This is a genomic window from Spirosoma harenae, from assembly GCF_054776975.1.
The window spans coordinates 1-57,671 of the sequence record NZ_BAAHBD010000012.1; the positions used below are offsets into that span (position 1 = coordinate 1).

The following is a 57,671-nucleotide window of genomic DNA, read 5'->3' on the forward strand; positions in this document are numbered from 1 at the left end:
GCAGTATTCATTAGAAAACCTCCTGTTTTGTAGTTTGGCGACCACAAAGTTCAGGAGGTTTTCGCTTTTTTAGTCAGACCAAAAATTCGGGATGACTCATGTTTCAGAACTTGTTAATCAGATATGGAAACAAACCTGAATCAACCCGATTTTTTAACCCCCGATACCGACTTTAGAGCCGCTATCGTTCCGGGTAAATTCGTCCGACTCGAATATTTAACGGACCTCAATGAATTCATTAAAGCTGACGTACTAATCAAGCAGCTTTCGTACGAAAATGGCGTTGAATACCTCGAACTAGCCACTGGCGAAATCATCCCGCTTGATCGAGTCGTAAGCGTATCAGGTAAATTATCGCCCCGCTACCCAGGCTACGGCAATTACTCGTGTGATTGTTAGTTGATCACCTCAAACCCGCAATACGGTACCAGCACACTTGGAATTCGAATACTTTCTGGCGTTTGGTTATTTTCCAGAATCGACGCCAGAATACGTGGTAAGGCCAATGCTGAGCCGTTTAATGTATGCATAAGTTGCATTTTCCCCTCTAGCTTCGAGCGTAGCTTCAAACGGTTTGCCTGATAGGTATCAAAATTTGATACTGAGCTAACTTCTAGCCAACGCTGTTGTGCCGCCGACCAAACCTCCATATCGTAGGTTAATGCCGACGTAAAGCCCATATCACCCCCACAAAGCCGTAGAACCCGGTAAGGCAATTCTAGTTTTTGCAATAAGCCTTGTACGTGCTGGCTCATTTCTTCCAACGCAGCGTACGAATTTTCAGGCTTTTCAATTCGTACAATTTCAACCTTATCGAATTGGTGGAGCCGGTTCAATCCGCGAACGTGCGCTCCCCATGAGCCAGCCTCCCGGCGAAAACATGGCGTATAGCCGACGTTTTTAACAGGCAGCTGCGCTTCAGGGAGAATCACATCCCGATAAAGATTGGTAATGGGAACTTCGGCAGTCGGGATCAGATACAATTTATCTTCCGTAACGTAGTACATCTGGCCTTCTTTATCAGGCAATTGCCCCGTACCAAAGCCAGAATCTTCATTAACAACAATGGGCGGCTGTACCTCCAGATAACCCGCTTTTAGGGCCTCATCCAGAAAGAAATTAATCATCGCCCGTTGAATGCGCGCGCCTTTCCCTTTATACACTGGAAATCCAGCGCCCGAAATTTTAACGCCTAATTCAAAGTCAATGATGTCGTATTTTTTGATAAGCTCCCAGTGCGGCTGCGCTGCTTCATGAAGCGTGGGTTTCTCACCATGCTCCAGCACGACTTCGTTATCGTCAGCACCACGTCCTTCTGGAACACTGCTATGCGGAATGTTCGGAATTGTTACCAGAACAGCCTGCACATCCGTTTCTATTTGGCGAAGAGCCTCAGCAAGATCTTTTGAGCGAACTTTTAGTTCAGCAGTTTCAGCTTTAGCCGACTCGGCAGCTTCTTTATCACCCGCCTTCATCAACGCACCAATCTGACCCGCTTTCGCATTGGATTGCGCCAACACATCGTCTAATTCTCGTTGGGTATCACGTCGTTGCTGATCGAGCGAAATAACCTGCTCAATAACTGCTTCTGCATTAGCAAAATGACGCTTTCGAAGACCCGTCAAAACAGTCTCTTTGTTCTCGCGGATGAAAGGTAGTTGGAGCATTAGTTTGTATTAATAGGGCGTTTGAGTATGTCAGCAATTGGGGATATAAGACCTAAAAGGTTTTAAAAACCTTTTAGGTCTCTGAGGTATTAAACTGAAAATAGGCCTTCGTTCAGTGCGTTCAGCGCATCGGCTTTGTATTTGCCGTGAACGAGTAACGACAGATTGCTTTCAGTGCCACCGTAGGAGATCATCCGAATTGGGATATTCTTCAGAGCGTTGAAAACTCGAACCGCTACACCTTGATTATCAGCGCTGAAATTACCGACAATACAAATAATTGTCTGATCGTAGTCCGGTTCTTCTAAGGTACAGAACGTATTAAGTTCATCCGTAATCTCCTGAATACGCTCCGTATTGTCGATGGTGACCGATACCGAAACCTCCGAAGTGGTAATCATATCGACAGGCGTTTTGTACTTCTCGAAAATCTCGAAAATCCGGCGCAAAAAGCCATACGCGTTCAGCATGCGGGTCGAATGGATGTACAACGCCGTAATACCATCTTTCGCAGCAATGGCTTTAAAGACTTCCGCACTCGTCCGATCAGCGATCAACGTACCGGGCGCACTGGGATCCATCGTATTTTTCAAGCGTACAGGTACGCCAAACATCCGGGCTGGTGTAATGGTCGACGGATGGAGGATTTTTGCCCCGAAATAAGCTAGCTCAGCGGCTTCATCAAATGTCAATTCACGAACCGGGAACGTGTTTTTCACAATCCGCGGATCGTTGTTGTGCATGCCGTCGATGTCCGTCCAGATTTGGATTTCTTCAGCATGAATTGCTCCACCGATCAACGAAGCGGTGTAATCTGATCCACCTCGTTTGAGGTTATCGACTTCACCCCGTGGATTTCGGCAGATAAAGCCCTGCGTGACAATAATGTGTTTAGCTGCGTGTGCAGGCAGCATTTCAGCCAGTTTTTGCTCCGTAAACTGAATTTCTGGTTCGTTATCTGCATCAATCCGCATGAATTCCAGAGCTGGCAATAACGTCGACGCAACACCTTCTTCAACCAGATAGGCCTGAAAAATCTGCGTACTTAGCAATTCACCCTCCGCAACCAGTTCTTTTTCCTGCTTAAGCGTAAATGGCTTAATAGTAGTCAGCGATCGGATAAATGCGAACTCATTATCGACAATTATCTGTCCGGCCGCTTTACCGTATTCTGTTTTATATAATTCGCCAATAAAGCTATCATAATGCGCTTTCAGCGTGTCAATCTTAGCGTTCGCGTCAGCATCATTATTGGCTTTCAGTGATTCACCAATAGCTAATAAGGCATTCGTCGAGCCAGACAAGGCCGACAAGACAACAATTTTAGTGGTGCTATCTTCAGTAATGAGATTGCGGATCGACTGCATACGCTCGGGCTTCCCGACCGACGTGCCGCCAAATTTCCAGACGTGCATGATTAATTGTGAATGAGCGAATGAGCGAATGAGCGAATAAAAAGCAGGAGCCATCTATTCTATCATTCACTCATTCAAAATTGAAAATTATAGACCTGCTCCTGTAATCCAATCATTTTGATCGCCGTAATGGCGGCTTCATCGCCTTTGTTGCCGTGTTTTCCTCCTGCGCGATCAAGGGCTTGCTGCTGATCGTTTGGGGTCAATACGCCAAAAATGACGGGCTTTCCGGTTTTCAGACTAACATTCGTCAGGCCTTGCGATACAGCGTGATTGATGTAATCGTTGTGCTTTGTTTCGCCCTGAATAACGCATCCGAGTGCAATAACAGCATCAATATCATCACGCTGGGCAAACCACTGTGCCCCCAAACTTAATTCATAACTTCCCGGTACATTTCCGCGAATAACATTTTCGGCCTGTACGCCATGTTGAAGCAAGGTTTGATAAGCACCTTCGAAAAGGGCTTCAGTGACTTCGGTATTCCACTCCGAAACCAGGATCGCGAATCGGCGCTGGCTTACATTGGGTAATTCGTCTGTTGAAAAAACACTGAGATTTTTTGAAGCACTGGCCATGGAACCGGGATTTAGCTGATTTAGGGATTTTCTGGATTTTGTTTGGTTATCTGAGTCGGGATTTAGCTGATTTAGGGATTTTCTTTGTTTTCGCTTCGACTTTTTTTACAAAATCCTGTAAATCCATTAATCTGTATAATCCCGCCGGGCCGCCGGAGCGGTCAATAAAAAAGGACAAAACCGGGTTCGGCTTTGTCCTTTGCTGTATTGAATTGGTCAATGACGCTTACGACTCACCGATAGTAGCCTCCAGTAAGGATTTATACTTTTTAGCATTACCGGATTCAGCGGATTGACCGTATTTTTCGATAACCTCATTGTAGGCCTCTATAGCTTTGTCATTTTGTTTAGCCTGTTCATAGGCAATGGCCAATTTCATAAGATAGCCAGGCGTAAACTCTTTATTCGGCTTATAATCAACCGCTTTCTTGTAATAATCAATAGCTTCGTCGAAGCTTTTCTTCTCCATATAGGCGTCGCCGATAAGCTTGTAAGCAGCTCCCTGAAACAACAAATCTGACGAACTGAACGCTTTTAGGTGTTCAATCGCTTCGTCATACTTGCCTTGTTTCATTAAGGCTTCCCCAGAACCCAGTTCGGCTAGATTCCCAGTCGGTGTTGACCCATAGTTACTGGCCACACTTAACAAACCGGCTGTTTTACCATCGCCATTCAAGGCTTTTTTGGTAGAATCCGCTTCGAGTTGAAAAAGGGCAGGAAACATCTCGACCTGCGCAGCATCGTCCTGAGTGCTGATATAGTATCGATAGCCAAAGAAACCAGCAACCAACAGCACAATACCTCCCAACACACCTAAAACGATGTTCCGGTTCTGTTCAAAAAAATCTTCGGCCCGTTCAAACTGACCAGCTAATGCGTCTGGATCTTCCAAAAACTCCAGTCCGCTATTCTTCTTGCTCATGCTTTTGCAATTTGGATTGCAAAATTAGGAATATTTACCATACGGAAAAGGGTAATCGTCAAAAGTTTACGAATCACAGCCATCCTATGCGTCGATATCACGGACAGTCATAACCTCCGACGAGCGAACCTCTCGAATCTGATGCGGCAGCAAAGTCTCTACCGCTACAGCTTCGCCGGTTAAGGTCACAAACTCAACTTCATACGCTTTGCCACCATTATACACTGTTAAAATCGTGCCAACATCGCCCGCTTTCAACCGTCCGTCGGCTACTTCTTCCTGTAGCACGACTAAATCATACTCATTCATACTTACACTTACTGGTTCAGGAAAAGAAACAATTGACATAGCATCTTGTTTTGTTTAAATTAAATAACTTTGCTCCGCTAATCTTCTAGGGGTGCCCTAAAACAACGGGCTGAGATTATACCCAATGAACCTGCGCAGGTAATGCTGTGAAGGGAAATTTGTTCATAGAGTGTCTATGAATATTTTCAAAAATCATACCAACCAAAGGTAGGTTTGGCCCCTTGCCTATCGTCACGCTTTTTCGTCATGAAAAAACCGACGACCTACTTTTTTATTCTTATAGCCCTAGTGTGGCTATCAATTCTGCCTGCCTGGGCACAATTATCTATTTCCGGAACAGTCAGCGATGCTGATGGTGGATCATTGCCCGGCTCAGCCGTTGTAATCGACGGGACCTACAAAGGCACGTTTACGGATGCTTCCGGAGCCTTTCATCTTACAAATATCAAACCGGGTCCGCTTGTATTACGCATCTCATTACTGGGTTATGAATCTCAAAACCAATCCGTTGACCTTACACAGAATGCCACGATTGAGGTTAAACTGACTAAAACAGCGATTGCTGTCGATGAAGTAGTTGTGAGCGCTATACGAGCAAATCAAAAATCAGCGATTGCCTACAGTGATGTTACTCGACGGGATTTGGACAAGCTTAATATGGGACAGGATGTTCCGCAGCTATTAAATTTTACGCCTTCCATTGTCACCACCTCCGATGCGGGTGCGGGTGTCGGCTACACCGGAATTCGGATTCGTGGTTCCGATGCCACCCGCGTAAATGTGACGCTGAACGGCATTCCTTATAACGATGCTGAATCGCAGGGGACATTTTTTGTCAATATGCCCGATTTTGCCTCATCGGTCAGTAGCGTTCAAATTCAGCGGGGTGTTGGCACATCTACCAATGGTGCTGGCGCCTTTGGGGCATCAATCAACATTCAGACGAATAAGCTGGAGACGAAACCATACGCTGAAGCGAACGTATCGGGCGGGTCGTTTGGAACGTACAAAGTAAATGTATTGGCAGGAACGGGATTGCTCAACAATCACTTCGTATTAGATGCTCGTCTGTCAAAAATACATTCTGACGGTTTCATTGACCGGGCTTTTTCTAACCTGAAATCCTTCTTTGTTTCAGGGGGTTATTATGCGAAGAAAAGCTTTATCCGACTGAATATATTTTCGGGTCAGGAACAGACGTATCAGGCCTGGAATGGCGTACCAGAAAACCTTCTGGCAACCAACCGCACGTACAATTCATTCACATACGATAACCAAACAGACAATTACCAACAGGATAATTATCAATTAATTAGTTCGCATGAATTAAGTAAAAACTGGCGGGCGAACCTGTCCTTTTTCTACACAAAGGGCAGAGGTTATTACGAGGAGTATAAACCAGATGATGCGTTTAGTAAGTATGGCTTACCTAACGTAACTATTGGTGATTCAACCATCACAAGAACCGATATCATTCGACGAAAATGGTTGGATAATGACTTTTTCGGTACCGTTTTTTCCTTCGATTACAACAGTTTTGGTAAGTTGACAGCTAACATTGGTGGCGGCTGGAATCAATACCAGGGCGCGCATTACGGCGAAATCATCTGGGCGCGTGTGGCTGGGAATACCAATATTCGTGACCGGTATTACAACGACGATGCGATAAAAACTGATTTTAATGTGTACGCAAAAGCATTCTATCAGTTCAGTAATCCACTAAATGGCTTTGTTGACTTGCAGATTCGAACAATTGGCTATTCATTTCTGGGTTTTAACAGTCAATTGCAGAATGTGCAACAAAACGCGAACCTGACATTTTTTAACCCAAAAGCAGGTCTGACGTATACACTTAACGACCGGTCTACAATTTACGCGTCGGTAGGTGTTGGACATCGGGAACCAAATCGTGATGATTACACCCAATCGACCCCGGAGAGCCGTCCTAAAGCAGAACAATTGATTGATTACGAAGCAGGTTATAAGCTTCAAACGGAGCGGATTGCGTTTACTGCGAACCTGTATTACATGGATTACAAAAATCAATTGGTACTATCAGGCCAATTGAACGATGTGGGTGCTTATAATCGGGTGAATATTCCGACCAGCTATCGAGCCGGGATAGAGTTGGAATTAGGCGCCAGGTTGGCCAAACAACTCCGCTGGAATGTTAATACGACGCTTAGTCGCAATAAGGTCAACAAGTTCACGGAATACCTGGATAATTTTGATAATGGTCAGCAGGAGAGTCGTCAATACAGCCAGAGGGATATTTCGTTTTCGCCCAACGTTATTGCCGGATCGCAATTGTTGTTTACACCAGCTAAAGGACTTGAATTAGGTCTTTTGTCGAAATACGTTGGGAAGCAATATCTAGATAATACCTCGAATGAGAGCCGGAAAATTAACTCTTACTTCACAAATGATCTTCGGTTGATTTATACGATAAAACCCAAATTTGCGCAGGAAATAGCCTTTACGTTTCTCCTGAACAACGTGTTGAATGAGCTATACGAATCGAATGGCTATACGTATGCCTATATCTCGGAAGGAAAAGTAGTGGCCGATAATGCGTATTATCCGCAGGCTGGCCGGAATTTCCTGGCGGGCATACGGCTCCGGTTTTAACGCACCAATATTCGTCGGTGTACGGCTGGCTGGTCGGTGGGATGTATCGTAAGTTGGTACAATCCCGCTGGCCAGTCGGCAACCGACAAACCATACTGATTTGTTCCTGTTTGGTATTTGACCGACTGAGCATGCGTACATCGGCCTAATAAATCCGTTACTTCCAATTGAGCCGTCCCTGAGCCGACCGCAGTATATCGAATGGTAATCTGATCCTGAGCGGGTAACGGAAACACGGTCAGGCTGCCTTCTGCTTCGGGCGTTGTTGCCGTAACCAGAGGTTGACTAAACAGATAGGGTTTACTAATAATCGTCTTCTCAAATTGGGAAGAGCTCCAGAATAAACGTGCTGTGGCATATCCCTGCCCTTCCAGAAATTCCATCCGAATATCGTACGATTGACCAGCCGTTAAGGTAGCTTTTCCCAACCATTCGAGCGAAGGCTGGTATTCCCAATGATCAATCAGCAACTTATTATCCACCCAAAGTCGAACGCCATCATCCGTTTCTGTATAAAACGTGTACGTATCAGTCAGTGGAACTTGTATTTTACCCGTCCAGCGTGCTGTAAAGTTATCGTTACTGATTAGCGGACTTGGTGATCCTTCAGCCCAGTCAAAATTTATGGTTTCATCTGTCCGCTTGAACGTGGGCGTTCCCGTAACCTGGTCTGTTTCCGTGAAATATTCCCCTAAAAGACCATTGCCATTAGGTGGTGCCAGAGCTTCGTAATTCATCGTCAGTTTAGGCGTTCCTGCTTGTACCTCATACGTGACCAGATTTGCATTCTGGCCATTTCCCCAGCCCAGAAATTTATAGAAACCGTTTGATGCGGCTAAATAGGGCCTGGTTTCGAGGCTGCGCAACATGCCTATAACCGATTGAAATGATAGGTCAGGCTGCTTAGGTTCGCCGTCCAGATAGATTCGAATACCCGTCAAACTACTACCAATCGTAACCGTAGCGACTTCGGGTTTTACATCCACAAAGGTTTCGTTTGTAAGCCCCGATACATCGGTAACAAGCAAATGCACTCGATACCAAACTTCCGTAGACGTTTCGCCTACTCGCGGAATTTTAAACGTACCTGTCGTAATGCCTGAAACCGGATCAAGGGCGGGGTGAATATGGTCTTCATGGTGGAAATTAACCCACCAGGTCAGCTTAGCGCCCGATAGTGCTTGTTGATTGGCATTCAACGCATCACCAGCAAACGTAACCACATCTCCCGCCTTATAGGTTTTGTTAGTAGTTGGCTGCTGAATACGGGCTACAGGTCGCTGCGCCTGTACAGTTCGCAACGACATCGTCTCAGAGGTAGCAGCTCCCAGTGCATTAGAAACCGTAACGTAATAGGTAGCACCGTTATCAGTCAGTGAAGGGCTTGCGATGGTATATTGACTCTGGTTTGCCCCCGCAATTAATTGTCCATTCCGATACCAACTATAGGTTAGCGGCTTCTGCCCTACTGCATTTACCGAAAACGTAACCGATTCACCAACCGGCACAAAAGCGTTTGCCGATTGCGTACTGATGTAAGGCAAGCCTGAATCAAAAAACGATACTTTATACAGCGAACCATTCCAGCTCGATGTATTATCATCCTGACTACCACCACCCTGCCCAGCCCGTGCTAAGTAATACAAATAGCCATCCGGACTAGTAGCAATGGCAACCGGCCGATCAATGCCGGATACGAACGTACCCGAAACCTGACCATTTGCAGGATCAATTGTGTAAATATTCCCCCCGCAGTAATCGGCAAAAAAGGCTTTCCCCTTGTATTCTGTTGGAAATCGGTTGGTTGGTGGATTATAGATAGCCACTCCGGCTACGGCACAACCAGCATCATGATTGTAGGCATGGATCGGATCGGTATAATTTTCAGGCGCTTCCTGATTTGTACGTTTTCCTTCAACAAGCGGCCATCCATAATTGCGCCCAGCCCGTACGTCGTTTACTTCCTCAAAACTCGCATCGCCTACATCACCCACTAAAATTCGTCCCGATCCCGGATCAATATCCATCGAGAATGGATTTCGCAGACCAAGCGCGTAGATCGCCTGATAGTTCCCAGCTAATTTTCCTACAAACGGGTTATCTGAAGGAATACTGCCATCATCGTTTAACCGAATAATTTTCCCTAGTAAACTATTCAGATTCTGCGCTGCAGAGGCATTTGTCCCGTCTCCAACAGCCGCATATAATTTTCGATCAGGACCGAACCGAAGGGCACCGGCGTTATGAAGTGTACCTGTAATAGCGTCAAAGTTAATAAGAACAGTTTCGCTCGTCGGATCGCCTACGCCATTGTTCATCCGAAAACGACTCAGTCGATTATGATTCTGATCTTTTACAGTATAGTAAACGTAGAAATAAGGCGTCTGTGGGAAATCAGGGTGAAAACATAGCCCAGACAGGCCACGCTCGTTCGTCACATCAATATTGGGCACTGTGAAAAAAGGATCAGGAGCCAATACATCGTTAACTACTTCCCGGATTCTTCCGGATTTTTCTACGACAAATAGCCGACCATTCGGTGAAAATGTTAACGTAGTTGGATTCAGATTGCGCGCGACCTGTTTCTGCACAAACCCAGTCGGCAGTTGAGCGTAGGCAGCATGTAGAAATCCAAAGAAAAGAAACGTGTAGAGTAATCGCATTGAACCAAATCAAAAATAACTATCTAAGTTAACGCTTCTATCCTATCTGTTGATGGAACAAATTTATTAGTTGGTAAATTTAATTTCTCGGCAGTCGGATAAGACATTAGCCAATTGCCCGTTCCAAATCCAGAATTAGATCATCAACATCTTCGATACCTACGCTTAAGCGAATCAGGGTGTCTTTCAGTCCGTTTCGTTGACGCTCTTCTTTGGGGATACTGGCATGTGTCATACTGGCTGGATGCGTACAAAGCGACTCCACTCCTCCCAACGATTCGCCCAACGAAAACACTTCGAAACTTTCCATCACCCGAACCGCTTCGGGCATTGAGTCGCCTTTAAGTTCAAATGATAGCATACCGCCAAAATCCCGCATCTGCTTTTTCGCCAATTCATGACCAACGTGCGCCGATAAACCGGGATAATAGACCTGACTCACCTTTGGATGTTGCTGCAAATAGGTGGCTACTTTCATGGCGTTTTCACAATGCCGCTGCATCCGAACATGCAGCGTTTTAATACCTCGTAATACCAGAAAACAGTCTTGTGGCCCTGGCACGGCCCCACAGGCATTTTGAATAAACGCTAGTTTTTGCGCCGTTTCGTCGTCATTGAGCACGATAGCGCCCATCACCGTATCAGAATGACCACCCAAATATTTCGTAACTGAGTGCATGACGATATCGGCACCCAGATCGAGCGGGTTTTGCAAATAGGGCGACGCAAACGTATTATCGACTACTAATTGTATACCCTTTTGCTTGGTAATCGCAGCAATAGCAACAATATCGACCAATCGTAGCAACGGATTTGTTGGCGTTTCAATCCAAACCATTTTGGTTGCGGACGAAATAGCCGACTCTACATTCGATGGATTCGATAAATCAACGAATTTGAATTTCAGTCCAAATTCCTGAAACACACGCACCATGATTCGGTACGTACCGCCATATAAATCATTACTGGCAATGATTTCGTCGCCAGGTTTGAACAGTTTTAAAATAGCATCGGTCGCACCAAGGCCAGATGAATAACAAATACCATGTTTACCATTTTCGAGCGCAGCCAGGTTATTTTGCAGCACCGTTCGGGTCGGATTCTGCGTACGAGCGTATTCGTACCCTTTATGCTTACCCGGCGATTCCTGAACGTACGTTGAGGTCTGGTAAATAGGCGTCATGATAGCGCCCGTTGTAGGGTCCGGCTCTATACCGGCATGGATGGCTTTGGTTCCGAATTTCATAGTCAAAAATAGCTAAGAATGCTGTCTGATAGCCATCTGAAAACAGAAGTGCTTTCTGACAGTTTGATAGAAAGTGAAAAATCCCGTTTCTAAATCCTTTACTGGCCCTGCTGTTGCCGGTATCATTCTTTCAGTAACCCCAATTGTCTTTACATCCGTACTGACTTATTATTCTGTTGTCTATGAACCAGTTATCGCCCAGTTCAGTGCATGGCAGTGGGCGGTCATTACCATAACCTGTGCAATTACCTCGGCGGGGTTAACTCCTCCAACTATGCTAGCGCTGATTTTCGGCTATTTTCTGGGCTGGCAGGCTGTGCTACCTATGTTTGTGATTAATTTCGGAGGAATTCTCTTCATCAACCTACTTGTTCACTGGCTCAACCACGATCAGGTACTGGCATTTATTCGCCGAAATCCAAAATCGCAATCCGTTTTAGATCGCATTCTGAATAATGAACTGGAAGTTATTTTTTTTGCAAAGCTCTCTCCTATTCTCCCGTTTGGGCTGACCAATTTGCTTTTCGCATTATCGGGAGCAAAGCTTAAAAATATATTGCTGGGTGGTTTCCTGGGTATGACCCCCCGGACGATTCTCGCGATCTGGTCCGGTCATGAAGCCCATGCGATAAAAACGCTGCTCGATAACCCGAATCAAGGTTCATGGACTCAAATTATTGTTATTGGCTTAGTTATCGTCTCCATTGCCGGACTTTGGCATGCGATTCAAAAATCACTGAAGAAAGATTAATCAGAATCTGTTTTCTCAATTAAATGGGCCGCTGTCATGTCGATCAGGCGATTATGTCCGGTTTGTAAAATGGTTAATTCGAAATGCGGGAGTCGTTTGGTTAATGGTAAAATGTAGCTGCCGGGAACAATTCGGTCAAAAGCACCGGTGAAAAAACGAGTCCATACCAAATGAGTTGTCAACTGCTTACTAATGAGCGATAAATCCGGTTGAATAAGTCGAAATAGAGTCCAGCTTTGGTAGACGCGCTCGCGCTGCTCTGGTGTACCCAGCGATAATTCAGCAAAGCGCACTATGGTCCGATTCAGTAACCCAATCCATGCAAGTCCCTGTCCCAGTTTATTTAACATCGACAAATGACGCAGCATATATCGAAACAGTAACCGTCCTGGCCTGGAACCTGTCGCAATCCGATACCAGATATTTCGTGTAATGCCATCGGGAGCAATCAGTATCAATTGATCAACTCGATCGGCAAAACCTTCGACTGTTGAAAGCGCGAAGCGTCCGCCAAGACTAAATCCCATCAGCGAAAATCGATTAACGTTTTTTTCTCGTAAAAAAGCGGCTATAAATCGCTGCCAATCGGCTTTAGTCAACAATTGATTAGACTGATAACTGCTGTCGCCATGAAAAAAGAGGTCGAGTGCGAAAATGGTAAATTGGTCGCCAAGTGACGATTCCAGGGATTCAAAAACTCGATTCGTTTGTCCAAATCCGTGAAAAGCCAGTAATACGTTCGGCCCCGCTCCGATTTTTTGATAAGCAATCAGATTGCCTTCTACCTCGAATTTTTGGACATTGGCGGCACACATGCTGGCAAAATTGCAAAAACATAACTCTCTATGCTAACCTTTTCAAACCTAACCGAACTTGCCGCCCATACCGGGCAATCGCTTGGCGCAACGGCCTATATGACAATTACCCAGGAAATGGTCAATCAGTTTGCCCAGGCGACTGGCGATCATCAATGGATTCATACTGATCCCGAACGAGCGACCCGCGAATCGCCTTACAAAGTGCCGATTGCCCATGGCTTTCTGACGCTTTCGCTGGCTTCTAAGCTAATCGGTGAACTCTATCGGGTGGAGTCAGTCAAAATGGGAATCAACTATGGAGCGAATAAAATTCGGTTTACTAGCGGTGTACCAGTTGGTAGCCGACTACGGTTAAGTGCTCAATTACAGCGTGTTGAGCCACAAACTAATGGCGTACGAGTTACATTGGATTGTCTTTTTGAAATTGAAGGGGAAACGAAACCGGCTTGTGTTGCAGAGCTAATTACCTTATTGTTTGAATAGATAGTATGCACGCATACATTCGAACATTTTCTTACCTTTACCCGATTGGCAACAGATTCATAGGCACAACTAAAATCACCTAATTCGAATGGCATCGGCAGCGCTGGAGTTACAGGGATTGAATTTTAATTTATCAGAAGAACATCTTGCAGTTCAGGAAGCAGCCCGCGATTTCGCTCAAAATGAGTTATTACCGGGCATCGTCGAGCGCGATAATGAAGCTCGTTTCCCAGCTGAGCAAGTCAAACGAATGGGCGAACTTGGCTTTTTGGGGATGATGGTTTCGCCCGAGTATGGCGGGGGTGGTATGGATGCTGTTTCGTATGTATTGGCAATGGAAGAAATCTCCAAAATCGATGCGTCGGCTTCCGTGATTATGTCCGTAAATAACTCGCTGGTTTGTTACGGACTCGAAGCGTATGGTACAGAAGAGCAAAAACAGAAATACCTAACCCGTTTGGCAACTGGCGAAATAATCGGCGCTTTTTGCCTATCCGAACCCGAAGCGGGATCTGATGCAACCTCCCAAAGCACGACCGCCGAAGATAAAGGCGACTATTATTTATTAAACGGTACTAAAAACTGGATTACCAATGGCAACTCATCGGGCGTTTGTTTGGTGGTTGCTCAAACTGACCGCGAAAAAGCGCACCGAGGTATCAATTGCCTGATTGTAGAGAAGAGTTTGCCAGGGTTTGTTGTTGGGAAGAAAGAAGATAAGATGGGTATTCGGGCATCTGACACGCATTCTTTGCTATTTACGGATGTAAAAGTACCTAAAGAAAATCGCATTGGCGCAGACGGATTTGGGTTCAAATTTGCTATGTCTACACTGAACGGTGGACGTATTGGCATTGCCGCACAGGCCTTGGGAATTGCAGCCGGAGCGTATGAATTAGCCCTGAAATATAGTCAGGAACGCAAAGCATTTGGCAAGCAAATATTTGATCATCAGGCAATTCAGTTCAAATTAGCCGAAATGGCAACCAAGATTGAAGCCGCTCGATTATTGGTATACAAGGCCGCTCGATTGAAGGATGAGCATAAAGATTACGTACAAGCGGCAGCCATGGCCAAATTATTTGCTTCCGAAGTAGCCATGTGGGCTACCACTGAAGCGGTTCAAATTCATGGTGGCTATGGCTACGTAAAAGAATTCCATGTGGAGCGATTAATGCGGGATGCGAAAATCACTCAGATCTACGAGGGTACGTCCGAAATCCAAAAATTAGTGATCGCTCGGGAGCTTATTCGATAAGGTATTTCTTACTAAAATAGAATTTTTCTAATTGCATAATGCGTGTTCGAGAAGAATACGCATTATTTTTTTTATTTTTTGGAAACTTTTATACTTGTATTAGTTTTGTACAAATTATTAGTTTTGTGCAACTTTAAGGGCACGAACGATCTGGGCACATTCACTTTCAGCTATGGAAGACTATAATAAGATAATCGAATCACTGGGTGTTAAGTTTATTAAGGCCCGTAACATTCGGATTCTACAACCTATAACGATTAAGAATTTTTACGATGTTGAAAATACGTTGCTGATGCTGTACAACGGCGACGTATCGATTGGCGAGGAGAAGATTAAGGTCGATGTGGGCGACATGCTGTTCATACCGGGCGGCAAACATGTTACCGTTACCTATGGTGACCCTACAAATCCTAGAACCGTCTCGAACGAAGAGTTCATGACGCATCGGGAATCATATTGGGAAGGAAACCACGATCCAAAACTGATTGGCCATTTACCCAACTCGTTCGGCTACGTTTCTTTCGAAGCGAAGGTGTTCGATTCGGTCAACTTCTTCAACTCGCTGGACGTACCTCCGTTTATCATCAAGCGGCAGGAACATTTAGCGACGACGATCGATCAGATTCTGGCTGAAGATATGACTGATCTGGCAGGTAAAGGCCGGATTATCAAGATCAAAACCGAAGAAATCGTTATCGAAGTTGTTCGGTATATTCTGAAGAATCACCTGTTTGTTGAGCAGCTTGTAACGAATAGCACGTATTTTAAAGATCCGCGTCTGATCGACATCTTCGCTTATATCAAAGAAAATCTGGGTGGAGATCTGTCGAACAAAGTATTGGCAAACGTTGCAAACGTTTCGGAAGATTACGTTGGTCAGTATTTCAAGATGCTGACAGGTATCAATCCGCAGGATTATATTGAGTATCAGCGAATGGAAGCGGCCGTTGGTCTATTGCGTACGAGCAAGAAAAGCATTCGGGCTATCGGGTCGGAAGTGGGCTACAAAGATACCGCTTATTTCTGCCGCCGTTTTAAGATGATGTTTGGTATCCCAGCCGGTAAAATGCGCCGTCGGGAATCACTGATGAATGTATAAGAGTCGATAGTCGATAGTCGATAGTCGATAGTCGATAGTCGATAGTCGATAGTCGATAGTCGATAGTCGATAGTCAGTGAGCCGCTAACGTCAGTTACTAGCGACTGTTGACTATCAGCTATCGACTTTTTTATTGCATACTTACTTCAATCGGTAACGTATAGAATACTGGAACGGGTTTTCCTCCAACCTGGCCAGGTGTCCAACGCGGCATTTTTTCGATAGACGCTATAATATTAGCCATATAAGCCTGCATACCTTTTCGCATCTTTTTGTCAAGCGGCTTTGTCTGGATTCGGATATCGTGGATATACCCAAGGTCGTCGATAATGAATTTGGCAGCTACGGGACCTGTGTTGTATTGGTTCCGTGCTAACGAACCAGGAATTTTCACTGTCGCGGCCAAATAACTGCTCAAAGCGGCTGCCCCACCCGGATACTCGGGTTGAACTTCAGCCACTGTATAAACCTTATCAAATTTAGCTTTTGACTGTGCTGTAGCTTTATCAGGGCATAAGCTAAAACAAACTGAAAGAATCAAATAGAATCCAGTAAAGGCAAAACGATTCATGGGCTAAGCGCGAACAACAGATTGATTAAATTCCTGAATAACGGTCGATAACTGGGGCAGCAAGTCAGGATCTTTTTCAATGCCATTGCCAACCACTAGCAAATCAGCGCCGGCCTTTAACGCTTCATAGGCTTTTTCACCCGAATTAATTCCCCCTCCTACAATTAGCGGAACGTCAATGACAGATCGCACAGCCGCAATCATTTCGGGCGATACGGGCCTGCGAGCACCACTTCCAGCATCCAGATACATTAATTGTAAACCAAGCATTTCACCTGCCATGGCAGTACAAGCCGCTACGCCGGGTTTATCGTGCGGCAACGGCATCGTACCACTAACGTATGAAACGGTTGTTTGCGTACCGCTATCCACCAACATATAGCCGGTGGGTAGAATCTCTAACCCGCTTTTTTTGAGAATAGGAGCCGCAATGACGTGCTGCCCGATCAGAAACTCAGCATTTCGGCCCGAAATAAGCGAAAGAAATAAAATCGCATCGGCCGATGGCTCAATATGAAGCGGATTCCCTGGGAATAGAATAATGGGAATATTTGTGTGTTGGCGGATAGCCTCGATTACTTCTTTGTGAACATAATCGGTGACCAAACTACCGCCAACTAAAAAAAAGTCGATTGGATACTCAGTGGTTCGGGCCAGTAAATTAGTGAGCGAGTGGGGCTCAATTTTATCAGGATCGAGCAACACAGCAATCGCTTTCCGGCCAACTAATTTATTGTTACGGAGTGTAGTCAACAGGTGTTTTGGGGGCCTGTTCGTGGTATTGTGTTGGGTCGGCAGTTGGATTGATGGCATTATTTGTACGGATGCGGGCTAAAAATCCAGTTAGCTGCTCGCGAGCGATATTCGTTAAAACAGAGGTTACAATACCACTGATTAATCCACTCACGGCTGCCGTTTTTTGCGTTTTAGGCTCCTGATACCTGACGTTACGTCGAATTGACGGCTCATTGTCCGATTCGTCATCATCATCGTCGTAGTCCTCATCGGGTTCGCCGTATTTTTCAGCGTACCGATATTCATCGGACTTCGGTAATACAGCATTTACAACCAAATATACGGCTAAAGCGGCACCTGCGACAAACATTGTCGTTTTACCTAACTCCGTTGCATCATCTTTTATGGTTTCAACGCCATTTGTAATGGATGATTTGAGCCGCTCCGTAGCGGCCATTAATTGCGCCCGACGGGCCGTTGTATCAGCAAATGGTACTTTTGGATCTTCCATTTTACTCTTTCCAGAATGTGTTTAAAAACAAATTTTAGCGAAACTAACTCGCTGGCTATCAAAAATTTGATTCAAGATACTCCCTATATGTTTGGATTGTTCATTGCCGAGCGCGTCTGAGCCATCAGCTCTTCAACAGCCTGCGACTTCTCTTCAACTTTTTTCTCCTGGCTCTTTTTAATGGCATTATAAGCAACACCTCTAATTTTATTCTTGAAAAAGTCTTTAGCAGCCAACCAGAAGAGTGTAAGCAGCATGAAAAAACCGGCCACAATTAAAAAGCCGAGGTATTGACTATTGGTTACTTCGTTCAGATAAGCGGCCAGCAGAATAAATAAAAACAGGATAGTCATCGTACTTAGCAGTGCCAGCACGATACCGTGAACGCCTATCACTACCCCTTCTTCGAGTTTGGCCCGACTTTCCAGCGTAAACAACTCGATGCGGGCTTCCAGATAACGGAATATATTTTCTCGGATTTCGTCCAGATGTTCCAGCATGGTTCTTTAAAATGATTTTGCCCTGCGGTATTTACAAATAATGGCTCAATTTGTTTAAAAAATGATTAAATAAAAAAGCCTCAATACGTAAGGTATTGAAGCTTTTTGAATGATTTTACGAAGATGAAATGCACAAAAGCTGGTGGTAGGCTTGTTGGTTATGCAGCAAGAAAGACCTTAGCATAACAAGCAAGTCAGGAACGATCAGCTTTTCGAACTCCTTTTGGCCGTTATCGTGACTGGCGCAATTTGGCTTCGATAGTTTGCTGTGTATGCGGAACAGCGCGAAGTCTTTCTTTGGGTATCAATTTGCCAGTGTCTTTGCAGATACCGTACGTCCCATTCTTGATTCGAACCATCGCTGCGTCAAGCTGCTGAATAAATTTCTGCAAGCGAGCGGCTAATTGGCTCAAGTTTTCCCGCTCGCTAGTGTCGGCGCCATCTTCAAGCAGTTTCGAGTTGCCCGAGGTGTTGTCTGTACCACTATCATTGCGTTTGCTCAAGCTCTCTTTAATGTAGTTTAATTCACTACGCGTTTCATTGAGCTTTTGGCCAATTAGTTCTTCAAACTCCTTGAGATCCTCTTCCGAGTATCGCTTTCTTTCTTCCTGAACCATAGTTAATTCAATGTTAAACCTATTTTAGATGGTGTGTCCTGTTTTCTGGTGCAAAATTAATAGTTTGTATCCGGTATTTCAATGATTTGTCAAATAGTTCTTGATTTTTCCGGATTTTCATCAAATTGTCTTTCGCACTATTTCCAAATGAATCTTCGGTTAATTCTTAATTTAGCAATAAACCCTTTGGACAAATTAGAAATATATAGAACAACACAAGGCCATGTTACTATTATATTAATCCTAGAAAAAATATACCTTTCACTATATAGACTATGATTTACTAATTTTGTTATCACTTCATTAGCATATTTGTTCTCAACAGAAGTAAAAGCATGGCCATGGCATATATTGAACCAGCCCCAATAAAAGATAAAGAGAATCCCCTTGAATCGATGATGTCGCGTTTTGATGCCGCTGCTAAACTGGTAGGTATCACCGATGAAATGTATGACATCCTGAAAGTTCCCGCCCGACAAGTGATTGTTGGTCTACCTGTTACGATGGACAATGGGGCCATCAAAGTGTTTGAAGGCTATCGGGTTATTCATTCCAATATTCTTGGTCCGGCAAAAGGCGGCATCCGGCTTGATCCTGCAGTGAATCTGGACGAAGTTCGCGCACTGGCGGCCTGGATGACCTGGAAATGTGCCGTTGTTGACATTCCTTACGGCGGAGCAAAAGGCGGTATTGCCTGCAATCCCCGAGAAATGTCGGCCGGTGAAATTGAGCGACTTATCCGCCAATATACCGTTGCGATGCTGGATGTAATTGGACCAGATCGTGATATTCCAGCTCCAGATATGGGCACTGGCCCACGTGAAATGGCCTGGATCGTCGATGAGTACTCCAAGTCGAAAGGCATGACCGTTAACGGCGTCGTAACAGGAAAACCGCTTGTACTGGGTGGGTCATTGGGACGAACCGAAGCTACAGGACGGGGAGTTACGGTAGCTGCGTTGGCTGCAATGGATAAGTTGCGCATGAACCCTTACCGCACCACAGCCGCTGTTCAGGGATTCGGTAATGTGGGTTCATTTGCCGCCGAATTGCTTCATGAGCGAGGTGTTACCGTAGTTGCTGTCAGTGATATTTCGGGAGGCTACTACAATCAGAGTGGTATCGATATTACAGCCGCTGTTAATTATCGAAACTCGAATAAAGGAACCTTAGAAGGTTTTACGGGCGCAGAAAAAATCTCGAACGAAGAACTTCTGTCGCTAGCTGTCGATGTGCTGGTTCCGGCGGCTAAAGAAGACGTCATTACGGATGATAATGCTGCGTCGATTCAGGCAAAAATGATTGTAGAAGGTGCTAACGGACCAACCTCAGCCAGTGCCGACGAGATCATTAACAGCAAAGGCATCCTGGTGGTACCAGATATTCTGGCGAACGCGGGCGGTGTAACTGTTTCCTATTTCGAATGGGTTCAAAACCGGATCGGCTATAAATGGACGCTCGACCGAGTGAATCGCCGGGCCGACCGCGCTATGAAAGATGCATTCGACCGGGTATTTGAAACCTCGCAAAAATATAAAGTCCCCATGCGATTGGCCGCTTACATTGTTGCCATCGACAAAGTAGCGAGCACGTATAAATTCCGGGGCGGATACTAGCGGATTTTGGCTGGAATGTATGATGTATAAAGTATGATATATATTTTTGTCAAACTTGCCACATCAAATTCAGTTCATACAATATACATCATACATTCGTCACATGCGCTTTCACCGCGAAGGGAATACCATCATGCTTACAACGGGGTTGGTTTTACTTGCCCTGAACCTCCTCGCTTATTTCTACCTGTTTTCCGATAATCCAACGGCCATTACCTTATTAGCTATTGTTAGTTTGGTATTATTTGTTCTGGTCGTTCAGTTTTTCCGCATTCCGAATCGGCAACTTACAACGGGCGATACACAGGTAATCGCTCCGGCTGATGGAAAGGTAGTTGTTATTGAAGAAACTACTGAGAGTGAATACTTTAACGATCGACGTCGTCAGGTTTCTATTTTTATGTCCCCCCTGAACGTACACGTAAATCGCAATCCTGTTTCGGGTATTGTTCGCTACTTTAAATACTTTCCGGGCAAATATTTAGTGGCCTGGCATCCGAAATCCAGTACAGAAAACGAACGGACAACGATTGTGATTGAAACGGCAACGGGCATCAAAGTGCTGTTTCGACAAATTGCGGGTGCCGTGGCCCGTCGAATTATCTGGTACGTTAAAGAAGGGCAGCCCGTTCAGCAGGGAGAAGAGTTTGGATTCATAAAATTCGGCTCACGTGTCGATGTCTTTCTACCCTTGGATGCCGAAATCAAAGTAGCCATCGGTGATGTCACAAAAGGGGGCGTTACGGTAATCGCAGAATTGAAAGGATAATTGCTTTTCTAAAATAATCTTTCTGAAAACGAAACGCCGTCGAAATCCAATTTCGACGGCGTTTTCATTGAAAAATAGTTATTTCTCTTCTAGAAAAATGAGATCCGGAGTACAAACGGGCTACCGTAGATCGTACGTGCTAAGGCATTGTCGTTATAATTCAGGTTATAAAGCGCCGTTAGATTAACCCCAAACCGACGTGAAATCGGCTGTGAATACGTTACCCCAACTAATGGTGCCGTTAGGACATCACTAAATTTCTGCCCCGTCTGATCATACTTAATATCAATGGTCGTACTTTCTACCTCGCCGTGCAGATACAGATTCGGTAAAATTGACGGAATGAATTCGTACATGATAAATCCGCGCCCTCCATATTGGTTATACGTTTGCACGGGCACGGTTGTACCTACATTCGTATATCCTTTATAACGCGTGTACGTGTAGTTTCCACCAATACCAACAATCATTCGCTCAGTAGCCTGATAGGCAACAACGGGCGAAATGCCTAAACTGAATGGATTTCCGAATCGGAAGCCGTTGATGCCGCCCCCAAATCGCAGACGTTGTCCAAACGGTAAAGGACGCCCTTCCGGGGTTTGAGTTCTCAAAGGATCTTTACCCTGATCCTTACGATCTTCTGGGTCTTCGGTAAGCTGTCCGAAGGCAATACTGCTACTCAATAAAGCCGTGATAAACAGTAATTTTCTAATATGGCTCATAGTGTTTTATACGAAAACTAACTCTTTCTATCTAACGAAATCAAAATGTAAATTCTTTTACTTCAGGGTCGTTCAGCAAGCGTTTAATGCACTTTTCATGGTTCTTTTCGGAACCGTCAACGCGCCAATGACCAATAATCTCCGTACCGATACGTTGCTGTTGGCTTCGGGTTGGCGAAAGACCACATTCTTCGAAAAATTTTTCGTACTGATTCAGGGTCTTGTTATGGAACGCTGTCACTATTTTATAATCGCGCGTTTGATTCAGTTTCTTGATTCGCTTGGCAAAACCGACCAGCAAAAGTAGCGAGCCAAGAATAAACACGAACCCTACCAGCGCAATATCATAATGGCCTGCCCCTACACACATACCTAACGCAGATACGGCCCAAACCGTTGCAGCCGTAGTCAGACCTTTTACCTGACTGTCTTCCCGGAAAATAATTCCAGCCCCCAGAAAGCCGATTCCGTTTACAATATTAGCAGCAATACGGTCGCCCGATCCGCCTATTCGCCCCGAAATCATGGTAAACAAGGTCGATCCAACGCAGATCATAATCATTGTCCGAAAACCGGCCGCTTTACCATGATACTCACGTTCAACGCCAATTAAGCCACCAATGACCAGTGCCGCGCTTAACCGAATAATATCTTCCTGTGCAAAATCCATCTGTCTGATTTTCCCATCAATCTTTCCACAAAATACGCACGATTCCCTTGTCAAGAATAGCAAAACAGAGAAACCATATTTCGAAATAAACCGTTAAAATTAGATAGCGTTTACCTCATCAGCTAAGAATGACTCAGACTCCGGAAACCGAACTATTGCATTCCGTTGACCATCTCGACCCCAAGCAGTTTATTATCATTAAAGGGGCGAAAGTACATAATCTAAAAGGAATTGACGTCGCCATACCCCGCAACAAATTAGTTGTACTTACCGGCTTATCAGGTTCGGGCAAATCGTCGCTGGCATTCGACACTTTATTCGCTGAAGGTCAGCGGATGTACGTCGAAAGCCTGAGCAGTTATGCCCGGCAGTTTTTAGGCCGCATGGAGAAACCCGAAGTGGAATACATTAAGGGAGTTTCGCCAGCAATTGCCATCGAACAAAAAGTATCGACCCGAAATCCCCGGTCAACCGTTGGAACCTCGACCGAAATTTACGATTATCTGAAACTTCTTTTTGCGCGAGTGGGCGTGACCTATTCGCCGGTTTCGGGACATGAAGTACGGAAGGATACCGTCACAGATGTTGTCAATTACATCTATGGTTTCGAAGCTGGCCAGCGCGTCATGATCGTGGCTCCGTTGCGCGTACGAGAAGACCGTACGCTTGATTATGAGCTGAATATCCTGCTTCAAAAAGGCTATACCCGGATTGTGTCCGATGGGACGGTTTTGCAAATTGAGGATATGCTGGCGAATGCCGAAAGTCTTTCTGAACAGTACGGTTCACTCGAAATTCTGGTTGACCGAGGTACGGTACTTTACGACGACAAAGGTGAACCCGATGAAGACAATCTATATCGTTTTTCTGATTCGGTACAAACTGCGTTTAATGAAGGCGAAGGCACTTGCCGGGTCGATATTGTCGGTCAAGAATCGCGCGTTTTCTCCGACAAATTTGAATTGGATGGGATTGCTTTCGAAGAGCCGAGCGTCAACCTGTTCACATTCAACAATCCGTACGGCGCCTGCCGCCGATGCGATGGTTTTGGAAAAGTCCTTGGAATCGACCCTGATCTGGTTATTCCAGATAAAACGCTATCAGTTTTCGAAGGAGCTATTGCGCCCTGGCGCAGCGAAAAAATGAGCGAAGAGTTTTTACGCCCGTTGCTCAAAAATGGCATTCGCTTCGATTTTCCAATTCATCGTCCATATAAAGATTTAACTTCTGCCGAACAGGAATTACTCTGGAATGGCAATTCCTATTTCAACGGACTGAATAGCTTTTTTGCTTACGTTGAAAGCCAGACATTTAAAGTACAGTATCGGGTTATGCTTTCCCGGTATCGGGGCAAAACGACTTGTCCAGAATGTCGGGGCTCTCGGCTTCGGAAAGATGCCAGCTATGTAAAAGTAGGTGGCAAATCCATTACGGATCTGGTTTTGATGCCAATTACGCACGCAACGGCTTTCTTCCACAATCTTGAATTACCAACTCAGCAACAGCAAGTCGCCAACCGAATCCTGATCGAAATTCGAAATCGATTAGACTATATGGAGCGAGTCGGCTTGGGCTATCTAACGCTCAACCGCTTGACGAATACGCTATCCGGCGGTGAATATCAACGCATTAAGTTAGCAACTTCACTAGGCTCTGCGCTGGTTGGTTCGATGTACATTCTGGACGAACCCAGTATTGGCTTGCACCCGCGCGACACCAAACGTTTGGTTAGCGTACTGGAATCCCTGCGCGATATGGGCAATACAGTAATCGTCGTCGAACACGAAGAAGAAGTGATGCGTGCTGCCGACCAGTTGATCGACATTGGTCCCGATGCCGGATCGCTGGGTGGACATTTAGTTTTTCAGGGAACGTGGGAAGAAATTGCAGAGGGCAAAGGGTTTAGGGCAGAGGGCGAAAACAATAATAACTCCATGCCCCATACCCTTACCCCTCTGCCCTCCCACACACTCGACTTTCTGACAGGTCAGGAGACGGTTCCGGTACCTAACTTTCGGCGGAAATCGACTAATTTCATTGAGATAAAAGGAGCACGAGAGAATAACCTGAAAGATGTTACGGCGCGGTTCCCGTTAAACACATTGACGGTTGTAACAGGTGTATCCGGTTCGGGGAAAAGTACGCTGATTCGGAAAGTTCTCTACCCTGCTCTCATGCGCGAAAAAGGCGATGCAGCCGAAGAAGCAGGAAAATACGACTCGTTGGAAGGTTCGCTTAACCGGATTTCGGCCATTGAAATGATCGATCAGAATCCGATTGGCAAATCAAGTCGATCCAATCCGGTCACGTATATTAAAGCCTATGATTACCTACGAACGGTGATGGCCGATCAGCCTGTCTCGAAATCGCGGGGGTACAAACCAAGTCATTTTTCGTTCAACGTCGATGGCGGCCGTTGCGAGGTTTGTCAGGGTGAAGGCGAAGTAAAAATCGAAATGCAGTTCATGGCTGACATTTACCTCAAATGCGAAGGCTGTGGTGGCAAACGGTTCAAACAGGAAGTGCTGGAAGTACTATTTCACGATAAAAACGTGTCGGACATTCTGGAAATGACTGTCGATGAAGCCGTCGCTTTCTTCCGACAGTACGATCCGAAAATGGCGGATAAACTGCAACCGTTACAGGATGTGGGTTTAGGGTATATTGGTCTGGGCCAATCGGCAAATACGCTTTCGGGTGGTGAGGCTCAGCGAGTTAAACTGGCATCGTTCCTTGGAAAAGGAAATCCGAACAAAGGTGGTACGCTCTTTATTTTTGATGAACCTACCACAGGACTGCATTTCCACGATATCCGAAAATTGCTCTCAGCTATCAACGCGCTCGTTGATCAGGGCGATTCAGTGATCATTATCGAACACAATATGGAGGTCATCAAGAATGCCGATCACATTATTGACCTTGGCCCGGAAGGTGGCGAAACTGGCGGGTATATCACCTTCGCCGGTACGCCAGAAGAAATGGTAAAATTGACCGACGGCAACTATACGGCAGAGTATTTGCGGGGAAAAGTGTAACGATTATGCGGTTCCTATGCACATAAAGTGTTGTTTTGCAATGGAATAATAATCGATAAATTTCTCTGATTGGCTCATCTCTATCATTGAGGTGGCCATTGCTCAACGTGCGCATGTCCACATTTCTAAAATGGGTGTTTTTGTTCGTAGTCTGTCCGGCTCTAGCTTTTGGGCAACTCGAAATTTCATACCCGATGTCTCGACTGGTTATACAGCGCGGAGCTGACGGAAATGGTCGATTGTACATCGCAGGCAGGCTTTCTACAAATCCCGTAGATCGAGTTGAAGCTCAGTTAATACCCGTTGTCGCTGGTCAAGGGACTGCGACTGGTTGGCAAACTGTTCAGAACAATCCTACCAACAACCTTTTTCTAGGCTATATTACGGGATCTGGAGGATGGTATGTATTGACAGTACGTACGATACTGAGCAACGTAGTGACTGCGCAGGCAACCGTGCAACCAGTGGGTATTGGCGAGATTTTTGTAACGGCAGGTCAGTCGAATTCACGGGGTTTGGGCGTTGGAGATAATGATCTTGGCACTAATACCGATCGGGTCAATTCGATCGATTCTATTAATCACTATTACCCCGGCGGCAATAGCCCACTCGTTTCTTCTGGTGATCCTTCCCCTGTGCCTGTATACAAGGCATTGACAGCCACCCGAAAGGTTTTCCCGATGGCCGAAAGCTCATGGTGCTGGGGCGAGTTGGGCGATTATATTGTCAATCGTTACAATGTACCCGTAACTTTCTATTCAACTGGTTGGGACGGCTCTACCGTTGAAAACTGGATCAATACGGCGAACGGAATTCCTACCTGTAACCGATATAATTGCACCCCAGGCAACTGGCCAAATTTACAACCCTACACGAACCTGAAAAATGTGATGCAGTACTACCTATCCATGTCGGGAGCACGGGCGGTTTTATGGCATCAGGGGGAGGCAGAATACGGTGACGCGAGTTCTGGTTCAATTCCGAATTACAAAACAAGTCTGACGAATCTGATTCAGAAATCACGACAGGATTTCGGCAACCAGAATCTATCCTGGGTAATAGCCAGGGCTTCTTTCGATGGTAGTACAACGCGGCCAGACCTAATTACAGCCCAGCAACAGGTCATTAATACAGCTGGCTTGAATGCTTTTTCAGGCCCCTCGAATGATGCCTATACGAATCGTAACGCCGGATCGATCGACGTACATTTCCGAAACAGTGTTCGTCCATCACCCCACCCACAGTATTACCTGAATGCCACAGCGATTCCAGCCGATATGGGACTATCTTATTTGGCGCGGAGTTGGAATAATAGCCTGGATAATACTTTTTTCCAGAATGCACAGCCTATTACTCCCACTCAATTTGCCGTAACTGGCAATCTGGCGGATGCGGTCGCTCCTGGCGCAACATTAAGCGTGTCTTTTGCAACACTTGGTACATTCAATGGAGGGAATCAATGGCAGGTACAGCTTCTTGATTCCCTTGGACGCTATATCAGCACACTAGGTGGTGGCCAGACCAGTCCTATTCTGGTTTCGCTTCCGGGATCGCTTACCAGCGGACGCTTCCGAATCCGGGTCGTTTCCAGTTCACCGGCTCTCCCCGCCGTTCCATCTAATGTATTCCAGATAACTACCCAGGCCGACGTCAATTTGTCTATGGTTGTCAGTGAACGTAACCCCAGCATCAATACACCTGTCACAGTTAATCTGTTTGTGCATAATAATGGGCCAGCTCAGGCTACGGGTGTAGTTGTCCGAGATCGATTGCCTGATAATCTAGCGTTTGTGTCATCCAGTAATTTCTCCGCGAATGGGACCGTATTGACTAGCTCAGCATTTAATCTGGCTGTAGGATCAACACAGACGCTCAGCTTTGTCGCGCAGCCAGTAGCGGCTGGCACTTACCTGAATGCGGCTGAGATTTCACAAGCTACCTCGCCCGACCCAGATAGCCAGCCTAACTCCGGAACGGGTGATGGTCAGGATGATGCGGCTCAAATTGATTTCCGAACTTCTCAATCAGGATCTTCGCTATTTGTTTCGCCTAATCCCAATCAAGTTCCATTGCCTCCCGTTATCAGCAATCAACCAACTCCAGACCCGGCCAAAGCTGATCTTAGTATTAAACTGGCAGTCAATACGCGCACCCCGAACCTGAATGATATAATTACTTACTCCCTGACCATTAGCAATTTAGGTGGCTTATCTGCTTCAGGAGTGGTTGTTACGGCTTATTTACCTGCGGGGCAAACCTTGGTTAGTGGCGACGACTTTGCCTTATCGGGCGGTAATCCCGTAGGGGGGGTCAACAGTTTGGCTGCGGGTAGTAGCGTTACCCTACTATTTCGAGCCAGAATTCTAGCATCAGGCTATGGCGTTTGTAGCGCTCAAATAACAGCTTCTGGCGTTCCTGATCCAGATTCGACACCCAATAACGGCACGACTAATGGCGAAGATGATACCGCTCAAGTCGATTTACGAGCGCAATAGTGGATTAATCTACGTTTTCTGTTAACTTTTCCTGAACGGTTTAGCCGGCAGCTTCGTTAAAATTACATCAATCAACGCTTTTCTTAGTACAAATCAGCTGGTATTTGCTTTTAGTAGCAAGTACTGTCCGTCTGTATCGGTTATATGAAAACGCAATGGCTAGTTGTTAGTACCATCGGATTTGTTCTCGCCCTGGTCTTGTCATCGTTTCTAGGCATTTTCGAGAAGCGCGTTGACTATAACACGCAGGTAAAACCTCTGCTCAATAAAAACTGTATTGCCTGTCACGGAGGAGTAAAAAAAGCCTCTGGTTTTTCGCTCCTGTTCAAACACGAAGCGTTAGCTCCTGCTAAATCAGGTAAACCAGCCATTATCCCCGGTGATGCCGATGGTAGCGAAATGATCCGAAGGCTCACGTTAACTGACCCCGACGAACGGATGCCACTCGACCATCCGGCCCTAAAACCGGAAGAAATAGATTTACTGCGCAAATGGATCGATCAAGGAGCGGAATGGGGTGATCATTGGGCTTATCAGACTGTTGAAAACCCCGGTGTTCCAACAATTGGTACATTTCTGAGCCGGTTAGGTATTACCAGCAATGACGAAACTGATTGGGCGAAAAATGAAATCGATCATTTTATTCTCGACAAACTAAATCAGGAGTCCCTTAAACCGTCGCCAGAAGCTGACCGCGCTACCCTGATCCGGCGCGTATCGCTCGACCTTACAGGCTTACCGCCTTCCGAAAAAGAAGCTGCCGATTTCATAGCGGATAAATCACCAGACGCTTATGAAAAAGTGGTTGATCGTCTGTTAAAATCTCCTACTTATGGCGAACGCTGGACGGGAATGTGGTTGGATTTAGCTCGATACGCCGATACGAAAGGCTATGAACGCGATCCGGGCCGCAAAATCTGGCGCTATCGGGATTGGCTAATTAAGGCTTTCAACGAAGACAAACCCTTCGATCAATTTACGGTCGAACAATTAGCGGGAGATCTATTGCCTAATCCTACTGATGCTCAGTTAGTAGCAACGGGTTTTCATCGGAATACGATGACCAATGACGAAGGAGGTACGCAGGATGAGGAATTCCGGACAGCCGCCATTATTGATCGAGTGAATACTACCTGGGATGTATTTCAGGGCACTACGTTTGGCTGTGTACAATGCCATAGCCATCCGTATGATCCTTTTACCAACGATGAATATTATAAATACCTCGCTTTCTTCAACAATACCCGCGACGAAGATGTAACGAGCGATACCCCAACCCTTCGGTTCTATAAACCAGCCGATTCGACCAAAATCGTTTCGTTACAGCAGTACATTTCCAGCACAGAAAAAAATCCGAAACAAGCCCAGGCTGACATCCAGCGGGTGACGCATCTGTTGCGCACGGTTGAACCTAAAATTAATTCGCACGACTTCGATCAATATGTCAATGCATCGCTCCTCGATGCGAAATATTTCGGTTTTCAGGATAAAGGATCTTGCCGCATAAAGGCCGTAACCTTAACAGGCCGCCCACGGCTGTTGATCCGCTGGGGGACTAAGGCTGAAGAGGCAACAGTTACTATCCATCAAGATAAATTGGATGGTCCCGTTTTAGCAACTATTCCGACGCCCAAACCAGGGAAAGATACCGTACAGATGATTCCGCTACCTACACGTCAGGGCCGCCATGATTTGTATTTATCGCTTAACAGTACGAAAAAACCGAAAGAGTGGGTGCAAATCAAATGGGTGGCGTTTATGCCAGTACTGCCCGGACAACCACAAAATACTGTTGGCGAGAAAGACAAAGTATTGCTTGAATTGCTCAATACGGATGTCGAACAGACACCCATCATGCTCGATGGTTCTGGCGATTTATCGCGAAAAACGTTCATTTTTGAGCGTGGTAATTGGATGGTAAAGGGGAAACAGGTGACGCCTGAAGTCCCTAAATCATTTCCAACAATGGATGCACAGGTACCTAAAAATCGCCTTGGCTTGGCTCGTTGGATGGTTAGCCGGGAGCACCCTTTAACTGCCCGCGTTGCGGTGAACCGTCTCTGGGAACAGCTATTTGGCACGGGTATCGTTGAAACGGTGGAAGACATGGGTACTCAAGGAATTCCACCTACCCACCGCGAACTCCTCGACTATCTGGCAGTTGAGTTCATGGAAACCGATCATTGGAGCGTTAAAAAGCTATTAAAAAAGATGGTTATGTCGGCAACCTACCGACAACAGTCCAAAGCTTCCCCTGAATTATTAGCAAAAGATCCATTTAACAAATTACTGGCTCGTGGTCCGCGCGTCCGTCTATCGGCCGAAGCTGTGCATGATCAGGCTCTGGCAGTCAGTGGATTGATTAGCCGAAAAATGTACGGTCCGAGTGTAATGCCTGTACAACCCGATGGCATCTGGCAATCGCCCTACGACGGCGAAAAATGGAAGCAAAGTACAGGCGAAGACCTCCATCGACGTGCTTTATATACCTACTGGAAACGTACCGCTCCTTATCCATCTATGGTGACGTTTGACAGTCCAAGTCGGGAGTTCTGCCAATTACGACGCTTACGTACGAATACACCTCTTCAAGCACTGGTCACTCTCAACGATCCAGTCTATGTTGAAGCGGCTCAGCACCTAGCGGAGTACATGCAGAAACAAGGACAATCGCCCAATAAGCAGATTCAGGCAGGTTTCCGCCAAATTATGCTACGCGATCTATCGCCGAAAAAACTCACCATTCTTGTCAAGCTGTATCGAAATACAGAGCAATTTTATCAACAGCAACCCGGCCAGGCTGCTAATTTATTGGATCGTCCAGGTGTCGATTGTGCTACGATTTCACCTCAGTTAGCCGCCTTAACCGTGACGGCCAATACAATGTTGAATCTGGATGAGGTAATTACAAAAGAGTAATTTTCTGTTATGAATAAGCTCCTGCAAGAACTCCAACAAGCAGCTGCCGAGCGCGAAACTCGTCGGCATTTTCTACATACCTGTTCAACGGGCCTGGGAGCTATGGCTCTAAGTTCAGTATTAGGCAGTTGCGGATTTTTCGATAAAGAAAAGCCACGAACAAACTCAGTTGGAGCAGCTCTACAGACCGACGAGCCAACAGCACCACATCCATCGCAGTATTTGCCGAAAGCACAGCGGGTTATTTATGTCCACATGGCAGGGTCGCCAAGCCAGCTGGAGTTATTCGACTATAAACCCGAGTTGGCGAAGTACAACGGTAAAGATTGTCCACAGGCTTTACTCGAAGGCAAAAAGTTTGCGTTCATTCGGGGCGTTCCGAAAATGCTTGGTCCACAGGGGAAGTTCGCTCAGCACGGCCAATCAGGAGCCTGGATTTCAGACTACTTACCACACCTTCAGGGCGTTGCGGATGATGTTACGTTCCTGAAAGCCATGTATACCGACCAGTTCAACCACGCACCAGCCCAATTGCTCATGCATACGGGCAGTGCTCGATTGGGTCGCCCAAGCATAGGCTCCTGGGTAACTTACGGGCTTGGTACAGAAAACGATAATTTACCTGGGTACATCGTATTGGCGTCGGGCGGTAAACAACCCGACGCGGGAAAGTCGGTGTGGGGAAGTGGTTTTTTACCCACTGTTTATCAGGGCGTTCAATGTCGAACCGATGGTGATCCGGTTCTCTACGCATCCGATCCATTTGGGATGACTCGCGATGTTCGTAAGCAAACGATTGACGCGATTAGCGAGATCAATCAACAGCAATACGAAGACGTCAAAGATCCTGAAATTCTGACTCGTATTGCTCAGTACGAACTAGCCTTCCGAATGCAGATGTCGGTGCCCGATGCGATGGATATTAAGAGCGAACCGCAGTATATTCTGGATAGTTACGGCGTCGATCCCAACCAAGGATCTTTTGCCCGAAATTGCCTATTGGCCAGGCGCTTAGCTGAGCGTGGTGTGCGTTTCATTCAGCTCTTCGATTGGGGTTGGGATACGCACGGAACCAGTGCCGATGGGGCAATAGAAATCGGTTTAAAAAACAAATGTAAAGAATCGGATCAGGCCGTAACAGCTCTACTGAAAGATCTTAAACAACGCGGTTTATTAGATGATACACTGGTTGTCTGGGGAGGAGAGTTTGGTCGGACACCGATGCAGGAAAATCGGGATGGACAAACGTTACCATTCATGGGTCGCGACCATCATCTGGAAGCCTTTACCGTCTGGATGGCGGGCGGTGGAGTAAAACGAGGCTTCTCCTACGGCGAAACCGACGATATCGGGTATTATGGCGTAAAAGACAAAACCCACATCCATGATCTGCAAGCCACTATTTTACACCTGCTTGGTTTTGATCACACCAAACTTACGTATCAATTTCAGGGTCGCCCGTTCCGATTAACGGATGTAGCGGGTAAAGTGATTAAACCCGTCCTTGCCTGAACCGGGATTTAGCAGATTTCAGGATTACATAGATTTTGTTTTTCGCTTCGAAGAAGTGCTCATCTACAAAATCATAGTCGGTCAGTTTAATCCCATAAATCCTGGCTCAGAGCACTTTCGGCACTTCGAAAAACTGCTCGTCGTGCTGAGGAGCGTTTGACAGAGCTTGTTCGCGGGAGAGGTGATTACCAACGACATCATCGCGCAGAACGTTGGTTTCCAACGAAATATGCGTTAGTGGCTCAATGCCTGTTGTATCAATTTCATTTAGTTGCTCCATCCAGGTCAATACGCCGTTCAGGCTGTTGAGCAGTTCGGCTTCTTCTTCTGGACGAACTTCCAGACGGGCCAGATGAGCAATTTTATGTAATGTTTCCTGATCTACCTTCATGGCGAAAGAGTGAAAGAGTGAAAGAGTGAAAGACCATCATGATCTTAAACAGCGACTTTCTTGCCTTTCATTAATTCAGTGTCAATAACTTTATACGTTTCTTCTTTTAACCGATCCACATCGTCTTGATTCATACCAGCTGTTTCAATGGGTGGGTGAATGACAGCCCGCAAGGGATGCCAATGAAACCGAACTGGGCTTTTATCAGGCAGTATTTGATAGTTGTTCAACAAACTAACCGGAACAATTGGTACCTGTTGCTGAATGGCCATCGTAAACGCGCCGTCCCGAAACTGGATCATCTGCGGAGGTTCAGGAGCTTTAATACCACCTTCCGGAAAAATCATAATACTACGTCCCGACGCTAATGTTCGAATGGATTTCGCTAACGAATAAGCCCGGCTATTTGGCTGACTGCGATCTACCTGAACGTGCAATTTGGCAAACATATAGCCTAATAAGGGAATGTGTTTTACTTCGCTTTTTCCGACAAACGCATAAAAGTTTTTCACAATTATGCCCATAGCGGCAATGTCGAGGTACGAAAAATGGTTCGCACAAAACACATAGACTTGCTTAGGATCGGGTTCGAAACGACGCTCTACCCGAACGGGTATACCAATAACTATGAAGAATAATTTTCCCCAGATGTAATTGACCTTGTGCGCCAAAGGCTTCCATTCGTCCCGTTGTAAAAACACAAACTGGAACGGAAACAGCACGAGGTACAACGCCACGAACCAAATAGCACACCAGATTGTGTAGAGTAGTCGCATAAGCTATCATTTGTCATGCTGACGCAGGAATCGGACCGCCGAAGCGATATCCTTAAATATCCTTACTTGAAGATCGAGAAACCTTAGGATGCTTCCTTTGTCAGCATGACAAAAAATTTTAGTGTTTAAAATGTCTTACGCCAGTCGTGACCATTGCCAGACCGTGTTGATTACAATAATCGATTGAATCCTGATCGCGGATAGAACCGCCGGGTTGTACAACCGCTGTAACTCCCGCTTTATCAGCAATTTCGACGCAGTCTGGGAATGGGAAGAATGCATCCGATGCCATTACTGAGCCATTCAGGTCAAAACCGAACGAGTGCGCTTTTTCAATAGCCTGTTTCAATGCGTCCACCCGCGATGTCTGTCCTACGCCACTAGCTAGTAGTTGGCCTTCTTTCGCTAGTACAATCGTGTTTGATTTTGTATGCTTACAGACCTTCAGCGCAAACTCCAAGGCCCTTAGTTCGCTATCTGTTGGTGCTTTTTCTGTAACAGTCTTAAACTGATGGGCGGTTTCCGCAACGTTATCCTTATCCTGCTCCAGAACGCCGTTCAAAATCGTTTTGAACATGACCGATGGCAATTCGACCGAATTACGTTTCAGCAGGATCCGGTTCTTTTTTGACTTCAGCAAGGTCAGCGCTTCCGGCTCATAGTCCGGTGCGATCAGGATTTCCATGAACAGCTTATTCAACTCTTCCGCCGTTGCCAAATCGACAGGACCATTTGTGATCACAACACCACCAAAGGCTGAAACTGGGTCGCAGGCCAGTGCATTCAGATAAGCTTCCTTCGCCGTTGGAGCCGTGGCAATACCGCAAGCGTTGGTGTGTTTGATAATGGCATATGCAGCCGAACCTTCTGTTGCCGGAAATTCATCAATCAAACCAACACAGGCATCAACGTCAACCAGGTTATTGTACGATAATTCTTTGCCGTGCAATTTATCGAACATAGCGTCCAGATCGCCGTAGAAACTTGCCTGCTGGTGGGGGTTTTCGCCGTAGCGAAGATGGTTGGCGGGCAGCGCTTTAAAGTCGTAAATCGGCCCTTGGTAATTTGTTCCCTGATTCGTTTCACCAGCAAAATAGGCTTGAATAGCCGTATCGTAATGTGATGTTACAGCAAACGCTTCTCCCGCATACCGACGGCGATCGCTTAGGTCGGTTGCACCGCTCTTTTCTGTCAATAACGTAACTACATCGGCGTATTGACTTCGAGAAGAAACGATAAGTACATCGTTATAATTCTTGGCAGCTGCCCGAATCAGTGAAATACCACCGATGTCAATTTTTTCAATAATATCTTCGTCAGAGGCTCCAGAAGCAACGGTTTCTTCAAACGGATACAGATCGACGACAACTAAATCGATCGGAGGAATTCGATGTCGTTCAGCCTGTGCAAGGTCTTCGGGCATTTCGCGACGGTATAGAATACCACCCATCACAGCTGGGTGCAAGGTTTTTACCCGGCCACCAAAAATAGACGGATAGCCCGTCAGGTCTTCAACCGCTGTGACCGGAATACCCAATTGCTCAATGAAAGCCTGGGTACCACCCGTTGAATACAACTTAACATTTTGCTGGTGCAGCAACTGCACTAATGGCTCCAAACCGTCTTTATAGAAAACGGAGATTAGAGCAGAAGAAATTTTCAGAGACATGGAAATTACCGAAACAGGCTCCGGCTGTTTCAGGAATAGATAGCAAGTTACGCGAAACAGCCTGGAGCCTGTTTCGGTCTGAAGTGCAAAGATAACCAAAGGTCTTAACTTTGTAATCTACCAAGTTCACTAGTGGTAGTTTAGCCAATAGCTAATACGGCTCTGGCGTTCTTTTATCAGATGAGCACATTTAAAAAATTAGCGAGCGATACGGCACTGTATGGGGTCAGCACTATTCTGGGGCGGCTGCTCAATTACGCCCTCGTTCCGATTCAAACCTATGCCTTTGCTAAACCAGCCGCAATGGCTTCGAACGTTGAGTTTTATAGCTGGATCGGTGTCTTGCTCGTTGTATATACGCTAGGGTTGGAAACGGCGTTTTTCCGCTTTATTGCCCGGTCGAAAAATGAGCCGGTTGAAGAGAAGAATCGCATTTTCAATCAGTCGCTTAGTATTGTTATCTGTATCAGCGTTTTATCGACAATTCTGCTGTTTAGTCTGACATCGCACATAACTAGTTGGCTAAACTACTCGGGTCAGGAGCGATTTGTACAATGGTCAGCTTTGCTGGTGGCGATTGATGCGATTGTGGCGATTCCGTTTGCCCGATTGCGGGCTGAAAATCGAGCCAAGGAATTTGTGGCGGCTAAAATCATCAATATCGTTATTGTTGTCGCGCTGAACGTGTTTTTCCTTGTTTTGGCAAAAGATATTTACGAAGGCAAGTATTTGTCCTCTTTACAATCCCTCGCCAGCCTAGTGTATTCTCCACAAATTGGGCCTGGCTATGCCTTTCTGTCTAATCTGATCGGGAATGCGCTGTATTTTATCATTATTCGAAAAGCATTTGCCGGGTTCCGTTTCCAATTAAAGGGCGAACAAAGCCGTGCACTAATCGTTTACGCCTTTCCAATCATGTTAACCAATCTGGCGGGCGTTCTTAACTTGCTTACCGATCGGTTATTTTTACGACACTTCCTTCCAGCCGGTTTTTACCCTGGCTTATCTTCCGAAACGGTACTGGGTATTTATGGAAACTGCCTGAAGCTGTCTGTTTTTATGGCGCTAGCTATTCAATCATTCAAATTCGCTGCCGACCCGTTTTTCTTCTCGCAGGCCGAAGACAAAAATGCACCCTCACTTCTCGCCAACGTAACGAAATGGTTCATTATCGTTTGTGTGCTTATTTGGGTAGGCGTCAGCCTAAACCTTGATCTTATTGGGCAGATTTTTTTACGCTCTAAAGCGTATCGAATTGGTTTAGATGTGGTTCCGTTACTACTACTGGGCAATTTGCTCCTCGGTGTTTATTACAACATTTCATTCTGGTTTAAGCTGAAAGACAAAACTCAGTATGGCACGCTAATTACCGTAATTGGTACCGTAATCACCATTGCCCTTAACATTGTACTTATTCCGGTTATGGGCTATATGGGATGTGCTGTAGCGTTTCTGGCTTCGAGTTTTGTTATGATGGCTTTGTGTTATGGATTAGGGGAGAAATACTATCCTGTTCCTTACAAAGTTGGTTCGGCGGCAGGCTATATACTGGGTGCAGGCTTATTAATTTATCTATCCTGGCAATTCCCGATTAACGATTTATGGATTTCTGTCCCCGTACATTTGGGATTAGTTGGGTTGTTTATGGGCGCGATTTTTCTGATTGAACGCGATACGTTTCAGCCGGTTTTGGTGCGTTTGCGAAAAGGAAAGTCCAAAATCAATCGCGAGCCCGAACGCGTATTACCCGACGATAAACAGCCTTAAATCCAACGTAATTTCCCAAACGATACACTGGGCTCAATTAAATTTTGCCCAGAAACACACGTATTATGCACGAATCGGTGTTTTAATAGGTAAATTTGGGGATATACTGCTCATTCTGCCACTGTAGAATCCGCATTTTGATTCATGAAACGACATTTCAACAGCATCGCCTGGCTCCTCCCAATTGCAACTCTGTTTTTATTAACGGCCTGTTCTGAAAAGAAACTGTTTGATCGGCTCAGTTCTTCTGATACAGGAATCACCTTTGCGAATACCGTTACCAACAGTGATACGCTGAACATTCTGAGCTATCAATATTTTTATAACGGTGGGGGTGTTGGCGTTGGCGATTTCAACGGCGATCAGAAACCAGATGTGTTTTTTGCCGGTAATCAGGTATCGAATCGACTCTATATTAATGAAACGGAGACAGGCGAAGGCAGTTTTCACTTTAAAGACGTAACCGAATCTGCGGGCGTAAATGGCGCTGGCCGCTGGTGTTCGGGCGTATCGGTTGTAGACATTAATGCAGATGGGAAGTTAGACGTTTACGTATCGACTACGCTTCACAAAAATGCCACCCGTCGAGCCAATTTGCTGTATGTAAACCAAGGCAATGACGCCAACGGAGCACCAAAATTCCGCGAAATGGCGGCCGATTACGGCATTGCAGATACGACCTACTCAACGCATTCGGCCTTTTTTGATTATGATAACGATGGTGATCTGGATCTTTTTGTGCTGGTCGATCAGGTGGCGGATGAGAAAAGTCCCAGTAATCTGCACGTATTAGTGAATGATGGGTCTTCGCCCAATACGGACCGTCTTTATCGAAATGATTTCGATCAAAAACGCGGTCATGCTTATTTCACGGACGTTACCAAACAAGCGGGTTTATTGTCGGAAGGATTCGGGCTGGGTGTTAATATCTGCGATATAAACCGTGATGGCTGGAAAGATATTTACGTAGCTAACGATTTCACAACCAACGATGTACTGTACGTAAATAATCAAAACGGAACCTTTACCAACCGCTCCCGTGGCTCGCTAAAACATACCAGCTATACCGCTATGGGAATCGACGTGGCTGATGTCAACAGCGATGGCTTGTCTGATATTGTCGTTATGGATATGCTTCCTGAAGAAAATCTGCGAAAGAAGAGTCTGATGGGCAGTACGAGCTATTTTCTCTATCAGGAGTGGGATCGGCTAAAATACGAGCATCAATACACCCGTAATACGTTACAACTCAATCAGGGCGTACCCCCTACCGACACGACCAACGTACGCATGCCCGTTTTTAGCGAGATCAGTATGCTGTCTGGTATAGCCGAAACCGAATGGAGTTGGTCGCCATTACTGGCCGATCTCGATAATGATGGAAATCGGGATTTATTGGTTACCAATGGCTATCCACGAGATATTACCGATCGCGATTTTATGGCGTATTATAGCTCTGTCAATAAGCTGTTGACCAACGATTTACGCAAAGAGTTAATCGAAAAAATCCCTGAGGTAAAAGTCAGCAATTACGTATTTCGAAACAAGGGAAATGCGACGTTCGAAGATGTTACGAAAAGCTGGGGCATGTCGGAACCCAATTTCTCGAACGGAGCCGCTTATGCTGATTTCGACGGTGATGGCGATCTCGACTACATTATCAACAACATTAATGACGAAGCTTTTGTCTATCGAAACAACCTGAACGACGAAAAATCGGGTTCAACACATTACCTGCGCATCAAATTTCAGGGGTCCAATGCCAATCCGATGGGATTAGGCGCAACTATTGAGTATGAGTTTGCGGATGGTCGGAAGGATTTTTACGAACATACACCTTATAGGGGGTATCTATCTAGCATTGAGCCGGTTGCGCACTTTGGTCTGGGCAAGGCAACAGAAATTAAAAACGTAAAAATCACTTGGTCTGATGGTCATGTACAGGTCATTCCCAGCCTCAAGGCCGATCAGACAATTACAGTGAAAGCAAGCGATGCCCAACCCGTTGCCCCAACTACCCAACCAACCTCTAAACCTTTTCTTCAGGATATAACAACTCAGCTTGGTGTAACGTACCAGCACGAAGAAACGGATGTTATCGATTTCAACGTACAGAAGACATTACTGCATAAATTATCTGAGTATGGTCCTGCACTGGCGGCTGGTGATGTTAATGGTGATGGCCTTATTGATATGGTGGTTGGGGGAAGTTCTAAGTATGCAACTGAACTGCTGCTACAACAACCGAATGGGCATTTTACGCTGAAAGCCCTACCGACCAAGTTGGCTGAAGATACGGGTCTATTGTTATTCGACGCCGATAGTGATGGCGATTTAGATCTGTACGCGGCTAGCGGAAGCCCTGAATTTAATCCTGACCAGTCGGCAGAGGCTTACCGACACCGGCTTTACGTAAATGATGGTAAAGGTAATTTCGCCCTGACACCAACTGCCTTACCAGCCTTTCAGTTGAATGGTTCCTGCGTAAAAGCCGCTGATTTTGATGGTGATGGCGACCTCGATTTATTTGTTGGAGGGCGCGTTGAGCCGTACAAGTATCCGATGGCCGTACCCAGCTATTTACTTCGAAACGATAGTAAAAAGGGGCAGCCACGTTTTACTGATGTGACCGCTCAGATAGCTCCAGTTCTGGTTAAAGGTGGACTAACCTGTGATGCACTCTGGACAGACTACGACAACGATGGCGATCCTGACTTACTGCTAGCCAGTGAATGGGCTCCGTTGACAATGCTTCGTAATGATAAAGGGCGTTTTCAGCCGCTTACGGATAGTGGTTTAGCAGAAAAGACGGGTTTTTGGAATTCGCTAACCCCTGGCGATTTTGATAACGATGGCGATATAGATTATCTGGCAGGCAATGTAGGGCAGAATAACCTGATCCGGGCTACGCCTGAACACCCAGCGCGGATTTACGCCGGTGATTTTGATAATAATGGATTTTACGATGCATTCCCGACCGTTTACTACAAGAACGCGAAAGGTTACGACGAGTATCCTTATTTTGGTTGGGATGACATGGTAAAGCAGATGATTGGGATCAAACGCCGATACATTAAATATGCTCCATTTGGCGAGGCAACCATCAGTCAGATTTTAACCGAAGACGAGCGCAATCAGGCCTTAAAGCTCTCAGCCAACTATCTGTCAAGTAGCTATATTGAGAATAAAGGAGCGGGTAAATTCGAGATTCGGCCACTACCCTTGTTGGCTCAAACGGCTCCCCTATTTGGCATGCTGGCGCAGGACGTAGACAACGATGGAAATTTAGACGCTGTTTTGGTCGGTAATGATTATGGCACAGATTTGATTGCGGGTCGCATGGATGCGTTCAACGGGTTGGTTTTGAAAGGCGATGGAAAAGGAGGATTTACGCCCGTATCCATGTCTGAAAGCGGATTTTTTGTTCCGGGGAACGCCAGAGCGCTGGTTAGCTGGCCCGATGCTCAGGGACGTTGTCGGTTGGCGGCCTCGCAAAACCGGGGACCATTACGCATTTTTGCCGTTCAGCAGCCCCAAACGTTCACGTCTGTAGATATCAAGACAACGGCTGTTAGCATCCGCTTGAAAAACGGCAAAGATCGTCGGCAGGAAATTCCATTCGGAACGTCGTTTTATGCCCAGTCAGCACGTGGAGTCTGGTTATTACCGGGTGAGCAGATCAGTAAATAATCGGTTCAATCTTCCCTTACCCGAATAGCCGCGTCTGTAACTTTAACAGTGCGGCTTCGCACGGCCGACGTGATAAAAAATCCAACTCCGTTCCGGCCCGTCGATTTAGTATTGATAATGTTCGTTGGAATATTAGCGGGTGGGGTAGCAAATAATCCACCATTGGTGATCTGGGTTCGGAATTGTTGCCAGAAATCAAAAGCCTCAGCTGAGAGCGAGTGGAGTTCAACCTTCACCTCGTCGTTCATGTTGTACAAACTATCCGGATTGGCAGAACGACGAATGGGCGCGATAAACATCAATCCATCCGTAACGTTATTACTGCCGCTCCGAAATCCTCCATCCTGCGAGGTAATAATGTTGTTTGGTTTATTCTGCAATTCGCCATTTCGGAAGAATCGTACCCGATAATAATCAACGGATTTGGGTAGATCGACAGCATAAAATTCCGCCCTATACCCCTCTCTTGTCGAAAATGGATTGGTTTTGCGTTTGACGAAAATAGTCGAATCGATAGGGGGAACCGGATTTATTTTCGAGCTGGCTTGGTAGGTTTCTCCCTGAAAAGCAATCGTCAACTGGTATGTGCGGCCAACATGCCCAAGTGTATCTTTTCCGGTTGGTTGCCAGATATAATAACCGTCATTATCCGGATCTAAAAAAGCGTATTTCTTACCTGTATTGTCGGTTACCATCACGGTTGCGCTGGTTGCGGCTGGTGGTGTACTATTATCGAAATAAGCCGCCGATTGGGTAAGTCGAATCGTTTGCGGACCGGGCTGATCGGTTAAGAGCGCATCGACTGATAACTGCGTAGGCCCAGTATCGAGTTTTGCGTCAATAACTGTTGTACAACTATTTAGCAGTAAGACAGCACTGAACAGATATAGGAAAAGAACTGTTTTTTTCATGGTAATGAAGCCATACTTCAGACTACTGTTGTCTAAAATTTAAAGTTGTAGGTCACCGATGGAATGATCGTAGCAAAAACCGAATATCTGATCGCTTCGGTCACACGGGCATTGTCGGGATTTTGCTGGAAATAAACCGAGAACGCATTTTTCCGGGCATATGCATTATAGACTGAGAAAACCCAGTTATCTTCTTTTTTCTTGCCGGGTCGTTTCCGTCCCTGCAAGGTTGCAGCCAGATCAAGCCGGTGATAAGCTGGAATTCGATAATTATTACGCCCATCGATAATCGGAGCAACAAATCCACCGTACTCAAATCGTCCTGTAGGAAAGGTACCGGGTGTACCACTGGCAAGTGTAAATGTGGCTGAGAAATTCCATCGCTTGGCACTGGGTGGATCGAAAAGCAGAACTGACGTCAATGTATGCCGTTTGTCGAAGCGGGTTGGATACCAATCTCCACCATTAATACCGGCCACCTGACGTTCCGTTTTTGCCAGTGTATAGCTGATCCAGCCATTGACGACACCCGTATTTCGTTTCAAATAAAACTCAGCTCCATACGCTCGGCCTTTGCCGTTGAGTAGATCACCTTCCAGGTATTTGTTTAAAATCAGGCTGGCTCCATCAATGTAATCGATCTGATTCTGAAGCCATTTATAATAAACCTCCACCGACGCTTCGAATTCTTTTCCCGAACGACCAAAATTCCTGAAATATCCACCCGCAATCTGATCACCAATCTGTGGTTTGATATTATTGGTCGACGGTGTCCAGATATCCAACGGTGTTGAGGCTGTCGTATTGGAAATCAGGTGGATATATTGCGCTAACCGGTTGTAGCTGAGTTTGATCGAGCTATTATCCGTCAGTTCATATTTAGCTGCGAAGCGTGGTTCCCAATTCCCATATGTCTGAATCGTGCTGGCACCTTTATAGGCAACTGTGGTAAGCACTTCGCGTCTTGTCCCTAAGGCAACGTCGGTCTGAAACGTATAGGCTTCGCCTGGACCCGTATAGTTAAATAATGAATAGCGTAGGCCGTACTGGAGTTGCAGTTGTGGGGTTACCTGCTGTTCGTTACCTATATACAGAGCGGCTTCGAGCGCATGTTTATTCTCGATACCGAAGGAGCGAACAGCTCCTGCGCTGGCAGCAGTCGCCGTACCAGGCTGAAAATCATGCACAATTGCCTGCCCACCAAACGTAATTGTGTTTTTACCCAACGCAAGCGAAAAATCGGGCTTTATACTGTAATCAACTATACGTGAGTCGGTTCTGAAGAAATCGTTGGGCCTTTTCTGCTTCAAATCCGTGTTTAGCGAGTAATCGTAGTTGCTGTAATAAGCCGTCGTATTTAAAAACAGTCGATCATTGAATACGTGATTCCAGCGTGCCGATAACGTTGTATTTCCCCAGTTAAAGCCAAAGTCAGATCCGAAGACATCGCGTCCTAAATAGCCGGAAAGGAACACGGTATTTTTATCGTTGATACGATAATTACCTTTTGCCGTCAGGTCGTAAAAGTAGAATTTAGCGCCTTTTAGATCATTGTTCAGAAATGGTTGCGCCAGAATGTCCGCATACGACCGTCGGGCCGCTACAATAAATGACCCTTTCCCTTTAAATAAGGGCCGCTCGTAGGATAATCGGCTAAAAATCAACCCAATTCCACCATTCAATTCAGGTTTCTTAGCATTTCCTTCTTTCAATCGAACATCTAGAATTGAGGCAATTCGTCCGCCATAATTAGAGGGGATACCGCCCTTAATCAGCTTTACATCTTTTACAGCGTCTGGATTAAAGACCGAAAAGAAACCAAAAAGGTGAGAAGAATTATAGACTGGCGCTTCATCCAGCAAGACCAGATTCTGATCGATACTTCCGCCCCGCACATTAAATCCGGTGGCCCCCTCTCCTACCGTCGAAACGCCGGGTAGCAACTGAATACTCCGAATCACATCGACCTCGCCCAATAGTGCCGGAATTCGCTGCAATGTTTTTACGTCAATCCGGTTAACGCTCATCTCGATACTCTTAACGTTATCGTCTTCCCGATTGGCCGAAACGACCACTTCCTGCAAATCTTTTCCTTCCTGACTCAATTCCAGATCAAGGCGCAGATTGCGATCCGTCAGATCAACGATTTTGGTTTGTTTGGCATAACCGACATAGCTGATTATCAGATTATAATTACCAGGAGGTAACGTAACGGCGTAAAATCCGTAGCTATTGGTAACGGCGCCCGTTCCGGTTTCTTTTACATAGATCGATACGCCGATCAACCCTTCGCCATTAGTCGCGTCCTTGATGTAGCCGCTAACGGTCAGCGCAGCAGCTCGGCCCGCCTTTTCCTGAAGGTTTATTGCATTCGTGTTCGATTGGGCCTGACTTTGTTGCAGCGTTAGTGTAACGCTAAATAAGCCGTACAGCCAAAACAGTAAGGTATTTTTCATTCCATTATCAATAGATTGCGTACCTCTGGGAAGGCACGATCAGGTTGCTCCAATGATAACGTAAAGGTACACCTCCAGGTAGGTGGTTTTGTATAAAATTAGATAAACCTGCTAAATCAGAGGCTGAACGGCCCCGATTGCAGGACAAAACCAATATAATTTACTCGAATCAATTACTGAGCCCGAATAACCGGAATCAGTTTCTGTAGTTCCTCGAATCGTTTTTTATCGGGTTTGACGTCGGCATTAGGCAACTTTTTTAGCTCTTCGATGATAATACGGCCAACAATCAGGCGCATATTCTTCTTATCATCGGCCGGAATAATGTACCAGGGTGCTTTATCCGTAGCCGTTTCGTTGACACACATCTCGTAAGCGTCTTGATAGTCATCCCAGAAATCGCGTTCTTTTACATCGCCTTCTTCAAACTTCCAGTTTTTTTCCGCGTCCTCAATACGAGCAATGAGCCGTTCGGCCTGTTCATCTTTAGAGACATGTAGAAAAAATTTTACTGTCGGGAAGCCGTTCCTATGCAGAAAGATTTCCATATTTCGAATTGCTTCGTAACGATGTTTAAAAAGCTTCTCCAAATCCTCGGTTGACTTTTCGGGCAAACGCTGGCTCTGGGTCAAAATCTCCGGATGTACTTTTACGACCAGTACTTCTTCATAATACGATCGATTGAAAATACCGATCATACCCCGCTCAGGTAATTCACGCCAACTGCGCCAGAGGAAATCGTGATCGAGCTCCTGATCCGTTGGTCGTTTAAACGAATAGACACGTATACCCGCCGGATTCGTACCCGTAAATACATGCTGAATTGTCCCATCTTTTCCGGCAGCATCCAACGCCTGAAAGACGGTCAATAATCCATATCGGTTGTCGGCATATAGTTTCTCCTGCAACTTGTCGATTTCCGCAGCCTGTTGCCGTAACAAGGCTTCGTAATGTTCATCATCTTCGTACAGATCATCAACTTTCGTTGGCGCTTTTTTAATTTTTAGAGGTTTATCACCGTCGTAACGGAAGCGGTCGGTATCGAAATCTTTCACAGGAATGGAGGTAAACTTTACGTAGCTCACTTACGTTAAGTGATCAGGCAAATTAACCGAATTAAATCTATAAGGTTTCGAAACGTTACAGGTTTATAGCATCCATAGATATGACAAATACGCAATCTGATAATCTGGCAAAAGCAACCTTTGGAACAGGATGTTTCTGGTGTACAGAAGCCGTTTACGAATCACTCAACGGCATTATTTCGGTCGTTTCTGGGTATGAAGGCGGCCACAAGCCACATCCAACGTATAAAGAAGTTTGCACAGGTACAACAGGCCATGCCGAATGTGTTGAAGTGACTTACGATCCAACGATAATTTCGTATCAGGAATTACTGCAAGCGTTTTTTCGTAGCCACGACCCAACCACGCTCAACCGCCAGGGAAATGATATTGGTACACAGTACCGATCTGTAATCTTTTACCATAACGATGAGCAGAAACAACTGGCAGAAACCATAAAAGCCGAATTAGATAAGTCAGGTGCTTACAATGATCCGATTGTAACGGAAATTACGCCCGCTGAGACATTCTATAAAGCAGAGGAGTATCACCAACATTACTTTGCAAATAATCCGAATCAAGGATATTGTGCCTTTGTTGTGGCTCCCAAAGTGGACAAATTCCGCAAAGTCTTTAAGGATAAATTGAAACCCGAGATAAACTCTCTGGCCAATCACTAATACCCAAGTTAAGCCCCTGAAAATGGGGCTTTTTTATTGATATCTATCTGGACAGTACTCGCTTATTATTAGCTTGTTTAAGTATAGATGTATTGGTTTGAAAGCTGACGTATCAAGCTTATTTATTTAGACATATCTATGACATTCCTGCACGGCTGGACGACGGCCTAATCTGGGCGCGCCAATACATTATCCTGCCGACTACTTTGTGGATTTCAGCCTGCTATTCCGAGCTGATCACCGAATGCCTACGATTACGCATAGTCATATTGCACTATATCTGTCTTCAACTGTTCAAGAATATAGTATCGCTTCTCGTTTTTAATAACTCTCCATTTCTCTTCGACCATTTTTGTCTGACACCTTTGGCTCTATCAAATGCCTAAAATTGCTTCTTAGGCTAATCAATAGCTCTTTTACAGCTCCTTATCTTAAAAAATCGAGAAAGATTACAGAGCAAATGATTAATCTAACAGCGCCGAAATAGTTGAGAAAACAGGCTAAGTCACTGGCGTTAATTAATTTTAATTAATTTTTAATGGTCATTTTCTCCGAAAAAGACTCAGTGTGGCCAACGTCATAATTCACGACTTCAACGTAGTCAATCACCACCGCTTAGTAAACAAATAGTGACAATTTCAGCTAAAAAGAGCTAGTATTTTATATTTTATTTGATTATCAGTTCATTCTATATCAAGCAGTTAACTTATATAATCAATAAACAACCAGGATTTTATCTAGCTATTAAAGCAGATAACAGGCTATTAGCTAAATAGTACTATTGTACTATATCTTTTTGTGTAAACTATTCGTGTTGATACATATTATCTACAAAAAGTACAAAACATAAGATTATGCATTGGCTTCAATTAACTAGAAATGGATTTTTGTTCATGTGACCTATTCAAATAAGCATAGTCTTATTAGTAAGTGAATGCAATCAATTGATGCTTTCGCCCTACTGTAAACTTGAACTTAAACATGAAACGTACAATTACCCTCTTCAGCTTCTGGCTGTTGACTACTCTTGTAGTCGCCAACGGATTACCTAAATTTCGTCGCATCTCCGGTTACGTTTTTGAACAAGGCAGCCAAACTCCTCTCGTCGGCGTCAACGTTCACACCAGCGATAATAAAGCAGGAATCATTACAGACAGCAAAGGATACTTCTCATTATCGATCCCCGCTTCGGCAAACGTTCAATTAACTTTTTCATTTGTTGGTTTCACATCTGTAAACCAAACCGTTAAACCAACACAGACAAATGAACTGACCGTATATCTGTCAGCAGGTCAGATGCTTCAGGAGCAAGTAGTTAAGGTAACCAATCGGCCCAACATCAGTGCGAATCCACAGATGAGCACCATTAGCCTGTCAATGGAGAAATTGGATAAAATGCCCATGCTCTTCGGCGAGAAAGATGTGATGAAAATGCTCCAACTGATGCCTGGCGTTCAGAAAGGATCAGAAGGTAATGCAGGCTTGTACGTTCGCGGTGGGGCTCCCGATCAGAATCTGGTTCTATTAGATAATGCACCGATCTATAATCCCAATCACTTATTAGGTATTTTCTCTGCCTTCAACGGCGATGCGTTAAAGCGCGTTGATTTGACCAAAGGTGGCTTCCCTGCTCGTTTCGGAGGTCGGCTATCGTCGGTTATTGAGTTAACCACTAAAGATGGTTCAACCGATGGCTTCCACGGCGAAGTTTCGGGTGGTCTGATCGCTTCTCGTGTAAGCCTGAGTGCCCCACTGGGCAAACGGGTGTCGTTTATGGTAGCTGGACGTCGTACGTATATTGATATGATTACCGGCCTTTTAGAGAAGAAAGCCGCCGATCAGCCCACTCTAAAAACCTATTTCTACGATGCCAACGCCAAATTGACCATCCAGGCTAGCGATAACGACAAAATCTACATCAGCGGCTACGCCAGCCGGGATAAATTCAGCAATAACCGTAGCAATAGTATCCCTTTACAATCTGACCTTCAATGGGCTAACCAGGCTGGTAGTGTGCGCTGGAGCCATGTTGGTTCAAAAGGCTCTAGCTCGAACCTGTCGCTTCTCTATAGCTCCTACAAGCTAGGTGTAAAAGATCAGCAGGCTGTTAACAACAACAATCAGGTTAGCGCATACACACTGAATTATCAGTCGAGCATCCAGGATTTAGGTCTGAAATATGATTTCAATAAATACATCAATACCCATCATCAACTAGCGTTTGGTGTTCAGACTACTGGCCACCAGTTCAACCCACAGGCTTACGTAACATCGAGCCACGAAGAAGGAACTACGACTGATCAAACGGTGAACGCTCTTGAGTCAGGTGCCTATTTCGAGCATACCTGGAGCCCAAGCGATCGGTTCACGCTTAATACGGGCATTCGGGTGAGCGGCTATTCGGTCCTGAAATCGGATAGTCTATCTAAATCAAGTGATTCAGCGTCAACGATGTATGTTCGTCCAGAGCCTCGTCTGTCGATGGTTTATCACGCCACCCCTACGCTTTCTTTCAAAGCCTCTTACGCCCTGATGAATCAGTACATGCACCTGTTGTCGAGTTCAGGTGTTGGTTTATCGGCTGATTTATGGGTACCTACGGTTGGCAATATCAAGCCACAACAATCGCAGCAAGTAGCGTTCGGTATCGCCAAAGACTTTACCAAAGCTGGTATGTCGCTAACGGTGGAAGGCTATTACAAGAAGATGAATCAGTTGCTGAGCTACAAAGAAGGTGCTAGTTTCCTTTCGACAGACGCGGCTGGCAACGTAAATTCGACGGGCTGGACGAATAATGTAACGAATGGTCAAGGTCATTCATATGGTGCGGAAGTATTGCTGCAAAAACAAGCTGGCCGATTGTCAGGATGGATTGGCTACACGTTGTCTTGGACCGAATGGCAATTCAACGACTTAAATGGTGGCAAGCCATTCTTCCCTCGTTACGACCGTCGTCATGATGCTTCGATTGTAGCCATGTATGATCTGACGCCATCCATCTCTTTCTCAGCCTCCTGGGTATATGGCACAGGAAATGCGCTGACGCTGCCTATCGCCCGTTATTCAGGTTATTCTGATCAAGGTCCGGTTTCCTCTACTGCACCGAATATCAAAGAGTATGGTGATCGGAACAGTTTCCGTGCCGAAGCATATCACCGCCTGAACATGAGCGTACGCTTTACCAAAAAGCGGTCTAGCTTCGAGCGAATTTGGGAGGTTGGTGTCTATAACGCTTACAATCGCCACAATGCCTTCCTGTACTCGCTGGAAGGAAAAGATCAGGGCCAGGGCCTTCCTTCAAAAACAGTCTTGTATAAATACTCGCTGTTCCCAGTGTTGCCGTCGGTAAGCTACACAGTTCGTTTTTAATCATCATCAACAGTCTACTAAGAGACTCGTCTCACCCGATTTCATGATTTCCTTCACTAAAAAAATGCTGTTGCTTTTTTTAGCAACCTCCTTAGTTGCCTGTAGTTTCAACCAGCAAGAAATCACCCCCGATCAACTAAGCACCGAAACCGCTAAATTGACCGTCGCTTGCTTCATCTCCCCACAGGATACCCTGCTCACCGCCAAAGTCAGCCGATCAAGGCCCGTACTGGACAACAATGCTGCCCAAGCCGTCGATATTGCCAATGCTACTGTTACCCTCTCCAATGGCAGCACGACAGTCAATCTGATTTACAACGCTTCGCAATCGCAATACACCATCAAAGCCAAAAGAATGCCTATCCAAGCGGGCAGTACGTATATACTCACCGTTAGCACACCTGATGGCAAGCAGGTTACCGCTACCACCACTGTGCCAACTCAAATTCCGCTCAAAAATATCCGGATTGACTCCACCTCACAGTCGACCGCTACTCAGAAGGTGTTCCGGGCCATCGGCTGCTGGGACAATCAATCGGGTGCTTATTTCCGCCTGAAAGGGATGGTACAGGGCATCAGCCAAACGGCTCCTCTTACTGCATCCTACGGCACACCAAGTCCCATTTCATTTATGAGCGCCACGAACTCGATGGGTTTGTTGACCTGTGGCCGCCAGGATAAAAGTCTGGCGATGGCAGCCACGTTGGGGGATGGCAGCTTTAAAAAGAACAATCGATCGACGCTGATCAGTGTGTCTTTGTTGCATGTGGATGAAGCGTATTATCACTATCATCTGGCGCTGAATCAGCAGCTACAGGCGTCGGAAAACCCGTTTGCGGAGTCGGTGACGATTCCCAGCAACATTCAGGGTGGTCTGGGCTGCTTCGGCAGCTACAATCTCTCACCCTTAGCTTTGGTGATCAGGTAAGGTGTGGGCGCTGCACCACTTCAGCGCCAAATGTCAAGTTTACATAATCAAACATACCCTTGCCAATGGTGAGGGTTTTGTTTTATACATACCAACTAAGGCTATCAATGAATTACCAAGAAAATCTTTACAGAGGTATCAAAGCGCTATAATGGTTGAAATAATGGCGTTGCGACTTATTTGGTAAAATTTTATTCTTATTGGTACCCTTAATTAATTCATATCTTTGTACTGTTTTGAGAATCAAAGTAGTATTACCGCCACTTCGATTCTTAAGGATAAATTGAAACCGTAAATCAACTCGATAGCAAATCACGAATAGTCTTCCACATTAAACATAGCTATGTTATGCACTTCTTTCGTCCGCATTAGGTAATCACCTAATGCACAATGGCAAGAACACACAAGTACACTGACAAGTATCCGACCCAAGCGGTAAAAAAGTCGATAGAGCGACATCCTCGGTATTGGTTATGGCCTGTCCCACGTTGGTATTGTAAACTCAAACAACGTAAAGATCGGGCACACAACAAACAGGAATTATACCGGGTAGTCCGAGGTAAAACCGATGACTGTTTTCGCTATCAGCATCGGCACTCGGCCCGTTGGGAGTACTGGTAAACAAAAGCCCTGATACCTACCACGTATCAGGGCTTTTGTCGTAATTGATAGTAAGGCTAGAGTTTGATAAAAGGAAAAGTGGCTGTGTTTTGAGTGAAATAAGGCCGCTGATTTTTTTTCGAAAACTGTACGGCGTCGAGGTCTGGCAGCTCGTTCTGCATACCATTCCAGGCAGGTTCGGTCGCATAACCCTCGTACTGATTTTTTCCTGTTGAAAGCAGTACAAGCGTCGTTAATCCACGACCGTTGCCATCAAAAGGCCCATTCCGCAGCGTAAATAGAAAATCGGATCGATGATCACCATTCAGATCGCGGTTATCCGATAACATGACATCAATAATATCATATTGATCAAAACCAATCTGTTTGACTAGTGGGCCAGCTAGTTGCCGTGCAGTACGGACAGGCACATTCCGACCCATTAGCGTATCGCGTACGATGGGAATATAATCTAATGGCTGACGAGGTTGACTCAGAGATTGCTGTCGTCTCTCCCAGGCTATCATATCAGAATCGTTATTGGCGGTTGAATCCACACTGACATCAGGTTGCTCCTTAGAAAGATGCTCGTTGGTTTCGCGTTCAATTGTAGTGGAAGCCTGCTCGCTGCCTGATGATTGGCAGCCCAAAAATAGTAAACCTAAGAAAAGCGTAGCCCAAGTAAGGCTTAGGCAGGTAATTTTCATGGTGAGGATAAGGTTTTCAACTATACAAACACACAAAACTATCATTTATTCGAGGGAGATTGACTACTATATCCATAGTATCGCAGCTTGTTTGTTTTAAGAATAGATTGAAACTTAAAGTCGCTCATTAACAATGAGATCCATCATATTTTTTCTTTTTTAGTTCCTCAATAGTGAGGAGCTTTTTTAGTGTAGTTGTACGTCTGAATTAAAAAGCATTAAAAATAACTTATTGAAAGTGAGATATTTAATCAAAATATATTTAGAATACACTATAGGTTATATATTTCTGTTTGTTATGTTTGTCGCACAATCTATCAGATGACCGATTAATAAGAGGTGCGCGCTGGTGTTTGTTAGGCCCACATATTCGCTTTTAATTTGTCCTAAATTTTAACATAAATCAGTTTCGTCAAATGAAAAAAATCCACTTTTCTATTTTATTGGTTCTTGGCCTGTTAGCCGGTACTCAATCGTTTGCACAGTATAAAGTTGACAAAGGAACCAAGTTAATTAATCTCGGTATTGGTGTTGGTGGTTGGGCAAGTGCGGGTGGTATTGCCTTCGGTGCTTCTGCCGATTTCGGTGTTGCTCCAAACATCACGGTCGGTGGCCAGGTAGCTTATCGTAGCTTCAATTATGGCTATCTTGGTTACAATGATAAAATCAACTATTTATACTTTGCAGCTCGAGGCTCTTATCACTTCAACGAAATATTAAACCTAAGCACTGATAAGGCTGATCTGTATGCAGGTATTGGTTTAGGCTACGAGAGTGTTAGTTACAGCTCTAGCTTCGGTACAGGTTTTAACACGTTTGGCAGCGGTGTGTTTGTACCCGTACACCTTGGTGGCCGCTACTTCTTCAGTGAGAAAGTAGGTGGTTTTGCTGAATTAGGAACAGGTATTGCTCCGCTTATGCTGGGTATTACGTTCGGTTTGTAAGCAAGCATTTTCCATACGAAAAAGGGCTAGCCTGAATCAGGCTAGCCCTTTTTCGTATGGAATACTAGTTAACTTTTTCCCTAAACTTTCTTCGGATCGGGATGCACATACGGTGAACGGTAATCCCGTGCGAGCATTTTAGTGGCTTCCTTATCGCCAACCACTTCGCGTTTGACGGGATCATATACCATTGGTCGGCCCGTTTTCATCGCCATGTTGGCCAAAATGCAGCTCGCTGTTGAGATGTGCCCTTCTTCGATGTCAGCAATAGGGCGAGAATTTTTCTCGATGGCATCCAGGAAGTTGAGCATGTGCAGGCGCGTAGCTGGTGCTGCGTTCAATTCAATTTTCGGATTGGTATCTTCGGTTACATCTTCTGGATATTTTTCCTTTTCATAAACAACATCCAGGTGAACTTTCTCTCCACCTTTGCCCTCTGGGATAAAGTCACATTGCATTGTACTTCCCCATAGGGTTCCTTTTTCGCCATACAGCGTAAACGACCAGGGATAGTCAGGGTTATTTGCTGTGCCCCAGGTTTTGTGATGCCATACGCAGTTCAACTCATCATATTCAAATAGAGCCGATTGCGTATCAGAGATATTTGATTTCCCTTCTTTCTGCACGTAAATACCACCATGCGAGCTGATGCGCTTGGGCCACTTAAGGTTCAACATCCAGCGAACGGTATCGAGCATGTGAACGCACATATCGCCGGTAATGCCGTTACCGTATTCCATAAACGTCCGCCACCAACGTACGTGTGGCAAGCCATCGTAAGGACGCAGCGGAGCTGGGCCTGTCCACATGTTGTAATCCAGGAAGTCAGGAACAGCCTGTACGGGTGGATTACCATTGTTCCGCATGTGTAAATCGCAGGACATTTCTACGTGCGATATTTTACCCAGCATGCCCGAATCGACGAACCGTTTTTTGGCTTCGATCAGGTGTGGTGTACTTTTCCGTTGCGTACCGACCTGAACCACTTTATTGTATTTGCGAGCTGCGGCTACCATGGCTTCACCTTCCATAACATCCACACTAATTGGCTTTTGTACGTACACATTCGCTCCCGCTTTTACGCAATCGATCATCTGCAAAGCATGCCAATGGTCAGGCGTACCAATCAGGACAATGTCTAATTGATTTTCAGCCAGCATCTTCTGATAATCGCCGTACAGTTTAGGCGTTTTACCCGATTTTTGCCGTTGACTCACCAATTTGGCCGCTCCTGCCAGCATATTTTTATCAACATCGCAAAGGGCAACAACATCAACGGGTGCCACTTGGATTAGGCGCAACAAATCACTCTTACCATACCAGCCCGTACCAATCAATGCTACGCGATAGGCTTTCGGTGGGTTAATTAAATCCAGCCCCCTAGCTCCAAACGATGACAGAGCAAGAGAAGCCGTAGTACCTTGTATAAAACGACGACGGTTGATATTGAAATTATGCATGCAAGTTGAGAGTTTAGGCAGCAGTGCCGGGGTTAAATGAACTGGTTATTTTAAAAGTGCCATCACCGCATCATCCCCTACTACAGCTCGGGCTGGGCGCGGGTGTTCAGCAGTAAATACCTGTAAAGCAGTGGGTTCTAATATTGTATTGGGAGATTCATCAATTTGCCCATCTTTCTGCACTTTGGCTAAATCTAATTTCAGGTGTTTAGCCAGAAAGCCATAAGCTGCGATTCGTTTATTAGGACCATAATCGTGCCCTTCGGTCGGCAAATGCACATTTTCGACCCGATCTTTCGCATTGTAATACCCATAGATGTTCTGGATATACGGGTATTCTACATTGGGCGTATTCTTGGTCCAATCCTTTCCGTCCGATACAAGCAACATCGGTCGCGGAGCGGCCAGAGCGGCAATTTCTACGTTGCTGGTCTGATGCGTCGGTCGTTTATGAATGGGCATGCCGCTTTCGCAGACACAGCCGCCAAAAAAATGAGCGGATACCATCACGACAGGTACCGATACTTTTATCCGCGGATCAAGTGCCGTGAGCACAAACGTTTGCGTTCCTCCGCCCGATTCTCCCGACATGGCAATTCGGTCAGGATCGACATCAGGTAGGCTAGTCAAAAAATCTAATGACCGCATTCCATTCAATGTCTGTAGTTTTAGCGCTTCCGGAAGTTTATGCTCGGTTTGCTTTGAATCACCGTAGCCAATCATATCATACGCAAATACAACGGCTCCCATTCGGGCTAGTGTAGCACCCCGTTGTTGCGTATATTCCATTAGACGATTATTCTGATTAGCTCCGTGTCCATGCGGGCAAAGTATACCCGGTGATTTCCCCGTCGCGTTCAAGGGGCGATATAAATTACCTGTTACGAATACCCCCGGCAAGCTTTCAAAAGCGACATTTTCGACTGTATAGCCATTCATTTTTCGTAGACTATGCCGAATCGGTTGAAGCGGAGCAAATTTAGGCTTTTCAGGCAATTTCATTCCCTCGCGTATACCTTTCCGAATCATGTCAGCACGCTTCTCCCAACTTGCCTTATCATGATATGTACTGGCAAACGTTTTCAACGCATTTGCGCCCTGTTCTTCGGTGAAATAAGCGCCCTGGCATAAATCGGGTCGGGCAGGATTTGGCTGTGCTATTAGACTCGCCAATCCGCTCAGATAACCAACAACAAAATATCGAATACGCATGACGCACTGTTAGAATAGAGTAGCAAAATCCAAAGATGACTTTCGCAAACTCTTACTCCTTCAACTATCGGAAGGCAGCAAAAAACCTGTTTTAGCGGGGAATATCTCCCCGCTTGAGCGCTTTTACCGCATAATCGGCAGCTCGGGCAGAGAGCGCCATGTAGGTCAATGAAGGATTCTGGCAAGGCGACGAAGTCATACTAGCCCCATCGGTGCAGAACACATTTTTGACAAGGTGATGCTGGTTAAACTTGTTGAATACCGAGTTTTTCGGCGATGTCCCCATGCGAGCGGTTCCCATTTCATGAATGCTTAGTCCCGGATGCGCCTGGCTATCAAACCCACCAATATTGGAGAAACCCGCTTTTTCGAGCATGAGCACAGCTTGATCATGTGCGTCTTTGCGCATGAGTGTTTCGTTTTCACGATAATGTACATCCATTTTCAGAACGGGTTGCCCCCATTTGTCCTTGACTTCATCCGTCAAATACACACGATTGTCTTCATAGGGCATACATTCACCAAAGGCATCCAGCGTAATTTTCCACGTACCAAACTGCGTGGCTTTTTCTTTAAAATCAGCCCCAAACCCCTCTTCATGATAGGCATGCTCCCAGTTTTCCCGGTTCGTATAGACTTCAAATCCATATCCTCGCTTGAATGGCTGGTTTGGCTGATTAGGCAGGTTCCGAAATCGCGGAATGTACAATCCTGCCGGATGGCGACCATAATAGTATTTATCCAGATCGTGGTCGTAATCAGCCGTAGCGCCAACGTGAAAATGATGATCCATCAGATTTCGGCCTAGTTGACCGCTATCGTCCATCCCATTCGGAAATCGGCGCGATTTGGAATTCATCAGAATATAGGTCGAGCCTAATGCCGATGCATTCAGGAAAATAATGCTGGCCTTAAACTCATGCCATTGGTGCGTTTGCTCGTCAATAACCCGAACGCCCGTTGCCCTTCCGGTTTTCTCATCATAAATAATCGAGTTGACAATAGAATGTGGCCGAACTGTGAGCCGCTTGGTTCGTCGGGCAGCGGGCAACGTAGCTGATTGCGTACTGAAATAAGCGCCGTACGGACAACCGCGCATACACAGGTTCCTGTACTGGCATTTAGCGCGGCCCAACGCCATTTGTTCCTGAGTTGGAGCTGTCAGGTGAGCGGCTCTTGCTGAAATAACTTTGCGATCAGGGAATTGACCGTTCACCGATTTTCGAAAATGCTGCTCGACGCAATTGTCGGGCATAGCCGGTTGAAATAGGCCATCGGGCAAGTGCGGTAATCCATCGCGATTTCCAGCAATTCCGGCAAATTTCTCCACGTAATCGTACCAGGGGGCAATGTCTTTATAGCGAATAGGCCAATCCGTCGCAATTCCTTCTTTGGCATTCGCTTCAAAATCCATATCCGAGAAGCGAAAGGAATAGCGTCCCCACATTAGTGAGCGCCCGCCCACGTGATAGCCCCGAATCCAGTCAAACGGTTTTTCTTCGACGTACGGATTTTCCAGATCGTTAACAAAATGCTGATGCGTTGCTTCGGTAATCGAAAAACCCGTTCGGTTCTGGACTGGATACCGCTTCAATAGATCCTGTGGCATGGCCTGGTTATGATGTGGAAACTCCCAGGGCGCTTTTGTTGCGGTATGGTAATCCGTAACGTGCTCGATCATGCGCCCACGTTCCAGAAGTAAAACATTTAAGCCCTTCTCGCTAAGCTCTTTCGCCGACCAACCTCCGCTAATTCCAGAACCGACAACAATAGCATCAAAATTTTTCCCGGCTGGGATAGGAGGTTCCTGGGCTAGCTTTTGGGTATTCATACAAGTATTAACAAGTAGGGTTTATCGATTTGCCTCGATTAAGGACTCAATTAGAGTAACGAAAAATGAATAGGAAGTCATCAGTTTAAATTTTTATCGATTGAGATAAAGTATTTTCTCTGTCGATTCGTCAACTCTAATAACAGTAAACTACAAGTACTTATGAACAATAACATAACTAAACAACAATGTCTAAAACACTTTTTTTAAGCATTCCCTCGCATGGGCATATGAACCCGATGTTGGGTTTGGCCGCCGAATTAGCCAATCAAGGAGAGGAAATCATTTTCTTAAGCTCCGAAGAATTCAAAAACACTATTAACGATATCGGTGCTCATTTCGTGGCCTATAAGGAGGACATGAATATCTTTCAGAAGAAACCGGGCGATGCGAAACCGAAAGGCGGGTTGGTGAGTGCCTTACTACAACCCCAAAAGTTTGTTGATAATGTCTTGCTCCAAATTCAGGATTACAAAGTTGATTACATCGTTTTTTCAGCGGCCTACCCCTATGCGACGGTCATTGCTCAATACCTAAATATCCCCGCCGTTTCTTCCTTCGCCGTTTTCGTACCTCTCAAAGAACTGTTTGCTAAACCTAATCAGGGTCTTTCTGTCGCCAGCAAGGGCCCTTTCGGCGTAGACTCGATGGTACTGGATGAATTGAAGCTAATTCGTCAGCAGCTTATCGAGAAATACAACGTAACC

Annotated in this window: 45 protein-coding genes (1 of these 45 running past the window's edge); 20 read left to right on the forward strand and 25 right to left on the reverse strand. The window is 45.6% G+C overall.

Annotation, left to right across the window (positions count from 1 at the left end; genetic code table 11):
• Positions 1–123 precede the first annotated feature (123 nt).
• Positions 124–399 carry a hypothetical protein gene (locus ACYVE4_RS17805; RefSeq protein ID WP_461041540.1) on the forward strand — a complete coding sequence of 92 codons (276 nt, stop codon included), beginning with the start codon at positions 124–126 and terminating at the stop codon, positions 397–399.
• Here ACYVE4_RS17805 and serS read toward each other — a convergent pair.
• From serS to ACYVE4_RS17830, 5 genes are all read right to left on the reverse strand, one after another.
• A complete protein-coding gene (serS, locus tag ACYVE4_RS17810) occupies positions 396–1,667 on the reverse strand; it encodes a serine--tRNA ligase (RefSeq protein ID WP_461041541.1) in 1,272 nt (423 codons plus the stop codon). The genes ACYVE4_RS17805 and serS overlap by 4 nt on opposite strands.
• A gap of 89 nt (positions 1,668–1,756) precedes the next feature.
• On the reverse strand, positions 1,757–3,082 hold the full coding sequence (locus tag ACYVE4_RS17815; RefSeq protein WP_461041687.1) for an aspartate kinase: 1,326 nt from the start codon (positions 3,080–3,082) through the stop codon (positions 1,757–1,759).
• A 74-nt stretch (positions 3,083–3,156) separates the two neighbouring features.
• Positions 3,157–3,660 carry a 6,7-dimethyl-8-ribityllumazine synthase gene (gene ribH, locus ACYVE4_RS17820; RefSeq protein ID WP_461041542.1) on the reverse strand — a complete coding sequence of 168 codons (504 nt, stop codon included), beginning with the start codon at positions 3,658–3,660 and terminating at the stop codon, positions 3,157–3,159.
• A gap of 226 nt (positions 3,661–3,886) precedes the next feature.
• Positions 3,887–4,582: a tetratricopeptide repeat protein gene (locus ACYVE4_RS17825; protein ID WP_461041543.1), complete on the reverse strand. Its 696-nt coding sequence runs from the start codon at positions 4,580–4,582 to the stop codon at positions 3,887–3,889.
• Between the two features lie 84 nt (positions 4,583–4,666).
• Positions 4,667–4,930, reverse strand: a complete 264-nt coding sequence (locus ACYVE4_RS17830; protein ID WP_461041544.1) for a DUF4926 domain-containing protein — start codon at positions 4,928–4,930, stop codon at positions 4,667–4,669.
• Positions 4,931–5,137: 207 nt separating this feature from the next.
• Between ACYVE4_RS17830 and ACYVE4_RS17835 the strand changes: the two genes are divergently transcribed.
• The gene (locus ACYVE4_RS17835; RefSeq protein WP_461041545.1) at positions 5,138–7,519 is read left to right on the forward strand and encodes a TonB-dependent receptor; all 2,382 of its coding nucleotides are present in this window, start codon (positions 5,138–5,140) and stop codon (positions 7,517–7,519) included.
• Here ACYVE4_RS17835 and ACYVE4_RS17840 read toward each other — a convergent pair.
• Together ACYVE4_RS17840 and ACYVE4_RS17845 are read right to left on the reverse strand one after the other, a co-directional pair.
• Entirely contained in the window at positions 7,516–10,182 is a 2,667-nt protein-coding gene (locus ACYVE4_RS17840; protein ID WP_461041546.1) for a PQQ-dependent sugar dehydrogenase, read from the reverse strand. The genes ACYVE4_RS17835 and ACYVE4_RS17840 overlap by 4 nt on opposite strands.
• Before the next feature lie 106 nt (positions 10,183–10,288).
• Positions 10,289–11,428 carry a cystathionine gamma-synthase gene (locus ACYVE4_RS17845; RefSeq protein ID WP_461041547.1) on the reverse strand — a complete coding sequence of 380 codons (1,140 nt, stop codon included), beginning with the start codon at positions 11,426–11,428 and terminating at the stop codon, positions 10,289–10,291.
• A 73-nt stretch (positions 11,429–11,501) separates the two neighbouring features.
• On the opposite strand from ACYVE4_RS17845, the gene ACYVE4_RS17850 reads away from it, so the two are divergent.
• A complete protein-coding gene (locus ACYVE4_RS17850; RefSeq protein ID WP_461041548.1) occupies positions 11,502–12,179 on the forward strand; it encodes a TVP38/TMEM64 family protein in 678 nt (225 codons plus the stop codon).
• Here ACYVE4_RS17850 and ACYVE4_RS17855 read toward each other — a convergent pair.
• On the reverse strand, positions 12,176–12,994 hold the full coding sequence (locus ACYVE4_RS17855) for an alpha/beta fold hydrolase (RefSeq protein ID WP_461041549.1): 819 nt from the start codon (positions 12,992–12,994) through the stop codon (positions 12,176–12,178). The two genes, ACYVE4_RS17850 and ACYVE4_RS17855, sit on opposite strands and share 4 nt — an antisense overlap.
• Before the next feature lie 30 nt (positions 12,995–13,024).
• On the opposite strand from ACYVE4_RS17855, the gene ACYVE4_RS17860 reads away from it, so the two are divergent.
• The 3 genes from ACYVE4_RS17860 (at position 13,025) to ACYVE4_RS17870 (ending at position 15,837) form a co-directional block, all read left to right on the forward strand.
• On the forward strand, positions 13,025–13,480 hold the full coding sequence (locus ACYVE4_RS17860) for a MaoC family dehydratase (protein WP_461041550.1): 456 nt from the start codon (positions 13,025–13,027) through the stop codon (positions 13,478–13,480).
• An 88-nt stretch (positions 13,481–13,568) separates the two neighbouring features.
• Positions 13,569–14,738 (forward strand): acyl-CoA dehydrogenase, encoded by a 1,170-nt coding sequence (locus tag ACYVE4_RS17865; protein ID WP_461041551.1) that lies wholly within the window; start codon positions 13,569–13,571, stop codon positions 14,736–14,738.
• Positions 14,739–14,910: 172 nt separating this feature from the next.
• The gene (locus ACYVE4_RS17870; RefSeq protein ID WP_461041552.1) at positions 14,911–15,837 is read left to right on the forward strand and encodes an AraC family transcriptional regulator; all 927 of its coding nucleotides are present in this window, start codon (positions 14,911–14,913) and stop codon (positions 15,835–15,837) included.
• A 130-nt stretch (positions 15,838–15,967) separates the two neighbouring features.
• On the opposite strand, the gene ACYVE4_RS17875 is transcribed toward ACYVE4_RS17870, so the two are convergent.
• The 5 genes from ACYVE4_RS17875 to ACYVE4_RS17895 all read right to left on the reverse strand — a co-directional run bounded on the left by ACYVE4_RS17875 (position 15,968) and on the right by ACYVE4_RS17895 (position 18,771).
• Positions 15,968–16,408, reverse strand: coding sequence for an energy transducer TonB (locus ACYVE4_RS17875; protein WP_461041553.1), 441 nt, complete (start codon positions 16,406–16,408; stop codon positions 15,968–15,970).
• Positions 16,409–16,411: 3 nt separating this feature from the next.
• Positions 16,412–17,161 carry a phosphoglycerol geranylgeranyltransferase gene (locus ACYVE4_RS17880; protein ID WP_461041555.1) on the reverse strand — a complete coding sequence of 250 codons (750 nt, stop codon included), beginning with the start codon at positions 17,159–17,161 and terminating at the stop codon, positions 16,412–16,414.
• Positions 17,145–17,654, reverse strand: a complete 510-nt coding sequence (locus ACYVE4_RS17885) for a hypothetical protein (protein WP_461041556.1) — start codon at positions 17,652–17,654, stop codon at positions 17,145–17,147. Before ACYVE4_RS17885 ends, ACYVE4_RS17880 begins: the two co-directional genes overlap by 17 nt.
• A gap of 83 nt (positions 17,655–17,737) precedes the next feature.
• Positions 17,738–18,154 (reverse strand): phage holin family protein, encoded by a 417-nt coding sequence (locus ACYVE4_RS17890; RefSeq protein ID WP_461041557.1) that lies wholly within the window; start codon positions 18,152–18,154, stop codon positions 17,738–17,740.
• Positions 18,155–18,384: 230 nt separating this feature from the next.
• The gene (locus tag ACYVE4_RS17895; protein ID WP_461041558.1) at positions 18,385–18,771 is read right to left on the reverse strand and encodes a TraR/DksA family transcriptional regulator; all 387 of its coding nucleotides are present in this window, start codon (positions 18,769–18,771) and stop codon (positions 18,385–18,387) included.
• Between the two features lie 341 nt (positions 18,772–19,112).
• Between ACYVE4_RS17895 and ACYVE4_RS17900 the strand changes: the two genes are divergently transcribed.
• A complete protein-coding gene (locus ACYVE4_RS17900) occupies positions 19,113–20,387 on the forward strand; it encodes a Glu/Leu/Phe/Val family dehydrogenase (protein WP_461041559.1) in 1,275 nt (424 codons plus the stop codon).
• 103 nt (positions 20,388–20,490) lie between these two features.
• Positions 20,491–21,156 (forward strand): phosphatidylserine decarboxylase family protein, encoded by a 666-nt coding sequence (locus ACYVE4_RS17905; RefSeq protein ID WP_461041560.1) that lies wholly within the window; start codon positions 20,491–20,493, stop codon positions 21,154–21,156.
• An 89-nt stretch (positions 21,157–21,245) separates the two neighbouring features.
• On the opposite strand, the gene ACYVE4_RS17910 is transcribed toward ACYVE4_RS17905, so the two are convergent.
• Both ACYVE4_RS17910 and ACYVE4_RS17915 read right to left on the reverse strand, forming a co-directional pair.
• Entirely contained in the window at positions 21,246–21,878 is a 633-nt protein-coding gene (locus ACYVE4_RS17910) for a hypothetical protein (protein WP_461041561.1), read from the reverse strand.
• Between the two features lie 40 nt (positions 21,879–21,918).
• Complete coding sequence (locus ACYVE4_RS17915; protein ID WP_461041562.1) at positions 21,919–22,548, reverse strand: MgtC/SapB family protein; 630 nt, start codon at positions 22,546–22,548, stop codon at positions 21,919–21,921.
• Positions 22,549–22,676: 128 nt separating this feature from the next.
• Here ACYVE4_RS17915 and uvrA point away from each other — a divergent pair, with 128 nt between their 5' ends.
• The 4 genes from uvrA (at position 22,677) to ACYVE4_RS17935 (ending at position 32,509) form a co-directional block, all read left to right on the forward strand.
• The gene (uvrA, locus tag ACYVE4_RS17920; protein ID WP_461041564.1) at positions 22,677–25,583 is read left to right on the forward strand and encodes an excinuclease ABC subunit UvrA; all 2,907 of its coding nucleotides are present in this window, start codon (positions 22,677–22,679) and stop codon (positions 25,581–25,583) included.
• Positions 25,584–25,696: 113 nt separating this feature from the next.
• Positions 25,697–28,078 (forward strand): sialate O-acetylesterase, encoded by a 2,382-nt coding sequence (locus ACYVE4_RS17925; protein ID WP_461041565.1) that lies wholly within the window; start codon positions 25,697–25,699, stop codon positions 28,076–28,078.
• Positions 28,079–28,222: 144 nt separating this feature from the next.
• A complete protein-coding gene (locus ACYVE4_RS17930) occupies positions 28,223–30,997 on the forward strand; it encodes a DUF1553 domain-containing protein (RefSeq protein WP_461041567.1) in 2,775 nt (924 codons plus the stop codon).
• A gap of 9 nt (positions 30,998–31,006) precedes the next feature.
• The gene (locus ACYVE4_RS17935) at positions 31,007–32,509 is read left to right on the forward strand and encodes a DUF1501 domain-containing protein (protein ID WP_461041568.1); all 1,503 of its coding nucleotides are present in this window, start codon (positions 31,007–31,009) and stop codon (positions 32,507–32,509) included.
• Positions 32,510–32,615: 106 nt separating this feature from the next.
• On the opposite strand, the gene gatC is transcribed toward ACYVE4_RS17935, so the two are convergent.
• The 3 genes from gatC to purH form a co-directional block, all read right to left on the reverse strand.
• Positions 32,616–32,900: an Asp-tRNA(Asn)/Glu-tRNA(Gln) amidotransferase subunit GatC gene (gatC, locus tag ACYVE4_RS17940; RefSeq protein WP_461041569.1), complete on the reverse strand. Its 285-nt coding sequence runs from the start codon at positions 32,898–32,900 to the stop codon at positions 32,616–32,618.
• A gap of 44 nt (positions 32,901–32,944) precedes the next feature.
• Positions 32,945–33,676 carry a lysophospholipid acyltransferase family protein gene (locus ACYVE4_RS17945; protein WP_461041570.1) on the reverse strand — a complete coding sequence of 244 codons (732 nt, stop codon included), beginning with the start codon at positions 33,674–33,676 and terminating at the stop codon, positions 32,945–32,947.
• Between the two features lie 118 nt (positions 33,677–33,794).
• Complete coding sequence (gene purH, locus ACYVE4_RS17950) at positions 33,795–35,345, reverse strand: bifunctional phosphoribosylaminoimidazolecarboxamide formyltransferase/IMP cyclohydrolase (RefSeq protein WP_461041571.1); 1,551 nt, start codon at positions 35,343–35,345, stop codon at positions 33,795–33,797.
• 180 nt (positions 35,346–35,525) lie between these two features.
• Here purH and ACYVE4_RS17955 point away from each other — a divergent pair, with 180 nt between their 5' ends.
• Positions 35,526–37,112, forward strand: a complete 1,587-nt coding sequence (locus ACYVE4_RS17955; RefSeq protein WP_461041572.1) for an oligosaccharide flippase family protein — start codon at positions 35,526–35,528, stop codon at positions 37,110–37,112.
• A gap of 144 nt (positions 37,113–37,256) precedes the next feature.
• Complete coding sequence (locus ACYVE4_RS17960; RefSeq protein ID WP_461041573.1) at positions 37,257–40,802, forward strand: VCBS repeat-containing protein; 3,546 nt, start codon at positions 37,257–37,259, stop codon at positions 40,800–40,802.
• Positions 40,803–40,807: 5 nt separating this feature from the next.
• Here the strand turns inward: ACYVE4_RS17960 and ACYVE4_RS17965 are convergent, their stop codons facing one another.
• The 3 genes from ACYVE4_RS17965 to ACYVE4_RS17975 form a co-directional block, all read right to left on the reverse strand.
• Positions 40,808–41,713, reverse strand: a complete 906-nt coding sequence (locus ACYVE4_RS17965) for a DUF4249 domain-containing protein (protein ID WP_461041574.1) — start codon at positions 41,711–41,713, stop codon at positions 40,808–40,810.
• A 32-nt stretch (positions 41,714–41,745) separates the two neighbouring features.
• Positions 41,746–44,169, reverse strand: coding sequence for a TonB-dependent receptor (locus ACYVE4_RS17970; RefSeq protein WP_461041575.1), 2,424 nt, complete (start codon positions 44,167–44,169; stop codon positions 41,746–41,748).
• A gap of 173 nt (positions 44,170–44,342) precedes the next feature.
• Positions 44,343–45,224, reverse strand: coding sequence for a PPK2 family polyphosphate kinase (locus ACYVE4_RS17975; protein ID WP_461041576.1), 882 nt, complete (start codon positions 45,222–45,224; stop codon positions 44,343–44,345).
• A gap of 110 nt (positions 45,225–45,334) precedes the next feature.
• Here ACYVE4_RS17975 and msrA point away from each other — a divergent pair, with 110 nt between their 5' ends.
• The 4 genes from msrA (at position 45,335) to ACYVE4_RS17995 (ending at position 50,831) form a co-directional block, all read left to right on the forward strand.
• A complete protein-coding gene (gene msrA, locus ACYVE4_RS17980; RefSeq protein WP_461041577.1) occupies positions 45,335–45,913 on the forward strand; it encodes a peptide-methionine (S)-S-oxide reductase MsrA in 579 nt (192 codons plus the stop codon).
• Between the two features lie 981 nt (positions 45,914–46,894).
• On the forward strand, positions 46,895–49,282 hold the full coding sequence (locus ACYVE4_RS17985) for a TonB-dependent receptor (protein ID WP_461041578.1): 2,388 nt from the start codon (positions 46,895–46,897) through the stop codon (positions 49,280–49,282).
• A 43-nt stretch (positions 49,283–49,325) separates the two neighbouring features.
• Positions 49,326–50,210, forward strand: a complete 885-nt coding sequence (locus ACYVE4_RS17990) for a DUF4249 domain-containing protein (protein ID WP_461041579.1) — start codon at positions 49,326–49,328, stop codon at positions 50,208–50,210.
• 390 nt (positions 50,211–50,600) lie between these two features.
• A complete protein-coding gene (locus ACYVE4_RS17995) occupies positions 50,601–50,831 on the forward strand; it encodes a hypothetical protein (RefSeq protein WP_461041580.1) in 231 nt (76 codons plus the stop codon).
• A gap of 56 nt (positions 50,832–50,887) precedes the next feature.
• On the opposite strand, the gene ACYVE4_RS18000 is transcribed toward ACYVE4_RS17995, so the two are convergent.
• Complete coding sequence (locus ACYVE4_RS18000) at positions 50,888–51,517, reverse strand: hypothetical protein (protein WP_461041581.1); 630 nt, start codon at positions 51,515–51,517, stop codon at positions 50,888–50,890.
• A gap of 416 nt (positions 51,518–51,933) precedes the next feature.
• Here ACYVE4_RS18000 and ACYVE4_RS18005 point away from each other — a divergent pair, with 416 nt between their 5' ends.
• Positions 51,934–52,461: a hypothetical protein gene (locus tag ACYVE4_RS18005; RefSeq protein ID WP_461041582.1), complete on the forward strand. Its 528-nt coding sequence runs from the start codon at positions 51,934–51,936 to the stop codon at positions 52,459–52,461.
• An 80-nt stretch (positions 52,462–52,541) separates the two neighbouring features.
• Here ACYVE4_RS18005 and ACYVE4_RS18010 read toward each other — a convergent pair whose 3' ends face one another.
• The 3 genes from ACYVE4_RS18010 to ACYVE4_RS18020 all read right to left on the reverse strand — a co-directional run bounded on the left by ACYVE4_RS18010 (position 52,542) and on the right by ACYVE4_RS18020 (position 56,964).
• A complete protein-coding gene (locus tag ACYVE4_RS18010) occupies positions 52,542–53,921 on the reverse strand; it encodes a Gfo/Idh/MocA family protein (protein ID WP_461041583.1) in 1,380 nt (459 codons plus the stop codon).
• A gap of 45 nt (positions 53,922–53,966) precedes the next feature.
• On the reverse strand, positions 53,967–55,133 hold the full coding sequence (locus ACYVE4_RS18015) for an alpha/beta hydrolase family protein (RefSeq protein ID WP_461041584.1): 1,167 nt from the start codon (positions 55,131–55,133) through the stop codon (positions 53,967–53,969).
• A 91-nt stretch (positions 55,134–55,224) separates the two neighbouring features.
• A complete protein-coding gene (locus tag ACYVE4_RS18020; RefSeq protein WP_461041585.1) occupies positions 55,225–56,964 on the reverse strand; it encodes a GMC oxidoreductase in 1,740 nt (579 codons plus the stop codon).
• 188 nt (positions 56,965–57,152) lie between these two features.
• Between ACYVE4_RS18020 and ACYVE4_RS18025 the strand changes: the two genes are divergently transcribed.
• Positions 57,153–57,671, forward strand: partial view of a macrolide family glycosyltransferase gene (locus tag ACYVE4_RS18025; RefSeq protein ID WP_461041586.1) — the start only. 693 nt of this gene lie beyond the right edge of the window; only the first 519 of its 1,212 coding nucleotides appear in the window; its start codon is at positions 57,153–57,155; its stop codon lies off the right edge, out of view.

Bases quoted from the DNA above. Each gene is read 5' to 3' on its own strand.
- ACYVE4_RS17905 (WP_461041560.1), top strand. From the start codon at position 20,491: ATGCGCTTTCACCGCGAAGGGAATACCATCATGCTTACAACGGGGTTG.
- purH (WP_461041571.1), bottom strand. From the start codon at position 35,345: ATGTCTCTGAAAATTTCTTCTGCTCTAATCTCCGTTTTCTATAAAGAC.
- ACYVE4_RS17875 (WP_461041553.1), bottom strand. From the start codon at position 16,408: ATGAATCGTTTTGCCTTTACTGGATTCTATTTGATTCTTTCAGTTTGT.
- ACYVE4_RS17965 (WP_461041574.1), bottom strand. From the start codon at position 41,713: ATGAAAAAAACAGTTCTTTTCCTATATCTGTTCAGTGCTGTCTTACTG.
- ACYVE4_RS17805 (WP_461041540.1), top strand. From the start codon at position 124: ATGGAAACAAACCTGAATCAACCCGATTTTTTAACCCCCGATACCGAC.
- ACYVE4_RS17845 (WP_461041547.1), bottom strand. From the start codon at position 11,428: ATGAAATTCGGAACCAAAGCCATCCATGCCGGTATAGAGCCGGACCCT.
- ACYVE4_RS17935 (WP_461041568.1), top strand. From the start codon at position 31,007: ATGAATAAGCTCCTGCAAGAACTCCAACAAGCAGCTGCCGAGCGCGAA.
- ACYVE4_RS17825 (WP_461041543.1), bottom strand. From the start codon at position 4,582: ATGAGCAAGAAGAATAGCGGACTGGAGTTTTTGGAAGATCCAGACGCA.
- ACYVE4_RS17970 (WP_461041575.1), bottom strand. From the start codon at position 44,169: ATGAAAAATACCTTACTGTTTTGGCTGTACGGCTTATTTAGCGTTACA.
- ACYVE4_RS17865 (WP_461041551.1), top strand. From the start codon at position 13,569: ATGGCATCGGCAGCGCTGGAGTTACAGGGATTGAATTTTAATTTATCA.
- ACYVE4_RS17860 (WP_461041550.1), top strand. From the start codon at position 13,025: ATGCTAACCTTTTCAAACCTAACCGAACTTGCCGCCCATACCGGGCAA.
- ACYVE4_RS17890 (WP_461041557.1), bottom strand. From the start codon at position 18,154: ATGCTGGAACATCTGGACGAAATCCGAGAAAATATATTCCGTTATCTG.
- ACYVE4_RS18000 (WP_461041581.1), bottom strand. From the start codon at position 51,517: ATGAAAATTACCTGCCTAAGCCTTACTTGGGCTACGCTTTTCTTAGGT.
- ACYVE4_RS17995 (WP_461041580.1), top strand. From the start codon at position 50,601: ATGGCAAGAACACACAAGTACACTGACAAGTATCCGACCCAAGCGGTA.
- ACYVE4_RS17835 (WP_461041545.1), top strand. From the start codon at position 5,138: ATGAAAAAACCGACGACCTACTTTTTTATTCTTATAGCCCTAGTGTGG.
- serS (WP_461041541.1), bottom strand. From the start codon at position 1,667: ATGCTCCAACTACCTTTCATCCGCGAGAACAAAGAGACTGTTTTGACG.
- ACYVE4_RS17910 (WP_461041561.1), bottom strand. From the start codon at position 21,878: ATGAGCCATATTAGAAAATTACTGTTTATCACGGCTTTATTGAGTAGC.
- ACYVE4_RS17830 (WP_461041544.1), bottom strand. From the start codon at position 4,930: ATGTCAATTGTTTCTTTTCCTGAACCAGTAAGTGTAAGTATGAATGAG.
- ACYVE4_RS17945 (WP_461041570.1), bottom strand. From the start codon at position 33,676: ATGCGACTACTCTACACAATCTGGTGTGCTATTTGGTTCGTGGCGTTG.
- ACYVE4_RS18010 (WP_461041583.1), bottom strand. From the start codon at position 53,921: ATGCATAATTTCAATATCAACCGTCGTCGTTTTATACAAGGTACTACG.
- ACYVE4_RS17885 (WP_461041556.1), bottom strand. From the start codon at position 17,654: ATGGAAGATCCAAAAGTACCATTTGCTGATACAACGGCCCGTCGGGCG.
- ACYVE4_RS17915 (WP_461041562.1), bottom strand. From the start codon at position 22,548: ATGGATTTTGCACAGGAAGATATTATTCGGTTAAGCGCGGCACTGGTC.
- ACYVE4_RS18020 (WP_461041585.1), bottom strand. From the start codon at position 56,964: ATGAATACCCAAAAGCTAGCCCAGGAACCTCCTATCCCAGCCGGGAAA.
- ACYVE4_RS17855 (WP_461041549.1), bottom strand. From the start codon at position 12,994: ATGTGTGCCGCCAATGTCCAAAAATTCGAGGTAGAAGGCAATCTGATT.
- msrA (WP_461041577.1), top strand. From the start codon at position 45,335: ATGACAAATACGCAATCTGATAATCTGGCAAAAGCAACCTTTGGAACA.
- ACYVE4_RS17815 (WP_461041687.1), bottom strand. From the start codon at position 3,082: ATGCACGTCTGGAAATTTGGCGGCACGTCGGTCGGGAAGCCCGAGCGT.
- ACYVE4_RS17895 (WP_461041558.1), bottom strand. From the start codon at position 18,771: ATGGTTCAGGAAGAAAGAAAGCGATACTCGGAAGAGGATCTCAAGGAG.
- ACYVE4_RS17925 (WP_461041565.1), top strand. From the start codon at position 25,697: ATGTCCACATTTCTAAAATGGGTGTTTTTGTTCGTAGTCTGTCCGGCT.
- ACYVE4_RS17990 (WP_461041579.1), top strand. From the start codon at position 49,326: ATGATTTCCTTCACTAAAAAAATGCTGTTGCTTTTTTTAGCAACCTCC.
- ACYVE4_RS18005 (WP_461041582.1), top strand. From the start codon at position 51,934: ATGAAAAAAATCCACTTTTCTATTTTATTGGTTCTTGGCCTGTTAGCC.
- ACYVE4_RS17840 (WP_461041546.1), bottom strand. From the start codon at position 10,182: ATGCGATTACTCTACACGTTTCTTTTCTTTGGATTTCTACATGCTGCC.
- ACYVE4_RS17870 (WP_461041552.1), top strand. From the start codon at position 14,911: ATGGAAGACTATAATAAGATAATCGAATCACTGGGTGTTAAGTTTATT.
- ACYVE4_RS18015 (WP_461041584.1), bottom strand. From the start codon at position 55,133: ATGCGTATTCGATATTTTGTTGTTGGTTATCTGAGCGGATTGGCGAGT.
- ACYVE4_RS17900 (WP_461041559.1), top strand. From the start codon at position 19,113: ATGGCATATATTGAACCAGCCCCAATAAAAGATAAAGAGAATCCCCTT.
- ribH (WP_461041542.1), bottom strand. From the start codon at position 3,660: ATGGCCAGTGCTTCAAAAAATCTCAGTGTTTTTTCAACAGACGAATTA.
- uvrA (WP_461041564.1), top strand. From the start codon at position 22,677: ATGACTCAGACTCCGGAAACCGAACTATTGCATTCCGTTGACCATCTC.
- ACYVE4_RS17960 (WP_461041573.1), top strand. From the start codon at position 37,257: ATGAAACGACATTTCAACAGCATCGCCTGGCTCCTCCCAATTGCAACT.
- ACYVE4_RS17930 (WP_461041567.1), top strand. From the start codon at position 28,223: ATGAAAACGCAATGGCTAGTTGTTAGTACCATCGGATTTGTTCTCGCC.
- gatC (WP_461041569.1), bottom strand. From the start codon at position 32,900: ATGAAGGTAGATCAGGAAACATTACATAAAATTGCTCATCTGGCCCGT.
- ACYVE4_RS17955 (WP_461041572.1), top strand. From the start codon at position 35,526: ATGAGCACATTTAAAAAATTAGCGAGCGATACGGCACTGTATGGGGTC.
- ACYVE4_RS17985 (WP_461041578.1), top strand. From the start codon at position 46,895: ATGAAACGTACAATTACCCTCTTCAGCTTCTGGCTGTTGACTACTCTT.